The organism is Pontibacter rufus (assembly GCF_015694705.1).
Taxonomy (GTDB): Bacteria; Bacteroidota; Bacteroidia; order Cytophagales; family Hymenobacteraceae; genus Pontibacter; species Pontibacter rufus.
In genome coordinates this window covers 288,358-346,028 of the sequence record NZ_JADQDR010000005.1, presented here as the reverse complement: position 1 = coordinate 346,028, position 57,671 = coordinate 288,358, and the positions used below count along the sequence as shown (strand labels likewise).

Annotated in this window: 50 protein-coding genes and 2 tRNA genes (2 of these 52 only partly in view); 27 read left to right on the top strand and 25 right to left on the bottom strand. The window is 47.3% G+C overall.

The annotated features are described in order from the left end of the window. The 14 genes from I2I11_RS11090 to I2I11_RS11025 form a co-directional block, all read left to right on the top strand. Nucleotides 1-13, top strand: the 3' portion of a protein-coding gene (locus tag I2I11_RS11090; RefSeq protein WP_196267766.1) for a glycosyltransferase family 2 protein. It extends 929 nt beyond the left edge of the window; 13 of the gene's 942 nt are visible here — the last part of the coding sequence; the start codon falls outside the window, past its left edge; its stop codon occupies nt 11-13. A gap of 246 nt (nt 14-259) precedes the next feature. Continuing rightward, a complete protein-coding gene (locus I2I11_RS11085) occupies nt 260-1,048 on the top strand; it encodes a hypothetical protein (RefSeq protein WP_196267765.1) in 789 nt (262 codons plus the stop codon). 10 nt (nt 1,049-1,058) lie between these two features. Continuing rightward, nucleotides 1,059-2,000 carry a glycosyltransferase family 2 protein gene (locus I2I11_RS11080; protein WP_196267764.1) on the top strand — a complete coding sequence of 314 codons (942 nt, stop codon included), beginning with the start codon at nt 1,059-1,061 and terminating at the stop codon, nt 1,998-2,000. 220 nt (nt 2,001-2,220) lie between these two features. Further along, on the top strand, nt 2,221-2,712 hold the full coding sequence (locus I2I11_RS11075) for an acyltransferase (protein WP_196267763.1): 492 nt from the start codon (nt 2,221-2,223) through the stop codon (nt 2,710-2,712). Beyond that, a complete protein-coding gene (locus tag I2I11_RS11070; protein ID WP_196267762.1) occupies nt 2,709-3,974 on the top strand; it encodes a glycosyltransferase family protein in 1,266 nt (421 codons plus the stop codon). The genes I2I11_RS11075 and I2I11_RS11070 overlap by 4 nt, the downstream gene beginning before the upstream one ends. Then, nucleotides 3,975-5,105, top strand: a complete 1,131-nt coding sequence (locus tag I2I11_RS11065) for a glycosyltransferase family 4 protein (RefSeq protein ID WP_196267761.1) — start codon at nt 3,975-3,977, stop codon at nt 5,103-5,105. Between the two features lie 93 nt (nt 5,106-5,198). After that, entirely contained in the window at nt 5,199-6,110 is a 912-nt protein-coding gene (locus I2I11_RS11060) for a glycosyltransferase family 2 protein (protein WP_196267760.1), read from the top strand. A 133-nt stretch (nt 6,111-6,243) separates the two neighbouring features. Beyond that, nucleotides 6,244-7,563, top strand: coding sequence for an O-antigen ligase family protein (locus I2I11_RS11055; RefSeq protein WP_196267759.1), 1,320 nt, complete (start codon nt 6,244-6,246; stop codon nt 7,561-7,563). A 124-nt stretch (nt 7,564-7,687) separates the two neighbouring features. Beyond that, nucleotides 7,688-8,758: a glycosyltransferase family 4 protein gene (locus tag I2I11_RS11050; protein WP_196267758.1), complete on the top strand. Its 1,071-nt coding sequence runs from the start codon at nt 7,688-7,690 to the stop codon at nt 8,756-8,758. A 96-nt stretch (nt 8,759-8,854) separates the two neighbouring features. Continuing rightward, entirely contained in the window at nt 8,855-10,738 is a 1,884-nt protein-coding gene (asnB, locus tag I2I11_RS11045; RefSeq protein ID WP_196267757.1) for an asparagine synthase (glutamine-hydrolyzing), read from the top strand. After that, nucleotides 10,722-11,885 (top strand): glycosyltransferase family 4 protein, encoded by a 1,164-nt coding sequence (locus I2I11_RS11040; RefSeq protein ID WP_196267756.1) that lies wholly within the window; start codon nt 10,722-10,724, stop codon nt 11,883-11,885. Before asnB ends, I2I11_RS11040 begins: the two co-directional genes overlap by 17 nt. 72 nt (nt 11,886-11,957) lie before the next feature. Beyond that, nucleotides 11,958-12,530 carry a WcaF family extracellular polysaccharide biosynthesis acetyltransferase gene (locus I2I11_RS11035; RefSeq protein WP_196267755.1) on the top strand — a complete coding sequence of 191 codons (573 nt, stop codon included), beginning with the start codon at nt 11,958-11,960 and terminating at the stop codon, nt 12,528-12,530. A gap of 286 nt (nt 12,531-12,816) precedes the next feature. Then, complete coding sequence (locus I2I11_RS11030) at nt 12,817-13,560, top strand: glycosyltransferase family 2 protein (RefSeq protein WP_196267754.1); 744 nt, start codon at nt 12,817-12,819, stop codon at nt 13,558-13,560. 86 nt (nt 13,561-13,646) lie between these two features. Continuing rightward, nucleotides 13,647-14,963, top strand: coding sequence for a nucleotide sugar dehydrogenase (locus tag I2I11_RS11025; protein WP_196267753.1), 1,317 nt, complete (start codon nt 13,647-13,649; stop codon nt 14,961-14,963). A gap of 299 nt (nt 14,964-15,262) precedes the next feature. On the opposite strand, the gene I2I11_RS11020 is transcribed toward I2I11_RS11025, so the two are convergent. The 3 genes from I2I11_RS11020 to I2I11_RS11010 form a co-directional block, all read right to left on the bottom strand. Next, entirely contained in the window at nt 15,263-15,979 is a 717-nt protein-coding gene (locus tag I2I11_RS11020) for an NIPSNAP family protein (RefSeq protein ID WP_230680072.1), read from the bottom strand. Between the two features lie 322 nt (nt 15,980-16,301). After that, nucleotides 16,302-16,375, bottom strand: a tRNA-Asp gene (locus tag I2I11_RS11015). A gap of 57 nt (nt 16,376-16,432) precedes the next feature. After that, a tRNA-Asp gene (locus I2I11_RS11010) sits at nt 16,433-16,506 on the bottom strand. A gap of 222 nt (nt 16,507-16,728) precedes the next feature. On the opposite strand from I2I11_RS11010, the gene I2I11_RS11005 reads away from it, so the two are divergent. The 5 genes from I2I11_RS11005 to I2I11_RS10985 all read left to right on the top strand — a co-directional run bounded on the left by I2I11_RS11005 (nt 16,729) and on the right by I2I11_RS10985 (nt 20,542). Further along, nucleotides 16,729-17,679, top strand: coding sequence for an acetyl-CoA carboxylase carboxyltransferase subunit alpha (locus tag I2I11_RS11005; RefSeq protein WP_196267752.1), 951 nt, complete (start codon nt 16,729-16,731; stop codon nt 17,677-17,679). Between the two features lie 86 nt (nt 17,680-17,765). Further along, nucleotides 17,766-18,608: an MBL fold metallo-hydrolase gene (locus I2I11_RS11000; protein WP_196267751.1), complete on the top strand. Its 843-nt coding sequence runs from the start codon at nt 17,766-17,768 to the stop codon at nt 18,606-18,608. A 3-nt stretch (nt 18,609-18,611) separates the two neighbouring features. Next, nucleotides 18,612-19,427 (top strand): patatin-like phospholipase family protein, encoded by an 816-nt coding sequence (locus I2I11_RS10995; protein WP_196267750.1) that lies wholly within the window; start codon nt 18,612-18,614, stop codon nt 19,425-19,427. Nucleotides 19,428-19,606: 179 nt separating this feature from the next. After that, on the top strand, nt 19,607-20,158 hold the full coding sequence (locus I2I11_RS10990) for a 1-acyl-sn-glycerol-3-phosphate acyltransferase (protein ID WP_196267749.1): 552 nt from the start codon (nt 19,607-19,609) through the stop codon (nt 20,156-20,158). 42 nt (nt 20,159-20,200) lie between these two features. Beyond that, on the top strand, nt 20,201-20,542 hold the full coding sequence (locus tag I2I11_RS10985; protein ID WP_196267748.1) for an MmcQ/YjbR family DNA-binding protein: 342 nt from the start codon (nt 20,201-20,203) through the stop codon (nt 20,540-20,542). Nucleotides 20,543-20,777: 235 nt separating this feature from the next. Here the strand turns inward: I2I11_RS10985 and smc are convergent, their stop codons facing one another. Further along, nucleotides 20,778-24,314 (bottom strand): chromosome segregation protein SMC, encoded by a 3,537-nt coding sequence (gene smc, locus I2I11_RS10980; protein WP_196267747.1) that lies wholly within the window; start codon nt 24,312-24,314, stop codon nt 20,778-20,780. 372 nt (nt 24,315-24,686) lie between these two features. On the opposite strand from smc, the gene I2I11_RS10975 reads away from it, so the two are divergent. Further along, nucleotides 24,687-25,205, top strand: a complete 519-nt coding sequence (locus I2I11_RS10975) for a hypothetical protein (protein ID WP_196267746.1) — start codon at nt 24,687-24,689, stop codon at nt 25,203-25,205. 528 nt (nt 25,206-25,733) lie between these two features. On the opposite strand, the gene I2I11_RS10970 is transcribed toward I2I11_RS10975, so the two are convergent. From I2I11_RS10970 to pckA, 3 genes are all read right to left on the bottom strand, one after another. After that, nucleotides 25,734-26,399 (bottom strand): DUF4159 domain-containing protein, encoded by a 666-nt coding sequence (locus I2I11_RS10970; protein WP_196267745.1) that lies wholly within the window; start codon nt 26,397-26,399, stop codon nt 25,734-25,736. 93 nt (nt 26,400-26,492) lie between these two features. Next, entirely contained in the window at nt 26,493-27,209 is a 717-nt protein-coding gene (locus tag I2I11_RS10965; protein WP_196267744.1) for a 16S rRNA (uracil(1498)-N(3))-methyltransferase, read from the bottom strand. A gap of 147 nt (nt 27,210-27,356) precedes the next feature. Next, nucleotides 27,357-28,970 carry a phosphoenolpyruvate carboxykinase (ATP) gene (gene pckA / locus I2I11_RS10960; RefSeq protein ID WP_196267743.1) on the bottom strand — a complete coding sequence of 538 codons (1,614 nt, stop codon included), beginning with the start codon at nt 28,968-28,970 and terminating at the stop codon, nt 27,357-27,359. A 218-nt stretch (nt 28,971-29,188) separates the two neighbouring features. Between pckA and I2I11_RS10955 the strand changes: the two genes are divergently transcribed. Together I2I11_RS10955 and I2I11_RS10950 are read left to right on the top strand one after the other, a co-directional pair. Further along, on the top strand, nt 29,189-30,781 hold the full coding sequence (locus I2I11_RS10955) for a peptide MFS transporter (RefSeq protein WP_196267742.1): 1,593 nt from the start codon (nt 29,189-29,191) through the stop codon (nt 30,779-30,781). 428 nt (nt 30,782-31,209) lie between these two features. Beyond that, nucleotides 31,210-31,797 (top strand): hypothetical protein, encoded by a 588-nt coding sequence (locus I2I11_RS10950; protein ID WP_230680070.1) that lies wholly within the window; start codon nt 31,210-31,212, stop codon nt 31,795-31,797. Nucleotides 31,798-31,885: 88 nt separating this feature from the next. Here I2I11_RS10950 and groL read toward each other — a convergent pair whose 3' ends face one another. The 10 genes from groL to I2I11_RS10900 all read right to left on the bottom strand — a co-directional run bounded on the left by groL (nt 31,886) and on the right by I2I11_RS10900 (nt 42,817). Then, entirely contained in the window at nt 31,886-33,517 is a 1,632-nt protein-coding gene (gene groL / locus I2I11_RS10945) for a chaperonin GroEL (RefSeq protein ID WP_196267741.1), read from the bottom strand. Nucleotides 33,518-33,550: 33 nt separating this feature from the next. Then, on the bottom strand, nt 33,551-33,841 hold the full coding sequence (groES, locus tag I2I11_RS10940) for a co-chaperone GroES (protein WP_230680068.1): 291 nt from the start codon (nt 33,839-33,841) through the stop codon (nt 33,551-33,553). Between the two features lie 264 nt (nt 33,842-34,105). After that, a complete protein-coding gene (gene secG / locus I2I11_RS10935) occupies nt 34,106-34,477 on the bottom strand; it encodes a preprotein translocase subunit SecG (RefSeq protein WP_196267740.1) in 372 nt (123 codons plus the stop codon). Between the two features lies 1 nt (nt 34,478). After that, on the bottom strand, nt 34,479-35,735 hold the full coding sequence (locus tag I2I11_RS10930) for a hypothetical protein (protein ID WP_196267739.1): 1,257 nt from the start codon (nt 35,733-35,735) through the stop codon (nt 34,479-34,481). An 81-nt stretch (nt 35,736-35,816) separates the two neighbouring features. Next, nucleotides 35,817-36,344: an LptE family protein gene (locus tag I2I11_RS10925; protein WP_196267738.1), complete on the bottom strand. Its 528-nt coding sequence runs from the start codon at nt 36,342-36,344 to the stop codon at nt 35,817-35,819. Further along, entirely contained in the window at nt 36,328-37,602 is a 1,275-nt protein-coding gene (locus I2I11_RS10920; RefSeq protein ID WP_196267737.1) for a sigma-54 interaction domain-containing protein, read from the bottom strand. The genes I2I11_RS10925 and I2I11_RS10920 overlap by 17 nt, the downstream gene beginning before the upstream one ends. Nucleotides 37,603-37,767: 165 nt before the next feature. After that, the gene (miaB, locus tag I2I11_RS10915) at nt 37,768-39,198 is read right to left on the bottom strand and encodes a tRNA (N6-isopentenyl adenosine(37)-C2)-methylthiotransferase MiaB (RefSeq protein ID WP_196267736.1); all 1,431 of its coding nucleotides are present in this window, start codon (nt 39,196-39,198) and stop codon (nt 37,768-37,770) included. A gap of 409 nt (nt 39,199-39,607) precedes the next feature. Continuing rightward, nucleotides 39,608-40,897, bottom strand: coding sequence for an anthranilate synthase component I family protein (locus I2I11_RS10910; protein ID WP_196267735.1), 1,290 nt, complete (start codon nt 40,895-40,897; stop codon nt 39,608-39,610). An 84-nt stretch (nt 40,898-40,981) separates the two neighbouring features. Next, nucleotides 40,982-41,713, bottom strand: a complete 732-nt coding sequence (locus I2I11_RS10905) for a zinc ribbon domain-containing protein (RefSeq protein ID WP_196267734.1) — start codon at nt 41,711-41,713, stop codon at nt 40,982-40,984. 3 nt (nt 41,714-41,716) lie between these two features. Further along, nucleotides 41,717-42,817: a Nif3-like dinuclear metal center hexameric protein gene (locus I2I11_RS10900; protein ID WP_196267733.1), complete on the bottom strand. Its 1,101-nt coding sequence runs from the start codon at nt 42,815-42,817 to the stop codon at nt 41,717-41,719. 70 nt (nt 42,818-42,887) lie between these two features. On the opposite strand from I2I11_RS10900, the gene lpxK reads away from it, so the two are divergent. The 3 genes from lpxK (at nt 42,888) to I2I11_RS10885 (ending at nt 46,675) form a co-directional block, all read left to right on the top strand. Then, nucleotides 42,888-43,937 (top strand): tetraacyldisaccharide 4'-kinase, encoded by a 1,050-nt coding sequence (gene lpxK / locus I2I11_RS10895; RefSeq protein WP_196267732.1) that lies wholly within the window; start codon nt 42,888-42,890, stop codon nt 43,935-43,937. A 94-nt stretch (nt 43,938-44,031) separates the two neighbouring features. After that, nucleotides 44,032-45,942 carry a putative porin gene (locus tag I2I11_RS10890; RefSeq protein ID WP_196267731.1) on the top strand — a complete coding sequence of 637 codons (1,911 nt, stop codon included), beginning with the start codon at nt 44,032-44,034 and terminating at the stop codon, nt 45,940-45,942. A 127-nt stretch (nt 45,943-46,069) separates the two neighbouring features. Continuing rightward, nucleotides 46,070-46,675: a MiaE family protein gene (locus I2I11_RS10885; RefSeq protein ID WP_196267730.1), complete on the top strand. Its 606-nt coding sequence runs from the start codon at nt 46,070-46,072 to the stop codon at nt 46,673-46,675. A 286-nt stretch (nt 46,676-46,961) separates the two neighbouring features. Here I2I11_RS10885 and I2I11_RS10880 read toward each other — a convergent pair whose 3' ends face one another. Further along, complete coding sequence (locus tag I2I11_RS10880; protein ID WP_196267729.1) at nt 46,962-48,227, bottom strand: asparagine synthetase B; 1,266 nt, start codon at nt 48,225-48,227, stop codon at nt 46,962-46,964. Nucleotides 48,228-48,362: 135 nt separating this feature from the next. On the opposite strand from I2I11_RS10880, the gene I2I11_RS10875 reads away from it, so the two are divergent. Continuing rightward, nucleotides 48,363-49,607 (top strand): ABC transporter permease, encoded by a 1,245-nt coding sequence (locus I2I11_RS10875; protein ID WP_196267728.1) that lies wholly within the window; start codon nt 48,363-48,365, stop codon nt 49,605-49,607. Between the two features lie 368 nt (nt 49,608-49,975). Here I2I11_RS10875 and I2I11_RS10870 read toward each other — a convergent pair whose 3' ends face one another. From I2I11_RS10870 to I2I11_RS10855, 4 genes are all read right to left on the bottom strand, one after another. Continuing rightward, the gene (locus I2I11_RS10870) at nt 49,976-50,593 is read right to left on the bottom strand and encodes an OmpH/Skp family outer membrane protein (RefSeq protein WP_370582966.1); all 618 of its coding nucleotides are present in this window, start codon (nt 50,591-50,593) and stop codon (nt 49,976-49,978) included. Nucleotides 50,594-50,681: 88 nt separating this feature from the next. Next, nucleotides 50,682-52,004, bottom strand: coding sequence for a tRNA (N(6)-L-threonylcarbamoyladenosine(37)-C(2))-methylthiotransferase MtaB (mtaB, locus tag I2I11_RS10865; RefSeq protein WP_196267727.1), 1,323 nt, complete (start codon nt 52,002-52,004; stop codon nt 50,682-50,684). 342 nt (nt 52,005-52,346) lie between these two features. Next, the gene (locus I2I11_RS21565; RefSeq protein ID WP_196267726.1) at nt 52,347-54,185 is read right to left on the bottom strand and encodes an LTA synthase family protein; all 1,839 of its coding nucleotides are present in this window, start codon (nt 54,183-54,185) and stop codon (nt 52,347-52,349) included. Nucleotides 54,186-54,306: 121 nt separating this feature from the next. Then, a complete protein-coding gene (locus tag I2I11_RS10855; protein ID WP_196267725.1) occupies nt 54,307-55,350 on the bottom strand; it encodes an endonuclease/exonuclease/phosphatase family protein in 1,044 nt (347 codons plus the stop codon). A gap of 76 nt (nt 55,351-55,426) precedes the next feature. On the opposite strand from I2I11_RS10855, the gene gldC reads away from it, so the two are divergent. Next, a complete protein-coding gene (gene gldC / locus I2I11_RS10850) occupies nt 55,427-55,768 on the top strand; it encodes a gliding motility protein GldC (protein ID WP_196267724.1) in 342 nt (113 codons plus the stop codon). A 71-nt stretch (nt 55,769-55,839) separates the two neighbouring features. Here the strand turns inward: gldC and I2I11_RS10845 are convergent, their stop codons facing one another. From I2I11_RS10845 to hemL, 3 genes are all read right to left on the bottom strand, one after another. Next, entirely contained in the window at nt 55,840-56,298 is a 459-nt protein-coding gene (locus I2I11_RS10845) for a hypothetical protein (RefSeq protein ID WP_196267723.1), read from the bottom strand. 180 nt (nt 56,299-56,478) lie between these two features. Then, a complete protein-coding gene (dcd, locus tag I2I11_RS10840) occupies nt 56,479-57,015 on the bottom strand; it encodes a dCTP deaminase (RefSeq protein ID WP_196267722.1) in 537 nt (178 codons plus the stop codon). Nucleotides 57,016-57,354: 339 nt separating this feature from the next. Continuing rightward, nucleotides 57,355-57,671, bottom strand: partial view of a glutamate-1-semialdehyde 2,1-aminomutase gene (gene hemL / locus I2I11_RS10835; RefSeq protein ID WP_196267721.1) — the 3' portion only. Its footprint extends 982 nt past the window's final position; the window shows 317 of its 1,299 coding nt (coding positions 983-1,299); its start codon lies off the right edge, out of view; it ends in the stop codon at nt 57,355-57,357.

Here is a 57,671-nt window from a genome sequence, read left to right as displayed (position 1 = left end):
TTTTCAGAAGTGAAATAATGAATTCATCTCTTGGATAAAAGTCGTTGAAAGCTAGTATAACATTTATTATAACTACCTTCAGAATTTAGAAAAGTTGATAAAATATTGAAAGAGGAATTTATTGTAAGTATTAACCTTATTAGATTCATCAACGACATTTTGCTGCCTGACTCTAAAAGCTCATTAAGTAGAATTGTCTTTACAATCTTCTTATTATTGGATTAATACATCTCATATGTATTAATGAAATGTAAAAGTTATGAATACAAAATATCTGTTTCTAATTCCAAGAACTCCCAAACAATTTCGCAGCGATGTTAGAGATGCATTATGGCAACTTTGTAAAAAAGCTTTGCTGAATCAGAATTTTACTGATTGGAAAGCGCTGATTATTACTGATGAAGAGGAAGAAGAAAATGACAATCTTATCTACCTTGTTGATAATGCAGCTGCAACCAAGTATGAAAAGATTAAGTCTGGACTACAATATGTAGAAAGCCACATTAAGCCGGAATATCTTATACGCTTAGACGATGATGATTTGATAATGCCTAATGCTCTGCAGCATGCTTCCAAATATTCATTTGATGCGCTTACAGAATCTAAACACACATTTTATGAAATCACCTCTGACTTAATTAGTCAACAGCAAAGAGACTGGTTTCCCAACACGATTATACATAAGTATGATCATGCTATTTCTGCCTATGGAAAAAGTGGCAGAGATCTATTTAATCAGGATCATTCTCAAACCTACCATTTATACTACAAGGATAAGAAGGTTGTATACCTGGAGGCAAATAATCCATTATATGTGCGGCTTCTTTCCCCTAATAGCATTACCTCAAGAGGTAATGATTATTCTACTTATCTAGATTCCTATGGTTATTGGGATGTAGATACTATCAAGGATTTTGAGAAGTATAGAATCGAGTTAAGGAAAGCTAGGGCCAAATTCTTAAAAGACTTTCCAGTATATCAGCCCAAAATTTATAGCAATAGAGTAAGAAAGTATAAAGAAAGGATCAGTAACTTATTCAAGATGTAATATTTATTCAATGACTGATATTTTGCTTGTTTCTATTATAATCCCCTGCTACAATGTTCAAGCTTACATTGAAGAATGCCTGGCAAGTGTATATGAGCAAGTTTACGCAAGTATAGAAGTTATCTGCATTGATAATAACTCTACTGACAATACCTACGATATTTTACTTGCATTAAAAGAGAAGTATCCCCGACTTATAGTTACTTCTGAAAGTAAAAAAGGAGCGAACGCCGCCAGGAACAAAGGTTTAAGTTTAGCTAAAGGAGAGTGGATACAGTTTCTGGATGCAGACGATTTACTAAAGCCAAATAAAATATCGCACCAGCTAAGCTTAATTCAGACTGATTCAAGCTTGGTATTCATCGCCGGTAGCTCCATAAAGCAAAGTGTAAGAGGGATACAGACCCAAAATATTGTAAAATGTAAGGACAAGTGGATAGCCTTGGCATCGAACGGATTGGGGAACACTTGCGCAAATTTTTTTAGGAAAGATGCATTGCTGCAAATAAACGGCTGGAATGAAGATCTGCTAAGTAGTCAAGAGACAGACCTTATGTTCAGGTTATTGCAACATGGTGCTATCGTTTACTTTGATTCTAAGCCATTAACTATTATTCGTGTCCGCGACTCAGGTTCTATATCACAGGATACTCCAGTCGATAACATTATCCGTTATGCCGAGATTAGAGGCAACATTTTAAAATATCTTAAAATAAGCGGTACTGATTTAGATGTCATTGAAGATGTGTCACAAATAGTTTTTGATAAGATAAGGGAGCTTTACAAGTATAATTCAGCGGAAAGTATAAGATTATTCGAAGCGTTTCTATCTAGTAATTTTGTTCCAGGAGTTTCAGCGGCTACAACTTCCAGTTATATTACAGCCTATAAGTGGCTTGGCTTTAAAAAGGTGCAAAAACTAAGAAGTATTCTGAGTAAACTTAAAAAGTAGTATATTGGATGATTTATCTTCTAATCTAATTAATGTTGCACAAAGTGTTTAGCTTACATTATCTTTTAATTAATTGCAATACCACAAAATTAGATCAAGCATTTTCCGATCCATTCCTATTTTAATGATTAGAATCTTCATAATTAAGTTTTATTATTTCAAACTTTTAGTTTCCAAACGATTGAAGTTAGGGTTCTTTAAGTTGCTATTTAGTAAGAATTTGAAGTTTAAAAACAGCTTATCTATCGGGAGAAGATTCAGCCTAAACATTTTGCATCAAGATAGCTTGATCGAATTTGGAGATAATGTGAGCATGAGAAATGATTGCCACTTTTTTGTAGATGCTGGCCACATCTTAATTGGCAATAATGTATTCTTTAACAATAGTTGCTCCGTTAACTGCATGGGGGATGTCTGTATAGGAGATAATTCCATACTAGGAGAAGGCGTTAAAATCTATGACCACAATCATCGATTTAAAGATCGAAGCATGAATGTGAAAGAACAAGGGTTTAGTATAGGGACAGTTAAAATTGGCAATAATTGTTGGATAGGTTCAAATGTCACAATTCTTAAGGATGTAATTATTGGTGATAATGTAGTCATCGGTGCTAATTGTTTAATTAAAGAATCAATCCCAAGTAATTTTATAGTGACTCCTAAAAACGAACTTGTGCTTACGGCGATAGCTAGGCCAGATGAAATAAAATGAGTAAATCATTATTACTTGTCGTTTACGCCTTCCCTCCATATCCTGCAATCGGTGGCAGGAGATGGGCTAAATTCGCTAAGTACTTAGCATTGAAGGGCTATGAAGTACATGTTGTTGGTGCAACTCCTCCTTCAAAGGATAAAGTAAGTACTAATTGGACGAATGATATCAAGTCTAAGAACATTAAAACATATTACATTGATAATAGTTATCCGCATAGATTACTAAATAATGGTTCCTCGCTCTTCAACAGGTTAATAAGAAAAGTCGCAGGTCTGATTTTACAGATCTGCGGTAAAGGTATTGTTCAAGATGAAGCATTATTTTGGAAGAATAATCTTCTTTCAATTTCTAGGAAACTAATCAAAGAATATAAAATTACCAATGTAATCAGTACTGGACCGCCGCATCGATCTAACTATTATGTGACGCTACTTAAAAATGAGTTCCCCTCATTAAATATCATATGTGATTTTAGAGACTCTTGGTTAGATGGTAAAGTGTATGGATTAACTAATATCAGTAAGAGAGTTCTAAGAGTAGAAGAACAGATGGAGAAATATACTGCAGAAAATGCGAACTTTCTTCTATTTACATATAAACCTATGTTAGAGGATTTTAAAAAACGTTACGAGTATATTGATCAAAAAAAATTCCAGCTTTTTACTCATAATTATGATCCTGATGACTACAATTTTGGTTTTGTTTCTAAATCCAAAGAAGATAAATATAGATTTATATATGGTGGGACAATCACGACTACTGCGGTAGTTGATGCTTTTATTCCTTTGTTGAAAGCTTTAAAGCAGATTAAGAATAGAGATAGTGCTCTTTATAGTAAAATTGAGGTTAGTTTATACGGACAGCATAATATGTTATCGAATGCTGTTAAAGATTTAGGGATAGAAGATAGCGTTAAGCTGAAAGAAAAAGTATCTGAGGAAAAATTTTATAATGAAGTTTCGAACGCTAATTTCTTACTTTCATTTCTTGGGGATAATTGGAAAGATAATTTAACCACAAAAAATATCGCATTGCTGCCTTTCCATAAACCTATAATCTTAGTTTCTAAAGAAGGTTTAGTTTCAGAATTTATTAGAAGTAATAGCTATGGTGTGATTATTAGCCCTGATAATTGCTTGCAGGACTTGCTCTCATTGTTTGAATTCTATCGAACTTCCATCCCAGCTACAATCGAAGCTGATATTGAACAGCACTCATATCCTAAAGCTACCGACAGACTAATTCAATTATTTCAGTAAATGAAAATACTTTTTATTACAACAGCTGGCTCACCTTGGGGAGGGAGTGAAGAACTGTGGTCACAAGCTGCTGTCAGGTTAGTGCATAAGGGATATAAAATAGCCGCCTCAATAGGTTATTATGGTACAGTGCATCCAAAAATCAAAAGGTTGATTGATGAAGGTGTTATAATAAAATACAGAAAAAGCACTTACAGAGATACTCTTTGTCAGGCCTTGGACAAATTTCAGTTAATCTCTTACAGAGGGTTTATAAAGAACTCATATGAAGAACATATTTATCAAGAAAAGCCAGATATGGTTGTTTTCTCCCAAGCGACTTGTTTCGGGGCATATAACCTAATGTTATACTGCAAGAACAAAAAAATTTCCTATTGTTCAATTTCACAGCTTAATACGGAATATGGATGGCCAACAGATACAAATGTAGACGATATTGCAGAGGCATTTAAATCCGCTAAAGCAGCTTTTTTTGTCTCTAACAGCAATCTGAAATTATTTCAAACTCAGATTGCAGAAAAGTTGAATAACGCTATTGTAATACCAAATCCTTTTAATCTTAATAGTGTTCCAGAACTGAATTGGCCAAATGAAGATATTATTAATATAGCTCATGTTGCCAGGCTTGATTTTACCCATAAGGGAACAGACATTCTATTAAAATGCTTTGCCGAAAAACAATGGGAGCAGCGGAAATTTAAATTAAATATTTATGGAATGGGGAATACAAAATTAGCTAAAAAGCTTGCAGCATACTGTGGTACCCATAACATAAATTTTAAAGGGCATGTTTCGAATGTTACTGATATTTGGAATCAGAACCATTTACTGGTTTTAACATCAAGATATGAAGGGATGCCTTTATCTTTAATTGAAGCCATGTATTGTGGCAGAACGGCTGTGGTAACTGATGTAGCAGGGCATAGTGAGTTGGTTAAAGATGGTTTAAACGGCTTTGTTGCCGAGGCAGCTACACAAGAGCATTTTAGCCGTGCGCTAGAAAGTGCTTGGGAAAGAAAAAAACAGTGGGAGAGCTTAGGGATAATTGCAAAAAGAACTATAAAAGATATTTACTCTGATGATCCTGTAAATATATTTATAACAAAACTAATTGAGGTTATTCATCATTAGTAGCAACCTTTTGTGTTTAGCTATAATTGATTCAAAATTTTTATGACCTGTTAATGTATAAGAAATTGACATTTTTGCCACGTCTTCGCTTTTATGAAAATGGAACTAATACATCTAGTAGATATTATTATTACAACGCGTAACAGGGTTAATGATTTGACAGAAACATTAAAACTGTTGTTAAGGTATGGCATTCCGGAGACAAATATCTTTATAGTAGATGATGCTTCGACGGATAACACTTTTGAAATCGTTAAAAGGGCTCATCCTGGAATTTTAATAAAGTACAATAGCATTGCTCAAGGGTTAATCAGCAATCGCAACTATTTAATGTCTATTACAAATAGGCCTTTTGTTCTTTCTTTAGATGACGATTCCTGCTTTATAGATCCGGCACATGTAACTGAAGCGATTTCCATTTTGCAGTCCAAAGCACATTATGGCATATTTAACTTCCATGTATTCAACCAGTTGCAATTGCCTGAAGTTAGGATAGAAGGCGCTGCGATAAGAAATATTAAAAATTTTATCGGCTGTGGTCATATCATTAAGCGAGAAGTGCTGGAAAAGGTAGGACTGTACAGAGAACAACTCTTTTTTTATTGTGAAGAATTAGATTTCTCTCTAAAAGCTTTTAAAGCAGGCTTCCAAACTGTTACCAGGGATGATCTAATTGTTCACCATAGAGTTGACTTTAAACTCCGACAAACCCAGAAAGATTCTAAAAAAGATAAAGGGATATATGGGTATACGTGGCGCAATATGATGCTTTCCTCAAATTATCTCATTGTGCTGTCCCTTTATTTGCCTTTCGTAACTTTACCTTCGATACTTTTATATTATGTGCCAAGATTATTTTGGGAGTTGTGCATAAGGAAGAATAACCTGATGAGTTTTACAATGGGTATGAAAAGATATTTGCAACATTCTGCTTATATTAAGACCAAAAGAGCTCCCTTATCTTTTACTGCCTTCAGAGAATGGATTAGATTGCCTATGTATTAGGTGAAGTTCATATATCGTTAGTAGGATAAAAGTACTTTTTTAGACAAATAAGCTCTTCAGTAAAGTTGAAATGTTCTTAAAGCATAGCGCAGTTTCACAGGGTATTTATACAAACAAACAACTCCTGCTTACCATGCTGCTATGGCTGGCTTTTGGTGTTGTTCTGCGTTATGGAGCTTTGCCCCTTATATTTTTGCACTTAGTATTTCTATTCAATAAAGGAAAAATCGTCTACTGTTTCATCGGATTTATTTTTATCATTATTCTTTCTGACAGCAGGCATCCTGAGCTTAGATTTGCACAAGATCTTAAAACCTTAGTTGTAGTGCTTTTTGCCTTAGCTTTGATGAAAGGCAAAGTTGGGACATTTTCATTTAAGACATACATTAAATGGTATGTTTATTTCCTGCCATTTATACTTGTAGCCCTGTTATGTATTATATATAGCCCGGCTGCATTATCAGCTTTTCAGAAAACTATTTCTTACTTACTTCTCATAGTTATTGGGCCTACAACATTCTATGCGCTTTATGAAACCTATGGGGAGAAGTTTCTCCGCACTTTCGTTCTTAGCGGTGTTGCTGTATTTGTTGCCGGATTTGTGCTATACATGATAAATCCGACAATTGTAATGTATAATTATGGCGGCCGTTCTTCTGGTGCTTTGGGTAATCCGAATGGATTGGGTATTTTTTGCTTTCTGTTTTATATACTTTACTACATAGTACAGCATTACTTCCCGCACCTGTTTTCAAAAAGAGAGCATCTATTAATTCCTGTTCTCATTATAGCGTCGCTCTTATGGAGTGGTTCCAGAGGGCAAACTTTATCATTGCTGATTTTTGTTGTTACGCAATTTCTTTCGAGGCGCAATAAGGCAGCGGGCTTGATATTATCTGCGGCAATAGGTATAATGCTTATCCTTATTGATATTGACATTGTGGCAATTGCCAGTACTTTTGGATTTGAAGACTATTTAAGGGTTGATTCATTAGAGGCGGGTGGCGGCAGGGTAGTGGCCCGTGCGTTTGCGTGGGAGCAGATACAGAAAAGCCCTTGGGTAGGAAATGGCTTTAACTATACCGAGTACATTTATCACCAGCATTTTTACGAGCTCAGTAGGCTAGGGCATGAAGGTAATGCACATAATACATTTCTGACTGTATGGCTTGATACTGGATTGATAGGTTTGTTTCTGTTTGTGGCTGGCTGGGGCGTGCTGTTCTGGAAGGCTGCTAATAGATCTTATTTAGCTATCCCCATAGTCTTTGCTGTCATTGCCTCCAACATGGTGGAGTCCTGGCTTATCGGTTCACTTAATCCTTATACTATCCTGTTACTTATCATGCTGACGCTGCTGATATATATCGTGAAAGACGCGCCTGCAGTAGCTATTGCCCGGCCTGACCGTAACAAAAGGGTTCCGGCCATGCCAGAGCCTTTGCATTCCTGACAGGCGCCCTGCAACTTGAAACGGCCATCGGGTAAGCAGGAAATGGGAGAGGAGCCGCAGCGCGCGCTTTTCCGCGAAGAGCTCCAATGTATAACAATAAAGAAGTACCAGAACATTATCTTACATGCAACCAAAGTTCCTTTTTCTGTACACCGAACTCGCGGAATATTTTCTGGCCTGTGTGCAGGCGCTGGTGACGGAGTACCAGGCCGAGGTGCACCTGGTGCGCTGGCCGGTTAACAAAGAAGCCCCTTTTCAGTTCACGATCCCCGAAGGCGTATGTGTGTACGAGAAGGAGGACTATACGCGCCCCCAACTGGTTGCCTTGGCCCAAAGCATTAATCCGGATTTACTCTTCTGCAGTGGCTGGCTGGACAAGGACTACCTGGCGGTGGTCAGGAGCTTTCAGAAGCGGGTGCCTTTGCTGGTGGGGATGGACAACCACTGGTTCGGCTCCGCGAAACAGCAACTGGCGCGCCTGCTCGCTCCTTTTACCTTACAGAAGCTGTTTACGCACGCTTTTGTGGCGGGTGCGCCGCAAAAGCAATATGCCCGGAAGCTGGGTTTCCGGGAGGACAGCATTCTGGAGGGCTACTATGCCGCTGATGTTGCCATGTTTCAGCAGGCCGGCGCAGCTGCAAACGCAGCCAAGCATGCTGCCTTTCCGAAACGTTTCCTGTATGTGGGCCGCTATGTGCCACAGAAAGGGATTACGGAACTGTGGCAGGCTTTCGTGCAGCTGCAGGAAGAGGTGCCGAACGACTGGGAACTGTGGTGCCTGGGTACGGGCCCCTTGGAACCGGTGGCGACACAGCACCCGCGCATCAGGCACTTTGGCTTTGTGCAGCCTAAAGATATAACACAATTTATTAGCCAGGCCGGGGTGTTTGTTTTACCTTCGCATTTCGAGCCCTGGGGAGTGGTGGTGCATGAGTTTGCCGCTGCCGGATTCCCGCTGCTTTGCAGCCGGCAGGTAGGCGCGGCCACCGCTTTTTTGCAGGAAGGCGTCAACGGCTTTTCCTTTAAAGCAGGCGATGTGACCGGAATAAAAGACGCACTGAAACAGGTGGTGCTGCTGCCGGATACAGTGCTGCTGGAAATGGGCGAACAAAGTATAAGCCTGGCGCAGCAGAATACGCCGGCTATATGGGCCGCCAAACTGATGGCGCTGGTGAAAGAGGGAGAGGAAGCGTAAGGGGCGGTTGAATAGAGAAATGACCTCTCTAGTATAAAACCCGGCAGGTTTTTAAAACCTACCGGGTTTGCAAAATATACAGTATAAAACAAAACAATGTGCGGCATTAGTGGCATTCTTGGAATAGCAGCAACAGCGGAAGCCGGGCGGATTTTGGACGCCATGAACGGGGCCATTGCCCACCGGGGACCGGACGACTGCGGCACCCTGGTAGAACCCGGGGTGGCTTTTGGCCAGCGGCGGCTCTCCATCATCGATTTGTCCGGTGCCGGGCACCAGCCGATGGTGAGCGCCGACGGTAACCTGGTGCTGATCTTCAACGGTGAAATATACAATTACCGCGAACTGAAACAGCAGCTCCCGGAATATCCTTTCCGGACGCAAACCGATACGGAAGTCATCCTGGCCGCCTGGCAGCAATGGGGCCGCGACTGCGTACACCGCTTCAATGGCATGTTTGCCTTCGCTATTTGGGATAGGGCCAGGCAGGAAACCTTCATTTTCCGCGACCGGCTGGGCATTAAGCCTTTATACTTTTACCAGAAGGGTGATGTGTTGCTGTTTGCTTCGGAGGTGCGGGCTTTGCTGGCCGGCGGCCTGGTGCCCCGCAAGCTCAACACAGCGGCTTTTGCAGATTATGTGCGTTACCAGACAGTGCATGCCCCCGATACGATGGTGCAGGGCGTGCAGATGCTGTTGCCCGGCCGCTGCATCCATGTCCGGGATAAACAGGTGGAAATAACGGCTTACTGGTCGCCGGAAAAGAATGCCAGCTACGAAGCTGCCGGTAAATCTTACCCGGAAGTAAAAAAGGATATACATAATTTGCTGCAGCAGGCAGTTGCGCGGCGGCTGGTAGCGGATGTGCCCTTCGGCGCTTTCCTGTCGGGCGGCATCGACTCCAGCGCCATTGTAGGGCTGATGAGCCGGGTAGCCTCGCAGCGTGTAAAAACCTTTGCGGTCACGTTTGCCGAAGAAGCGTTCAGCGAAGCAAAGTATGCCGCCGCCATTGCCAAAAAATTTGACACCGACCATACCGAGATAAAGCTGTCGCCCAACGACTTCCTGGAACTGATACCGGCTGCGCTGCAGGCCATGGACCACCCGAGCGGCGACGGCCCGAATACGTATGTGGTTTCGAAGGTAACCAGGGAAGCCGGCATCACGATGGCGCTTTCCGGGCTGGGCGGTGATGAGCTGTTCGGCGGCTATGATGTGTTTAAGCGCATGGCCACCCTGCACCGCTACCAATGGTTAGCCGCTTTGCCGCTGGGGATGCGGCGCATGGCCGGCCGCTCGCTGGCCGCGCTGAGGCCGTCTGTCTCCTCGGATAAAATAAACGAGTTGTTAAGCCTGCCTTCCTGGAAGCTGGATCAGTCCTACCCAATTACGCGCCAGGTGCTCCCCGATGCGTACCTGCGGCAACTCACAGGCCGTGAAGTGCTCGAAAGTAACCGGGTGCAGCAGATAGTAGCGGCCAGCCAGCAGGTGCAGGAACAGCAGCAGGACAGGTTGCCGCTCCTGAGCCAGGTGTCGGTGGCCGAAATAAGCACCTACATGCAAAACACGCTGCTGCGCGATACCGACCAGATGAGTATGGCCCATGCCCTGGAAGTGCGCGTGCCGTTCCTGGATTATGAGCTGGTGGAATATGTGCTGGGCGTGCCGGACAAGTATAAATATCCTGTATCTCCTAAGAAATTGCTGACGGAGGCGTTGGGAGATTTGTTGCCGATGGAGATCATCAACAGGCCGAAGATGGGCTTTGTGCTGCCCTGGCAACACTGGCTGAAGCAGGAGCTGTATACCTTTGCCGACGAAAAGATACAAAGCCTGGGCAGGCGCGGTCTGTTGCAGGCCACAGCGCTGCAGCAGTTGTGGCAGCGTTTCCTTAATGGGGATGCTGCCGTTACCTGGTCGCGGGTATGGGCGCTGGTGGTATTGGAAAACTGGATGCAGGAAAATGGAATCGAAGTATAAAAAACGTATCCTGATTACCATTGACTGGTTTTTGCCGGGCTACAAAGCGGGAGGGCCAATTCAGTCCTGCGCCAACCTGATAGCGCACCTGAAAGACGAGTTCGACTTTTATGTGGTAACGCGCAACACGGATTATACTTCCGAAGAACCTTATCCGGGTATTCCTGCCAACACGTGGTATCTGCTGGAAGCAGGCGTGCAGGTTTATTATTTTTCAGCTGATAAGTTGAGCTATACTTCACTGAAGGCAGTGATGGGAAAGCTGCCTGTTGATGCCCTTTATATAAACGGTATTTTCTCAAAGTACTTCTCTTTATTCCCTTTATTAATTGCCAGGAGGCACCTGCACGTGCCTGTGGTGGTGGCAGCCAGGGGCATGTTTGCCCCTGGTGCCGTAGGGGTAAAGCCCGGGAAAAAGCGGGCTTTCTTTTATGTGGCAAAGCGCCTAAAGCTTTACGCCAATACAACTTTCCATGCTACCAATGTGGTGGAGCAGGCGCATATCGAGGATGTGCTGGGAAAGCAGGTTAAAATTGCAGTGGCAGCTAATTTGCCCAAAGTTTTGAACGGGCACGAAGCAGCTGCAGCCATACCAAAAGAAACCGGTAAACTGAAACTAGTCAGCATTGCCCGCATATCACCGGAAAAAAATACCCGGTATGCGCTGGAGATTTTAAAGGATTTGGCAGATGGGGGAGAAATTGATTTCGACATCTATGGCCCGGTTAACGATGCCGCTTACTGGAAAGAATGCCTGGAGCGGATAAAGTTGCTGCCGGACAATATCCGGGTTAGCTACAAGGGAAGCGTACACAGTAGTACGGTGCCGGAAACGTTGCTGCAGTACCATGCCTTGTTCCTGCCAACGAGGGGCGAAAACTTTGGCCACATTATTTTAGAGAGCCTTACCGCCGGCTTGCCCGTAATTCTGAGCGACAAGACGCCCTGGCGCGGACTGGAGGCGGCGCAGGCAGGCTGGGACATTCCGCTGCAGGACGGAGCAAAATTCAGGGAAGTGCTGGCGCACTGCGTGCAAATGGGGGATGAGGAATACCAGCACATGTGCCGGCAGACGCAGCTATACTTAAGAGAAAAGGTGATAACGGCGGAGATTATACAGCAGAACAGGCAGCTTTTTAAAGTATAAGCCGCATACTGACTGCAGACCGGGTAGGTTTTTAAAACCTGCCGGGTCTTTGGAAGAAGAAAAACATATTAAATGTCTTTAAATTCAGAAGATCAAAACAAAGTAAATCTGAACAGTTATAACAATAGCTGGTATCAGCCTGGTGGCAGCGCTATCAGGCGGATGCTCTGGTATTTCATCAATGTACTTTTTTTTCTGAATCCGCTAAACCCTTTCAGTACTTTTAAAGTATGGCTACTGAAGTTATTCGGGGCGCAGGTAGGAGCAGGCGTGATCGTCAAGCCTGGTGTCAACATCAAGTACCCCTGGCTGCTGCAACTGGGCAGCCATTGCTGGATAGGAGAGAACGTCTGGATAGATAACCTGGTTTTGGTAAGTATAGGAGCGCATGTAACGCTATCGCAGGGCGCGATGCTGCTGACTGGCAGCCATGATTATAAAAAGACGAGTTTTGATCTGGTGGTAGGAGAAATCAGGATTGCGGAAGGCGCCTGGATAGGAGCAAAAGCCATTGTTTGTCCGGGCGTCAGTTGCGGCACCCATAGCGTACTGGCTGCCGGCTCTGTGGCAACAAGTGATCTGGCGCCTTATACTGTTTACCAGGGCAACCCGGCCACGGCAAAACGGAAGCGGGTTATAAGTTAAGAGTTATGAGTATCGGATTTTAGCTGTAGCGGCGTATGGCTGCCTTTTGTTTGGATGAGTTTCCAGTCTTGCGTTAATATACAAATTATGCGGGATACGCTATACTTGTGTCAGAAAGTGGGCTGGTATGCGCGCGGGAGATGGAACTTTGGCTTTCTTTTTACAGATCAAATAAAATTATAATATAGTTTAATAAAGATTTTAGAATATCACGCGAAATCACGATCAGAAACCGTAAATTTGCCGTTGCCAATACCTTAGGTCATTCAGCACATTCATTAAGTAAGTGAAAATATCCATTATTACCATTGTTTACAATAACCGCGAAACGATTGCGGATGCCATTGAATCGGTATTAAGCCAGACGTATCCGGACATAGAGTATATAGTGGTGGATGGGCTGTCGACAGACGGAACCGTGGAGGTGGTGAAAAAATATGGCGACCGGATTACGAAATTTATTTCCGAAAAAGATCAGGGGCTGTATGATGCCATCAACAAGGGCATACAGCTGGCAACAGGCGATATAATCGGATTATTGCATTCTGATGACATCTTTTATAATGAAAATGCCGTAGCATGTGTCGCGGCCGCTTTTGAAGCCTATCAGACAGACAGCGTTTACGGAAACTTGTTGTATGTGGAGAAAGAGGATACCGGGAAAGTGGTCAGAAAATGGGTGTCGGGCAGCTATAAGCGCGAAAACTTTATGTATGGCTGGATGCCGCCACATCCTACATTTTATGTGAAGAAATCCTGCTATGATCGCTACGGGCTGTACAACACACATTTCAGGAGTGCAGCAGATTATGAGCTGATGCTCCGCTTTCTTTACAAGCATGGTGTCAGCACCGCTTACATCCCGGAAACGCTGGTAAAAATGCGTGTAGGCGGCAAGAGCAATGTAACACTCCGGAACCGGATCCGGGCGAACCGGGAAGATTATGCAGCCTGGCAGGTAAATGGCCTGAAACCGGGATTTTATACAAGATACCTGAAGCCCCTGCGGAAGCTGGTGCAGTTTTTATAAAATTTAAAATTAATTTAACCAGAAGACAAAACAGCCGTATTTGCCAGCCTTTGGTCTGAAAACGTATTTTGTCATCAACCAAAACAATGAATAACAACGGAAACAACGGCATCGTGGATAATGCCAGAATTGCCATTATTGGGCTGGGCTATGTGGGGCTCCCGCTGGCCATCGAGTTTGGTAAAAAGTATGATGTCCTGGGTTTTGACATCAATGTGGATCGTGTGCAGGAACTGAGCGAAGGCAAAGACCGCACGCAGGAAGCCAACATTGCTGATCTGACGCACGTGATCGGCCTCAAAAAAGATAAGAAGAAAAAAGGCCTTCACTTTTCTTCTGACAAAGAAGACCTGCGGAACTACAACACTTTTATCGTGACGGTGCCAACACCTATCGATCAGTTCAAAGCGCCTGACCTGACACCTTTAATCAAGGCTTCCCAAATGCTGGGCTCGGTGCTGAAAACCGGTGATGTGGTGATTTACGAGTCTACCGTTTACCCAGGTTGCACTGAGGAGGATTGTGTGCCTGTACTTGAAAAAGTATCAGGATTGAAATTCAACAAAGACTTTTTTGCGGGTTACTCGCCTGAACGCATCAACCCAGGCGATAAAATCAACACGCTGACAAAAATTAAGAAAGTAACTAGCGGCTCAACTGCTGAGATTGCCTCCAGGGTGGACGATCTATACCGTTCTATCATTGATGCCGGCACGCACAAAGCCCCGAGCATTAAAGTGGCCGAGGCTTCCAAAGCTATCGAAAATGCCCAGCGCGACGTGAACATCTCGTTCGTAAACGAACTGGCTCTTATTTTTGATAAAATCGGCATTGACACCAACGATGTAATTGAGGCGGCAGGCACCAAATGGAACTTCCTGAAGTATAAGCCGGGTCTGGTAGGCGGCCACTGCATTGGTGTGGATCCTTATTACCTGGCGCATAAAGCCGAATCACTGGGCTACCATCCGGAAGTTATTTTATCGGGCCGCCGGGTAAACGACAACATGGGCCAGTTTGTGGCCGACAAGGTGGTAAAGCTGATGATAAACAAGGACCATAAAATAAAAGGCTCCAAGGCACTGATTATGGGCTTTACGTTTAAAGAGAACTGCCCCGATGTGCGCAATACCCGTGTAGTAGATATTTACCATGAGCTGGAGCAGTTTGGCCTGCAGGTAGATATTTATGATCCCTGGGCAGATGCTGCGGAAGTAGCGCATGAATACAACATGCATATTCTGAACAAGCTGGACGAAAACGTGGTGTATGATGCTATTGTAGTAGCGGTAGCGCACAACGAGTTCCTGAGCTTCGATTATCAGAAGTATAAGCGCAACAACGCCGTTATTTTCGACACCAAAGCCTGCCTGGACAGAAGCCTGGTAGATGCCAGGTTGTAACCTGATTATAGTATAGGAATAAATAAAGTATAAAGCTTTAACTCCGGAAGCCTGAAGAGCAATCTTCAGGCTTTTTGTTTGAACTATAAAATTGAAGATGACGCTCCATACTACGCGAACAACAAATAACAGCATGCATGTTGTGAGGCATTTCATCCAGGTATGAAGTACTTTAACTTATACTATGTTGTAGACATAGACCTGCTGATTCGAGTGCTCCGGGAGGAAACGCAGGTATAAAAAATGCCTGATCCGTTTAAGTGAATCAGGCATCTTTCTTTTTTTCAGTAATGGTTCTGCTATATGTCAGAATAGCTGGTCGGGTGAAGGAGCAAGATATCTGAGTGAGAAACATTGTGCTGGTATTCTTTCATGGCGCTGAGCTTTTTCCATTCCGGATCATCGACAAACGCTTTCCAGTGTGCATCATGAGAGGCCATGTCTGCAAAAGTTGTCATATACATCAGGTTAGGCATGTGGTTGCCGGCCAATACCTTTGAATAAAAGACAGCGTTAAATCCAAGACGCTTGAACAGGCCTACTTCGCCGCCCTGGTTAAACATCTGCACTTTATTCTGGTAGAGTTTTTCTGTTGGGCCTTCGTAGCTGCGCAGTTCGTATATTCTTTCGCTGGGAGGCGTTTTCAGGTCAGGGATCTGGTGGTGCGGCATGTCCGGGAAAGCTTCCAGCAGGACTGTTTCGTACCTGGAATAGGGCGGGTTGTCATAAGAGGCATCTAAATAGTCACTGCCGGCAGCGGCATATTTTTTGTCTTTCTGCAGGACCTGCGGCAGCGCGAAAAATTGTGCGGATGAGCTAAAAGGTACATAGACGTAGATTCTTTTTCCGGCTAAAGTATCACTCTCTATAGGCTTAAATACGCCCACATGTTTTATGCCTGCGCGATGGAGGGCAGGAATATAGGCGTTTTGCAGAAACTTATCTATGCGTGCTTCCTGCTCCGCATTGTTGATATGGTAAATTTTAAGTTCATACAACTCGGGTGTGGGAGCCATACTGAATGCCCGTGAAACAGACAATAAACTTATCAGTGCCAGGCAAAAGGCACTAATTAAAAAAGGACGCTTGTGTTTAGGCATCATGCTTGTATAGGTTTATAAAGTTAGAGTGATAGTATCGAATCTAGCATGAAATATAGGTCTTAAAGTTTTAATGTCAAAACTTCGATTAAGGAATCTCAGCAGGAGCAGGAGGAAGAATTTGAAAGATAATGCCGGGAAATGCTTCAGGCGGAGGGAAGCTTCCCTTTGTACAGGTTCGCACGCTTATAATAGAAAATAAAAAAGCCCCTTAGTATTACACTAAGGGGCTTTTTTGCGGTCCGGACGGGACTCGAACCCGCGACCTCCGCCGTGACAGGGCGGCATTCTAACCAACTGAACTACCGGACCAATATTTTACTGGTGCAAAGCCTTTTGCTTTGCCTGCGTATCCGCAGAATTTAACTGCGGTCTGGACGAGACTCGAACTCGCGACCTCCGCCGTGACAGGGCGGCATTCTAACCAACTGAACTACCAGACCATCTTTAATTTCTTCAACACTGCCTGTTAAAGTGATGCAAAGGTATGTGCTTGATTTTAATTCTGCAAGCCCCAAGCATCTTTTTGAGACTATATTTTATCTCATTAACCATAAATGCTTCATACACACGAAATATATTTTTGAGGGAGTGATAAATTTAAATCTTATCGGCCTGCATTTCAGGAAACTGTTAAATTTGTAGCTGAAACTAGCGAGAGACATATGCTTTTAGATTTCGAACAGCCCATTGCTGCCCTGGAGGGCAAACTGCAGGATATGAAACAACTGGCTACCGATAGCCAGGTAGATGTGTCTGAGGCCGTAAAGGCCCTGGAAGAGAAGATTAAGAACCTGAAAAAGGAAACGTACGCGAACCTGACCCGTTGGCAGCGCGTGCAGCTGTCGCGCCACCCGGAGCGGCCTTATACTTTAGATTACATCCACGGCATCACTGATAAATTTATAGAGCTGCATGGCGACCGCACTGTGGGCGACGACAATGCCATGGTTGGCGGCTTTGGCGAAGTAGATGGCCGCAGCATTATGTTTATTGGCCAGCAGAAGGGGCGCAATACCAAGCAGCGGCAGATGCGCAATTTTGGCATGGCCAACCCCGAAGGATACCGCAAAGCGCTGCGCCTGATGAAAATGGCCGAAAAGTTTAACAAACCCATTGTTACGCTGATTGACACGCCAGGTGCTTTTCCGGGGCTGGAGGCGGAAGAGCGCGGGCAGGGGGAGGCCATTGCCCGTAACCTGAAAGAAATGTTTATGCTCAAAGTGCCCGTAATCTGCATTATTATTGGCGAAGGCGCTTCCGGCGGTGCCCTGGGCATTGCCATCGGCGACAGGGTGATGATGCTGGAAAATACCTGGTACTCTGTTATTTCACCGGAGTCCTGCTCTTCCATACTATGGCGCAGCTGGAACTATAAAGAACAGGCTGCCGAAGCCCTGAAACTCACAGCCAGAGACATGTTGCAGCAGCAGCTTATAGACGGCATCATCAAAGAGCCACTGGGAGGCGCGCATACAGAGCCGGAAAAAATGATGCATTCTCTCAAAAAGAAAATCATAAAACTGCTGGACGAGCTGGAATCAGTAGATGCCCGGGAGCGCATCATGCAGCGCATCGATAAGTTCTCGAATATGGGCGTGGTGCTGGAAAGTTAGAAAGTTAAAGAATTAGAGAGTTAGAAAGGCAGCGTTTAAAATTAAGAACTGCAGCCCGCATAATAGTTTATAAAGCACAGCGCACCATGAAACTTCATGTGATTGATACAGGCTTTTTTAAGCTGGATGGCGGCGCCATGTTTGGCGTGGTGCCCAAATCGCTTTGGCAGCGTACCAATCCGGCCGATGAAAACAACCTGTGCACCTGGGCCATGCGTTGCCTGCTGATTGAAGACGGCAACAGGCTGATTTTAATTGATAATGGCATTGGCGACAAGCAGGATGCAAAATTCTTCAGCCATTATTTCCTGCACGGCGATGCCACTCTTCAGAAATCCTTGCATAAAGCGGGCTTTGCGCCGGAGGATGTTACCGATGTTTTCCTGACACACCTGCACTTTGACCATTGTGGCGGCGGTGTAAAGTATAAAAATCAGGAAGGTGCCCTGGAGCTGGTTTTTCCGAATGCTACGTACTGGTCGAATGCCGAACATTGGGAATGGGCCACCAAACCAAATGCCCGTGAGAAAGCTTCTTTCCTGAAAGAGAATATCCTGCCGGTGCAGGAGAGCGGCCACCTGCAGTTCGTCGATCCGGGAGCGCCTTCTCCCTTTTCGCAGTTCGATATCTTTTATGCCAGTGGGCATACCGATAAAATGATGGTGCCCCTGATACCTTATAAAGGGAAAACGGTTGCTTTTATGGCTGATTTGCTGCCTTCAGTGGGGCATATCCCGCTGCCTTACGTAATGGGTTATGATACCAGGCCGTTGTTAACACTGGAAGAGAAAGCTGCCTTTCTGCCCAAAGCCGCCGATGCGCAGTATGTCCTTTTTCTGGAGCATGATGCCGTAAACGAGTGCTGCACGGTGCAGCATACCGACAAAGGCATACGGCTTGGCAGTACGTTTCGGTTAAGCGAAGTATAATTTATGCGTATAGGATTAGCCCTGTCTGGCGGGGGAGCCAGAGGCATTGCACATTTAGGTGTGCTAAAAGCGCTCGACGAGCTGGACGTTAAAATCAGTATGATAGCCGGTGTCAGCTCGGGCGCTATTGCTGGGGTTTTTTATGCGGCCGGTTATAAACCCGACGACATCCTAAAGCTGATCAAAGAGCTAAGCATCTTCAAGATTGTAAGGCCTGTTTTCGGTAAAATTGGTCTGATGCACCTGGAGGAGGTGGAGAAGCTTTATAGGCAGCACCTGGGAGATAATGCTACTTTTGAGGATTTAAAGCTGCCCGTTATCATCAGTGCTACGGAAATGAATGAAGGTGTAACGGCCTATTTTTCTTCAGGCGAGCTTATTAAGCCCCTGATAGCCTCCTCTGCAGTTCCCATCCTGTACCAGCCTGTTTTGTTTGAGGGCAAGCTCCTGAACGATGGCGGATTGCTCAACAACCTTCCGGTGGATTCGCTGCATAACAATTGCGATATAAAAATAGGCGTGCACGTAAACCCGATTAATCACCAGGCAAACGTTACTTCTTTCCGGGGGATGCTGGAACGCACCGTAATGCTGGCAATAAACAATAATGTAAAAATGCGGGTACATTTATGCGACCTGCTGCTGGAGCCGCAGGAACTGCGATATTACAGGCTTGTAAATTTCCGGAAGGCAGATGAAATATTTGAGATTGGCTACCGCTATACTATGCAGATGGAAAAGTACATCCGGCAGTTGCTCGAAAAGAATGGAGGTACTGATGATAAATCTGGCGACGAAATCAGTATAAAAGAGAAGTAAGCAGGCCCGGCATTACAGGCTGTTGTACAGTACCGGATCATAAATGTAATTTACTCCCGCTGGTGCGAGCTTGCAGCTCGTACCAACATCTGCAAAAAGAAGTAAGCAGCCCGCACCAGCGAGATATAAGTATAGCTTTATCCAATATAAAGGTTAGTTCTGTCTCTTTACATAAATTTATGTTTGCAAAATTTCTTTCCAGGCTCTTATTTAAAGTTACCGGCTGGACCTTAAAAGGAGAACTGACGGCGCAGAACCGGCGCTGCGTCATGATTGCTGCACCGCATACCAGCAACTGGGATTTTGTGTATGCGCGCGCAGCCTTTTACCTGATGGATGCACCCATACGCTTTACCATCAAAAAAGAATTTATGCGCTTTCCCTTCGGCGGGCTGCTCCGCAGGATGGGGGCCCTGCCCGTTGACCGCTCAAAGAATACGAAGATGGTGGATGCCATGGTGAAGATTATTAAACAGACACCTGGCGATATGTGTGTGATGGTAACACCGGAAGGCACCAGGAAATACCAGCCACGCTGGCGCCGGGGTTTTTACCATGTGGCCCTGGAAGCAGGGGTACCCATTGTGCTGGGATATCTCGATTATAGAAAAAAAGAGGCGGGTATCGGCCCCACGCTTATACCTTCCAGCGACATAGAAGCAGATATAGAAGAAATCAAAAGCTTTTACCGCACAAAAACCGGTAAGTACCCTGATCAGGGTGTAAGATAGCACAAATAAGCAGCCATCAGCCTTAATCCAATATTTATAACCATGCACATCGAAGCACTTCGTGATTTTTGCCTTAGCCTTCCCGGCGTAACCGAAGACATAAAGTGGGGTGCCGACCTGTGCTTTTCGGTGGACAGCAAAATGTTTTGTATTACCAGCACGGAGGCGCCTCATACGGTATCATTTAAGGTGAAAGCGGAGGAGTTTGAAGAGCTGGCTAGTTCCGCCAACATTATTCCAGCACCCTATATGGCCCGCAACAAGTGGGTGCAGGTGCAGGCCTGGAGCCGCTTTACGGATGAGCAGTGGGAATATTATGTAAAGCAGTCTTACGAAATCGTCAAATCCAAGCTGCCCAAAAAAGTGCAGCAGGCAATTGGTTGATATTTCCTGTGCGTCTTTCAAATTGTAGCCCTTGCGCCTTGCAGGCGCGTTAAGTCGGAGACTTAACATCATAGAAAGACCACACTGGTTAATACCCGCGCCAGATACTGGTATAATGCTATACTGATTATAAGCTCCCTCTCCTGTTTCAGAGAAGGCCCCTTGATAAAAGGAGAGGGATTAGGTGAGATTGTAGTATTTTCTTTATTAGCACATCAGGCAATTAGCACATTTGCTACGCTATCTGCCGCAGATCTACCGGTATCACCCTAGAAATCCCCGCTTCAATCATCGTGATGCCATACATCACATCCGTAGAAGCCATCGTGCGCTTGTTGTGCGTTACCACGATAAATTGCGAATCAGCAGAAAACTTGCGGATGATGGTGTTGAATTTGTCGATGTTGGCATCATCGAGCGGCGCGTCCACTTCATCAAAAATACAGAAAGGCGCAGGCTTCAGCAGGTAGATGGAGAACAGCAGCGAAATGGCAGTCAGTGTTTTCTCGCCGCCGGATAACTGGTTGATAGTTAGCGGGCGTTTGCCTTTGGGTTGCGCCATGATCTCTATTTTGGATTCCAGCGGGTTGGCCGGGTCTGAGATAACCAGGTCGCAGTTGTCTTCCTCGGTAAACAGGCTGCGGAACACCAGTATAAAGTTCTGTTTTATCTGGTTAAAGGCATCCATAAACTTCTCTTTTGCTACCGTGTCTATCTCGTTGATGGTGTCGATAAGTATGTTTTTGGCGTTAACGAGGTCGTTGCGCTGCTCGGTGATGAACTTGTCGCGGGCCTCAATCTCGGCATAGGCTTCGGCAGCCATCGCATTTACAGGCCCCATCTTGTCCAGCACAGCTTTTACTTCTGCAATGTGCCTGCTCAGTTCTTCATCCGAGAGCGGAATCAGCAGTTCCTCTTCCGGCAAAGGGCTGGCAAAATCCTCGTCAGAAATATTAAACTCTGCTGCCAGGCGCTCTTTTATAGCTACCAGTTTCAGCTGTGTATCATTTTTGGCCTGTTGCATGCGCATCAGCAATTCGTCGGCGTTCTGGCGCTTGCGTTGCAGCTCGCGTATGGTCTTGTCTTTTTCGTCCAGTTCGCCGCGCAGGCTGAAGTATAGTTTCTCCATATCTTCCAGCTCATACCCATACGCCTGACGCGCCTCTACCATTGTCTCCACTACAGCCTCATTATCAGCGATAAAATTGTCGGCTTGGGTTATCTCTTCCTCGGATTTGCTTAATTCCTGCCGGAAACCTTCGATGCGTTCCTGGTTTGTCTCTACCGTTTTCTGCTTGTAGCTGATTTCCTGCTGCAGGCTGGCAAAGCGGTTTTTGAGGTGGTGGAATTTGATGTTTTCCTGGTTATACATGCCGGAGATAACCGCAATTTGTTCCTGCTGCCGGTTCAGCTGCGAGGTATAAACGGCCAGTTCCTCTTCCAGGCGCAGCAACTCCTGCTGGTCTGCCTCTGCCTGCGGCGATACTTCCCGGCTTTGCTCCCGAAGCGCATACAGGCGCTCCTGCAATTCTTCCTGCTTCTGGTCGAAGTTGCGCTGGTTCTGCTGGTGCTGCTCATGCCGGATACGCACAGTCAGCAGTTCCTGCTGCAACCTGGCCACCTCTTTTTCCAGCTGTTTTATACTATCTTTCTGCGACTCACTTCTATAGTTCAGCAGGATTTGGTTTTGGGTGTTGATGCGGCTTTGCAGCAAATCTGCCTGTCTGGTGAGCTCCTGTACTTCCTGCGCCAGCTGCTCCAAATTCTGCTTGCGGCCCAGCCGGTTGCCGTCAAACAAACCCACCGAGCCCCCCGACAAACTCAACGGCTTTTTAATGGCAGAACCGTCTTTCAGGATGATGGTGCGGTAGTCTTCGGAGGAGAAGTCATCTGCTGTTTCGTCGCTGATGTATACATTGCTGAGCATGTACTTCAGCAGGCTGCCATACTTCTTATCCGCCGATACCACTTCGTAAGCCGCCACCAGTTTGCCTTCGCTGAACGTAGCGGAAGGTTCCAGTTCCTCCACCTCCGATAGTATGATGAAGTTTGCCCGGCCTTTATTTGCTTGTTTCAGCAGGCTGGCCGCTTCCAGCGCATCGGGCAAGGTATCCACCACAAAAAAGTTCATGTATGGCTCGAGGTAACTCTCGATAAGCGGCTTGTATTCAGGCTGGCTAACGATAATGTCGGACAGGAGCGGAGCGGGCGTCGACCAGCTCTCCGACTGGCAAAGGAATTTGATAGCTTCCGGGAATCCTTCCATGTTCTCCAGCAAAGATTTGGTGAGGCTGTACTGGTTCTGCCTGGCATCCAGCGTCCTGTTCAAATCCACCAGCTGCAATTTCAGCTCCGCGATGTCGTTTTCCGTTTTTTCTATACTTTCCAGCAGCGACTCTTCCCTGGCCTGCAACCGGACAAGCTCAGAGGTTTTATCTTCCAGTGTGAGTTGTGCTTCCTGCAACTGCTCGTGTAAAACGAGGGCGTCTTCGTCGGCCGTCAGCTTTTGCTGCTGCATGCGTTCCAGCTCCACGTTTATACCCTGTATCTGCACCTGGCTTATCTCCAGGGATTTGTTGAGCTGGTATACTTCGTTCTGCTTGCTTTTCTGCTGCTGCGTCAACTCCTGAAAGGATTCCTGCAGGGTCATTTTCTGCTCATTGGCTTCCTGCAACTGCTCTTTCAGGGCACTCACCTGCTCCTCGGCATCGGCAAACTGCTCCTCCACGGTTTCCAGCTCATCGCGCAGCTCCGCAATGCTTTCACGGGTATGGTCGAGGCTGGCGGTGTCCTGGCTTATCTGCAGGCGCAGTTGCAGCACACGTTCTTTCAGGAACATGCTGCGTTCGGATTTAAGCTTGATATCATTCTCCAGCTGGCGCAGCCGTGCCGTTTGCGTCTGCATGGATTTCTGCATCTCGGCCAGCTGCTCCTGGGTGCGGTTAAGCTCTTCCTTCTGCCCGGCGATGGCATCCTCAGCCTGTGTTACAGCGGCAATATAATTTTCTTTAAGTAAGCTTTCCTGTTGCACATCCTGCTCCAGGCGCCCCAGCGTTTGCTGGTATTGCCCGATGTTGCGGCGGGCAAACTCCAGGCTGTGCTTCTTATAGTCATCCTTTAACTGGAAATACTTAATCGCCTGTTTTGCCTGGCGTTCCAGCGTTTTCATGTTCTTGCCAATCTCAAACAGCACATCCTCTACGCGCTCCAGGTCAGCATCCGTTTCCTCCAGTTTTTTCAGTGTCTGCTTTTTGCGCACCTTGAATTTGGAGATGCCGGCAGCTTCCTCGAACAGCAGGCGGCGTGAGTTCTCTTTGTCGTTGAGAATTTCGTCCACCATCTTCAGCTCGATAATGGCGTAACTGTCGGAGCCGATGCCGGTGTCCAGGAAGAGCTCGTTGATGTCTTTGAGGCGGCACACTACGCCATTCAGCATGTATTCGCTGTCGCCGTTGCGGTAGTATTTGCGCGTAACCGTTACCTGCGAATACTCGGTTGGCAGCACGCCGCGGTTGTTGTCGAAAGTGAGTGACACCTCGGCCAGCTGCACCGGCTTGCGGGTTTTGGAGCCGTTAAAAATTACATTCTCCATTTTGTCGGAGCGCAGGTTGCGTGTTTTCTGCTCACCCAGCACCCAGCGGATGGCGTCTACAATGTTGGACTTGCCGCAGCCGTTTGGCCCCACAATGCCGGTGATGCCGTTGTCGAAGTTAATGACCACGCGGTCGCCGAAACTCTTAAATCCTTTAATCTCTAATCTTGATACCTGCATTCGCGTTAGCGGAAGTTCTTTAATCCAAACCCAAAAATAAGCTTATTTTGTTTAGCAGCATAAAGCAGAGTGCGTGTTTTGCGAAAACAGGGAGCAGTTTTTTATTGTATCGGCGTTTAACAAAATTCAAAATGAACAAAGGTATAGATAGTGTTTGCTTCATCCATGTGGTAGGGCTTTGTTTCTCAGGCTGATGAAAGTACAAGTAGCAAACCAGTCTATCTGAAGTATAAATCCTTTATATTTCAGACACTTATCAGTAGGTGAAAGCATGCTGGTAAAGCAGAAATAAAGGCGAACCAGGCTGCTTTGATTAACAATGCCTGCATGTTTAATCAGATAATTGCGTATCTTGAGGTAGCTAAATGCATTATGGAAGACTATAAGATCATTCTCTACATCCTGCTGGGTGTGGCGTACCTTATTTACACGAACTGGCGCAAGGCTTTTAAAGGCCCGGATGATGTTGACTTGCCCGAAGATAAGCGCTATACAGCAGACGGAAAACCGCTTCGTCCGCAGCGGCCCCAGCAGCCGGCTACATCTTTTGAAGACATTCTGCGGGAGCTGCAGCCAAAGGCACAAAGAGCGAAGGAAAAAGGGGAGCAGCTGGTAACAGCCACCAAAGAAAAATCCCGGGAAGGGCTTGATACCATATCGCCTGCACCTGTGATAGATTATGACAACACAGGGGCGAAAGTGCTGTCGTGGGAGAAACCTGCGGAGGCGCGCCAGGCTTTGCGGCAGTCGCAGCAGCGCAGGGAAAGCAGTTTTAAAGCGTATGAGAAATCCCGGCCGGGCAGGAACCGCTACCAGGAATTGTTAAGCAACCCAAACACGGCCAGAGAAGCTTTCATACTTTCCGAGATTTTCCAGCGCAAGTATGACTAGGATTTTTAGGATTCCGGGATGAGCAGGATGCCGTAATTATGGATTTTAAAGCCGCTATAGCTGAGGCCGGAAGCCGCTCCCGGCCTTTGTTGCGTAATTAACACCAACAACTTTATACTTTAGCGGCTGATTTCCTGTAGAATAGTACCAGCTAGAGCATAAAACCCGGAATGCACAGGATTTGAGTAGCCTGGCTCTGCAGGATGCTATAACTTAATGCTTGGTTTTAAGCTGAAGTATAGTCCGGAATAGCGCAAGTGTTCAGCGTAGCGCCACTTGTGCTTATACTTCCGCAAGTCTTCAGACTTGCGGAAGTATAATTTGGGATAATGCAAGTATGATGAAGTATGACACGCAAGTATAACTTTGTTGAAGTGCAGAAGAAAACATCATAGCAAGTCTTCAGACTTGCTATGATGTATAAGCACAAGTGACACTTCGTTTAACACTTGCACCAGAGACTTTTATACCTCACACCCGTCAGTGACGTGCGAGGACTATGGCATTTAACAAGCAACCACTAACCCCTTATTCTACGCGCGTTAGCACAAAAGCTAACAGGTTGGCGCCCATTTGCAGGGCCTGCTCGTGTTTCTCAATCGGGTCGTTGTATACTTCGTGGTCTTCCCAGCCGTTGCCCAGGTCTGTTTCGTAAGTATAAAAGCAGACCAGCCGGCCTTCGTGTATGATGCCGAAACCCTGCGGCGGCTTGCCGTCGTGCTCATGTATCTTGGGCAGCCCGTTGGTAAACGTATACTTCTGTTTGTATATAGGATGATCAAAGGGCAATTCTACAAACTCATGCTCCGGAAATACTTTTTTCATCTCTCTGCGGATAAATTTATCGAGGCCATAGTTGTCGTCAATGTGCAGAAAGCCACCGCTTAATAAGTAGTTACGCAGGTTTTGCGCTTCGGCATCCGAAAACACCACATTGCCGTGGCCCGTCATGTGCACAAACGGATAGCTGAAAAGCTCCGGGCTGCCGACTTCCACCACGTCTTCCTCGGGCGCGATGTTCATGTTCAGGTTACGGTTGCAGAACTGGATCAGGTTGGGGAGCGATGTTTTGTTGGCATACCAGTCGCCGCCGCCGTTATACTTGAGTTTGGCTATTTTAAAGCTATAGTTCTGTGCCAGCACCACCGATGCGGAAGTGAGCAGCATTACCAAAAGCAGGGAGATTCTTTTCATAAATAAGCGGGTAAAATAAAGCAGGTATAGCAATGCTGAATTTATACATATCATGCCAGGTGATATGGACGTCGTAATTCGTGCAGTTTATACTTATAACGGCGAAAATACGTCGTGCAGTACGTGCAGGGTATGGCAGGCAACCAGCGCAGCGGTTTCTGTCCGGAGCCTGCTGTTGCCCAGTGTTACCGGACGAATTCCCGCGTTATAAGCTGCCTCGATTTCAGATCTGGAGAAATCTCCTTCAGGGCCAATCAGTACACAATGAGGCTTTCCAGGTTTGTAGTAGTCCTTTATACTTTGGGTAGCATCATCCTCTAAATGAGCTATAAACGTTTGCTCCGGCAGGCATTTTCGCACGAACTGCTGCATAGGTACCAAATCGTGCAATAGCGGCAGGTAACCCTTCTGTGACTGTTTCATCGCGCTGATGGCTATCTTTTCGAGGCGGTCAAGACGCAGTTGCCGGCGCTCGGAGTGCTCACACAGCAGGAATGATATCTCATTTACACCTATCTCCACGGCTTTCTCTACAAACCATTCCATGCGATCCAGGTTTTTGGTCGGGGCCACGGCGATATGCGACACATAAGGCAGTTTATTATATCCCGGTTGCTTATCAATAATCTGCAGTTTGCATTTTTTCTGATGGGCTTCCTGGATAATGGCTGTATAAAGTCCGCCCCGGCCATCCACCAGGTATACCGTATCGCCTTGCTGCAGCCGCAGCACACGGGTGCAGTGCTTGGATTCTTCCTCGCTTAAAGTATAGTTTTCGGCATGTATGTCGGGCGTATAAAACAGGTGCACGGTTGCGGGTTTAAATGAAGGCCAAATATAACCGGTTATCATGTATACGAAAGTATAAAATTTGCGCTTTGCACGAAAGGCAAAAAACAAGAAGCCTCTTTGCTTCATGCGAAAGAGGCTTCTTGTTGTAAAGCGGTTCTGGATAAGTTAAGTCGTTACTGCTACATGCGGGGCACCGGCCAGTATGTCATTGCTGGCAAAGTCTGCATACTTCATGAAGTTCTTCACAAAAGCTGCTGCAAGTTCTGTCGCTTTGCGGTCATATGCCTCCTTGTCGGCCCAGGTGCTGCGCGGGTTCAGGAGCTCTGAAGGCACGCCGGGGCAGGTGTGGGGCACTTCAACGCCAAATACCGGATGCCGGGTAAATTCCACATCTGCCAGCGCACCGTTCAGCGCCGCTTTGATCATGGCGCGGGTGTGCGGCAGTTCCATCCGGTACCCCACACCGTAGGAGCCGCCAGTCCAGCCGGTGTTTACGAGCCATACCTGTACCTGGTGCTCATTCATTTTATGACCGAGCATTTCGGCATACCTGGTGGGGTGCAATGGCAGGAATGCCGCCCCGAAGCAGGCCGAAAATGTAGCCTGCGGCGTCAGGATACCTACTTCGGTACCGGCAACTTTGGCTGTATAGCCGGAAATAAAATGATACATGGCCTGGCTCGTGTTGAGCCTGGAAATAGGAGGCAGCACGCCGAACGCATCGGCCGTCAGGAAGAAGATATTCCGCGGAAGGCCTCCTCTGGAAGGCTGTACGGCATTATCGATGTAGTAGATGGGGTAAGCGGTGCGGGTATTCTCAGTTACTGTTTTGTTGGTGTAGTCTATGGTGCGGGTTCCGGGTATAAAACGCGTGTTTTCTACAACAGCGCCGAATCTAATAGCATCCCAGATTTGCGGTTCTTTCTCACGCGTCAGGTCTATTACTTTGGCGTAGCAACCTCCTTCAAAGTTAAACACGCTGTCTGAGGCCCAGCCATGCTCATCATCGCCTATCAGGCCGCGTTCCGGATCTGCGGAAAGCGCGGTTTTGCCGGTACCGGAAAGGCCGAAGAAAATGGCCGTATCGCCGGTTTCACCGACATTGGCAGAGCAGTGCATCGGCAGGGTGTTGCGCTCCTGCGGCAGGATATAGTTGAGCACGCTGAATATACCTTTCTTTATCTCGCCGGCATAGCCGGTACCGCCAATCAGGATCATCTTGCTGGTGAAGCTGATGATGGCGAAGTTTGCCTGGCGGGTGCCGTCTGTTTCCGGATCAGCCATAAATTTTGGTGCGCAGATAACAGTGAAATCAGGCACATGGCTGGCAATTTCATCTTTCGTCAGGCGCAGAAACATGTTATGGCAAAAAAGGTTCTGCCAGGCCTGCGTATTTATAATGCGCAGGTTCAGGCGGTAATCCGGGTGCGCCCCGGCATAAGCATCGCACACATACAGCTTATGGTCTTTTAAAAAATCCGCCATTTTGTGGTGCAACTGGTCGAATTTATCCGGAGCAAAGCCTATGTTAATGTCGCCCCACCAAACGGTATTGTCTGTTTTCTCGTCCCTTACAATAAAACGATCTTTGGGGGAGCGGCCCGTAAACTTACCGGTGTCGCACATCAGGGCGCCGGTATCGGTCAGCATGCCTTCCCCGTTTTTCACAGCTTCTTCCGCTAACTGCGCGGGCGGCAGGTTCCATAACACTGCTGCGGCGCCCTGATGTCCGATGCTTTCCAGACCGGCAATCTTTGATTTGTCTCCGGATTCCTTCATTTAGTATGTTTTTCTGCGTAAACAGTTCGTTTCGTAACTGTGCTGCAAAAGTATAAAAATAAACCTATACTAAGTAAGTGCTTACTTATAAAAGAAGTGAAACTGGTATGGTTTTAATGTGGGATATAAAACATCTTGCCTGTGAGTATCTAAAGTAATATATTTACTGTTTCTTAATCTTTTACTACAACTATTTACACAACCAACTTTAAACTTCTATGTCATCAAAAGACCCTTCAAACAGAGATCTGGTGAGTGAGGATAATATTACTGATAGTATCGCCCCAGCCACTTTGAACTTTAAGCATCCAAGCGGTTTATTCGTACTGTTCTTTACTGAAATGTGGGAGCGTTTCAGCTATTATGGCATGAGAGCTTTATTGGTTCTTTTTCTTACAACGTCGCTGCTTGAGGGCGGATGGGCCTGGAATCGCCAGGATGCACTTCAACTTTATGGCATTTATACCGGTCTCGTATACCTGACACCCATTATAGGCGGTTTTATAGCAGACAAGTTTCTTGGTTTCAGATGGGCTGTGGTTATTGGCGCCTTGTTGATGACCATGGGGCATGCCAGCATGGCCATGGATACACCAGTGTTTTTCTTTGCAGGTTTGGGATTAATCATTTTAGGTAATGGCTTGTTCAAACCTAATATTTCCTCTATGGTAGGCCAGCTCTACACTAATTTCCCTGATAAAAAAGATGCGGCCTATACTATATTCTACATGGGTATCAACTCAGGTGCTTTTCTGGGCATTTTACTATGTGGCTATATCGGTGAAAAGATAGGCTGGAGCTACGGCTTTGGTTTAGCCGGGGTGTTTATGTTTTTTGGTATGCTGCAGTTTTATTTTGCAAAGAAAATTTTCGGTAACATCGGATTGCCTCCTGCAAAGGATGCTTCGGAACCTGAATCCAAATCTGAAGAAATTGAAGAAAAAAAGCACGAACCCAAGCATGTTGTAAGAGACCGGTTAATCGTAATCTCAGTGTTTGCCTTTTTTACTATCTTCTTCTGGATGGCTTTTGAACAGGCAGGAGGCTCCATGACCATTTTTGCTAATGATTATACTGACCGCATACTGAGTGGCAGTAACGCTACTTTATTTAAATGGGCCAATGCCATTCTGGTTATTGTGCCGATGATAATATTAACCGTCGTACTCCTTAACCTCTTTAAAGGTACCTTTAAGCGGATAGCTTTATCAAACCTGCTTCTCGGTTCAAGCTTTGTGATTATATGGGGTATTATTATCTGGATGCTGAACAGAGAGTTTCAGGCTGATGTAGCAGAGGTTCCTGCCTCCTGGTTTCAGATTCTGAATTCATTCTTCATCATATCCTTCGCACCTTTATTTTCTAAGTTGTGGGAAAGTAAATTTAATCCTTCCGGACCTGTTAAATTCGCGCTGGGGTTGTTCCTGCTAGGAATAGGATTTGCTATACTTGCTTACGGCGGTAGTACCATACCACAAGGCGCCCGGACAGCATCTGTAAGTATGCTTTGGCTGATTCTGGCCTACTGGTTCCATACACTGGGAGAACTTTGTGTATCTCCGGTTGGGTTGTCTTATGTAAGTAAACTCTCGCCTGCCCGCTTTGTTGGACTGATGTTTGGCATCTGGTTCGTGGCGAACTTCTTTGCAAACCTGCTGGCCGGATTAACAGGCAGCTTCATCGACAACATCATCAACAACTACTCCATTACCGTTTTCTTCCTGATATTTACTTTCATTCCTTTTCTGGCTGGTATTATCATGTTGGGCCTTAACGGTTTTCTCAAGAAGAAAATGCACGGAATCGACTAGCACGGTTTTAAAGACTATTATTATCCAAGGCTCCTGCTTTATAGGCAGGAGCCTTTTTATTTAGCTGATTCTGAACTGGTGAAGAAGTGGTGGAAGTTGACAATTGCGCATACATTACCAGCAGTTCATAAGGGCGAACAACCTTTTATCTTAAATGCTTAACCTGCTTTACCATCCGGTACGTTCTGTTCTTACCTTTATGTGGTATTTCTTTGCGTTTTGGTGGCCTATACTTCTAACCTGGTAGCAGGGGATAGTGCTATCGCTAAATACTTGGGATGCTGCTGCTAAAAAGAATCTATAATTGTACTAACCAAAGTTATTGATGGTATTTGGATGAAGTTTGTTGGATTTATGAAATAAGCAGCATATCTTTCGTAAAAATTAAAATAACAGAATAACAATATCCATACTTTTAGCCGAAGCCAATGGTTGTATTTTTGAGAAAGGGGCGGCATATAGCTGCCCTTTGCCTGTTATGCCTGGTTGCCTGCCAGGAAACACCTGAAACGAGCGCACCGGAGCCGGAAGCAGTTACATACCTGATCCGGCGCGGATCACACTATGCCACCAGCAATCCTTTAAAGAGAACAACCACCACCAGCCTTAAATTTGAGGTAACATTTGACAGTTCTGCCGTTTACACCACTACCGATCCCGTCAACCAGGGAGACATCAACAAACTATACGGGGTAGCCGATTGTGGCACAACGCATCAAACCAACAGTGCTCGTTTTGGGTGGCGCTGGTATAACAACCAACTTGAAATCCATGCTTATACTTACCTGAACAAAATACGGATGTCGGCTTATATCGGCACGGTAGCGTTGGGCCGCAAAAGTATCTGTGAGCTGGAACTTGGAGACCAGGTTTATACTTTCCGGCTGGATAGCAGGCAGGTAACACTGCCGAGAGCCTGCTCGGGGGCAGGAGAGGGCTACCAGCTCTATCCATACTTTGGCGGCGACGAGACGGCCCCGCATGATATCCGTATCACCATCCGGGAAATGGATTAAGTATAAGCAGGTATAAATCAGGAATATAAACAAAAACACCCTGCGCTTTACAACGCAGGGTGTTTTTGTTTAAGAAATGGGGTGCAGATTACATCATGCCGCCCATACCGCCCATGCCACCTGGCATAGCCGGAGCTTTCTCTTCTTCAGCATCTTCAGATACTACGCACTCTGTTGTGAGCAGCAGGCCGGCAATAGAAGCCGCATTCTCCAGTGCAAGACGTGTTACCTTTGTCGGGTCGATGATACCGGCTGCAAAAAGGTTTTCAAACCTGTCTTCGCGGGCATTGTAACCAAAGTCGGCTTTGCCTTCGCGCACCGCCTGTACTACCACAGAACCTTCGCCACCGGCATTGGCAACAATGGTTCTAAGCGGCGACTCCAGCGCAGTTTTGATAATCTGAACACCGGTCAGCTGATCAGCATTGGCCACATCAACGTTTTCCAGGGATTCCAGGGCGCGGATAAAAGCAACACCGCCACCAGCTACAATACCTTCTTCCACAGCAGCGCGGGTAGCATGCAGGGCATCGTCAACGCGGTCTTTTTTCTCCTTCATTTCCACCTCAGTAGAAGCGCCGATGTAAAGTATAGCTACACCACCGGACAACTTGGCCAGGCGTTCCTGCAGCTTCTCTTTGTCGTAGTCAGATGTGGTGGTTTCCATCTGTGATTTGATCTGGTTGACACGCGCTACAATATCATCTTTCTGACCAGAACCATTTACAATGGTGGTATTGTCTTTGTCGATGATCACTTTTTCAGCATGTCCCAGGTAATCCAGTGTTGCGTTCTCCAGCTTATAGCCGCGCTCTTCTGAAATTACTGTTCCGCCAGTCAGGATAGCGATGTCTTCCAGCATGGCTTTTCTTCTGTCGCCAAAGCCCGGCGCTTTCACTGCAGCAATCTTAAGTGAACCACGCAGTTTGTTTACTACCAGGGTAGCAAGCGCTTCGCCGTCCACATCTTCAGAAATAATAACCAGGCCTTTGCCTGTCTGCACGACCTGCTCCAGTACCGGCAGCAGCTCCTTCATGGTAGATACTTTCTTGTCGTAGATCAGGATGTAAGGATTATCAAAATCCGCTTCCATCTTCTCGGCGTTGGTTACAAAGTATGGCGACAGGTAACCGCGGTCAAACTGCATACCTTCCACCGTTTTTACCTCTGTTTCGGTGCCTTTTGCCTCTTCTACTGTAATCACGCCGTCTTTGCCTACTTTGTCCATGGCATCGGCAATCATTTTCCCGATTTCAGGATCGTTGTTGGCAGAGATAGTACCTACCTGCGAAATTTCAGAAGAGTTTTCGATTTTTTTAGACTGCGATTTTAGGTTCTGAACAACAGATTCAACCGCTTTGTCGATACCGCGCTTCAGGTCCATTGGGTTTGCACCTGCCGCTACGTTTTTGATACCAGCCGTGTAAATAGCCTGTGCCAGCACGGTAGCGGTTGTTGTTCCGTCACCTGCCTGGTCAGCGGTTTTGGAAGCAACCTCCTTTACCAGCTGTGCGCCCATGTTTTCAATAGGGTCTTTCAGGTCGATTTCTTTTGCTACCGAAACACCGTCTTTGGTGATGGTAGGGGCACCGAATTTCTTGTCGATGATAACGTTGCGGCCTTTAGGGCCTAAGGTTACTTTTACGGCATTCGCCAGTTTGTCTACGCCCGACTTAATTTTGGTGCGCGCGTCTGTATCAAATGTGATGTTTTTAGCCATTTTATTTTACTTCTAATGTTTTACAATGATGGATTAAAGGATTGCCAGAATATCAGATTCACGCATGATGAGGTAATCCTCACCGTCAACCGTAATCTCGCTGCCGGCATACTTGCCATACAACACTTCGTCCCCCACTTTAACCTGTGGTTTCATTAAAGCGCCCTGCTCAGACACTTTGCCTTCGCCAACGGCTACTACCTCGCCACGCTGTGGCTTTTCTTTAGCAGTATCAGGGATAATGATACCGGATTTGGTTTTTTCTTCTGCTGCAGCAGGAGCTACAATTACTCTGTCTGCTAATGGTTTAATGCTGATTGACATAGTTTGTAATGTTATGGGTTTTTATGGTTGATATTAAAATGAAACCGGTTAGCTATTATCACTTCCTGTGCCAAGGTCTGGCAGCGGCCATTTTAAGCCATCTTTTCAGCTTTAACGCGCCCGCACCTGACAGGTTTGACATATTTGGCAGCCGTAGGGAACTTTTTAGAAAGCACGGCGGCAGCTTTGGCAGAACGAAAAAGCTACGGAATAAAATAAAAAAGCCGGCAGAAAGCCGGCTTTTTACTATACTTATACTTGTGTTTACTGGGCTGTGTCTGTTGCTGCAGGTATGGTTGCCGGCGCTGTGTTTTCTGCACCTGGTATTGCAGGAGCAGGGGCAGCCGGTAACTGCGACTGACGGGCGCGTTCTTCGTTTACGCTTCTGTTCATAATAGCAGAGTCTTCGGAAGAAGCGCGCAGCATATGAGTGCCCAGCGACAATACTACCAGGGCAATTGCAAAAGCCCAGGTCAGTTTCTCCAGCAAATCGCCGGTGCGTTTAACGCCTACCAGCTGGCTGGTGCTGCCGCCAAACTGACTCGACAGGCCGCCTCCCTTAGGATTTTGGGCAAGCACTACTAAAATAAGCAGCACGCAAATAAAAATAATAATGCTGATAAGGGCGATATACATATTAGGGTAGATTTTGTAATTTTTCTATCTGTTCGGCAAAGTAACTCTTTTTTTCCGGATTTTTCAAAAGGAGCTGCTCATATATTTTAATGGCTTTTTTTACTTTGCCCTGCTGCAGAAAAATATTAGCCAGGCTTTCGGAAGCAATGCCTTTCCGTATTTTGCTGTTTCGCAGTGATAAGTCTTCCTGCGGCTCTGCGCGCATTTTTAAATTGTTCATAGCCTTCAGCCGTGGGTTCAGCTTCAGAAACTGATCAATGATGCCAAGCTGCCCGTTCAGTACAGCTGGTCCCGGCTGGCTGCTACGTTCCAGTTCATGCGTTTTGCTGTATTCCAGTATAAGTTCCGGGTGAAAGCCCTGTGGCTGCTGTCGTGTATGTTCATCTTTCAGCTGCAGCGCTTCACCCATGCGGCTCGATGCCATCCAGTAACCCAACACATCCTCACTGTAAAGCCTGCCAATCTCATCTAAACGGTAGTTGATGGGAGCTTCTTCAGGACTTTCCGGCAGCGCGAATGCTGCCATAATCTCCTCTTCGGCCATCGGCGCAGGCTTCACAAAATCAGCTGATGGTGTTGCAGCGGGCAAGGGCACGTCATCAGGGCTATCTTCCTGAACCTCCTGTGGCAGTTCCTGCAGTGCACCCAGGGTTTCCTGTAAGTGATGCTTTGGCAACGGCTCCTCCTGCAGTGGTACATCGGCTTCTGGTTGGGCTTCACTAGGCTTTTGCGCGAGCAAATCTGTAAAGGATGCGCTGAGGCTGTTAATGGTCAGCAGCATGGCCAGTTCGGCATCTATGGTGTTGGCTGGTGACAGTTCCTGCTGTTCTGCTGATTGGTCGGCTGTTACTGGTTCCCCGGTTGTTGCTTCGGGCGGCATTTCCTCATCAGGAGTTGTTGTAGCTGTAGTTTCGGTCAGTAACGGTGCGGTGGCAGGAGCGTCGGGATGACTGTCAGGTGTTTCCGGAAGTATGGGGAGCTTTGGCTCGGCAGCAACCGGTTCTTCAAAAGCAGGAGTAGCGGCCGGTGATGTATAAATAATGCGCTTCAGCAACTGCCGGTCGGTGGCATAGGCGGAGGCACGGCGCAGGCGCTGGTTGGAAAGCATGCTACCCTGGTCGAAGGCCGATTTTGCAAGCAGCAGATGGGCCGTCTGGCAGTACGGAAAGGCCGCGGCCATCTTTTCCAGCTCTTTTGTCTGCTGGTCCGAGATGTTTGATACCTGTTGTATCAGTTCAAGAAAAGCGGCCTTGTTCATACAATAACTTTTTAAGTATAACGACAGACGTAGCAGGGCACCAAGCTTTAAATTAAACAAACAGAGCCTGAAAAGCGCTGCTTACCAGTTGGCTACAGTTTTGTTGAAAACGTCTGTAACCAGGAGCTCCGTAATTTCATTAATAGAGGCCGTTGGTATTTGGGTAACGTCTACATTCTGGCCGAAATCACGGGAGATAGTAAACAGTCTGTCGAAGTTTTCTTCCGGATTTTTGGTATTCGTATAGCGCACCTGTATGCCCAAAGTCAGGCGGTTTAGGCCGGCCCTGTCTTCCAGGCCCTCCCGCTGAATAGCGGCTGGCGAAAGGGTAAAGCTAACAATCTGCCCTTCTAATTGCAAGTCTCCGTCGTTTTGCAAAACAGTCAGATTGGAGTTGCGGCGGAAGTAGTTTTTAAAGTTATCAGTAACTACCTGCGTCAGGTTGGCCGGGCCTTCGCCGCTGCTGTTTTCAATCGTCTGGATGGAGATGGTTTTTACGTCCGGGCTGATGTTGGTTCCGGAAAAAGAGTATACGCCACAGCCATTGCACAGCAGCAGTGCCAGCGACAAAGTATAAAGGATAAAGCGATCTTTAATTTTCAATGTCATATTGTTTTAATTTCCGGTAAAGGGTTCTTTCTGAAATACCCAGATCCTGCGCGGCATACTTGCGTTTGTTGCTATGCTTCTTCAGCGCTTTCAGGATAAGCTCTTTCTCTTTATTCTCCAGCGACAGGCTTTCCTCTTCGGTTTCGTGCGGAATATCTTCTACTTTGTGCTCCTCATAATCATGATGCGCCTGTCCATGATTTACGGGCAGGTAAAAATGCTCCGCCTGTTTGGATTCCTGTGGCTGGTAGCTTCTGCCGTTAAAATGCTCTATGTTCTCAAACAAATGGCCGTGGTCTTTAAACAAAGCCTCGTCGTTGGGCTGGTGCGGCAGCATGTCGAAAACCAGTTTTTTGAGTTCCGACATATCGCGGCGCATGTCAAACAGTACTTTATAGAGCAAATCACGCTCCGAGATATGCTGATCCGACGGGTTTTCTTTTTTCAGCAGGGCAGGCAGGCTGCTTGGCACAGAGGGCAGGTAGGAGCGCAGCTTATCAGCATTCACCTCCCGGTCATACTCCAGCACCGATATCTGCTCCACAATATTCTTTAGCTGGCGGATGTTGCCCGGAAAGCGGAAATTCAGCAATTCCTGTACGGCATCAGCTGTCAGGTTGATGGGCTTCACTTTATACTTGTCTGCAAAATCACTGGCAAACTTCCGGAAAAGCAGGTAAATATCCTCGCCACGCTCGCGCAGCGGAGGCACAGAAATGGGCACTGTGCTCAGCCTGTAGTATAAATCTTCGCGGAAGCGGCCTTTCTCCACTGCATGCATCAGGTTTACGTTGGTGGCAGTCACCACGCGCACATCCGTTTTCTGCACCTTAGATGAGCCTACTTTGATAAACTCGCCATTTTCGAGCACGCGCAGCAGCCTAGCCTGCGTGCCCAGAGGCATTTCGCCAATCTCATCCAAAAAGATGGTACCACCGTCCGTCACCTCAAAATAACCTTTCCGTGCTTCCTGCGCTCCGGTGAAGGAGCCTTTTTCGTGACCGAAAAGTTCGGAGTCGATGGTGCCTTCCGGAATAGCGCCGCAGTTAATGGCAATAAACTGCCCGTGCTTGCGCGGGCTCAGCTGGTGTATGATTTTGGAAAAAGATTCCTTCCCGCTGCCACTTTCGCCCGTAATGAGCACCGTCATGTCGGTTGGCGCCACCTGCACCGCCACCTGTATGGCATGGTTGAGCAGGGGAGAGTTGCCTATAATTCCGAATCGCTGTTTTATACTTTGAATATCGATATTGCGCATGTACTTAATGTGCTGATTCTTTATTGTGCTGATGTGCTGGTGTGCTGATTTTAATGTGCTAACGAAGGATTGGTGTTGCCCTGAAATCACGGACAATCAACTATCACATTATCAAACGGAATAATAAGCACATCAGCACATTATCTCATTAGCACATTAAAAATGTTAATCCACGGCTTCGCCGAAGAGAGTGCCTACGCTGCAGTCGTGGACGAAAACATTAACGTAATCGCCTCTCTTATAGTGTTTCTTATCAAAGATAACGACTTTGTTCTGGTCGTTGCGGCCGCTCAGCTGTTCATCTGACTTCTTGGAAAAGCCTTCTACCAATACTTTGTGTAACTTGCCCACGTCGCGTCTGTTACGCGCCAGCGACGTTTCGCGCTGCTTGGTGATGATTTCGTCCAGGCGGCGTTTTTTTACCTCCAGCGGAATGTCGTCTTCCAGTTTGCGTGCCGCCAATGTGCCCGGGCGCTCAGAATAGAAGAACATGTAAGAATAATCGTACTGCACGTAGTCCATGAGCGAGAGCGTATCCTGGTGCTCCTCCTCAGTTTCGGAGCAGAAGCCGGCAATCATGTCGCTGGAGATGCCGCAGTCTTCGCCCAGTATACTGCGGATGGCGTCCACCCGGTTGAGGTACCAATCGCGATCGTAGGTGCGGTTCATCAGTTCGAGCACGCGGGAGTTGCCGCTTTGCGCCGGCAAATGGATGTACTTACAGATGTTGTCATACTTTCTGATGGTATGCAGCACCTCGTCCGTAATGTCTTTGGGGTGAGATGTGGAAAAACGCACGCGCAGTTCCGGCGACAGCTGCGCCACCATCCCGAGCAGGTTGGCAAAGTTCACCACTTCCGTGCCATCTTCCGATACCCATTTATAAGAATCCACGTTCTGGCCCAGGAGCGTTACTTCTTTGTAGCCCTGTGCTACCAGCGCCTGCGCCTCCCGCACAACAGAATGTGCATCGCGGCTGCGCTCGCGGCCACGCGTAAAAGGCACCACGCAAAACGAACACATGTTGTCGCAGCCCCGCATGATAGAAATAAAGGCGCTTACGCCATTGCTGTTGAGGCGAATCGGACTGATGTCAGCATAGGTTTCCTCGCGCGAGAGCAGCACGTTGACTGCTTTCTGGCCGCCGTCCACCTCGTTTATCAGGTTGGGCAGGTCGCGGTACGCATCGGGACCTACTACCAGGTCTACAATCTTTTCCTCTTCCAGCAGCGATTTTTTCAGGCGCTCTGCCATACAGCCCAGCACACCAACCATCATGGCCGGCTTTTTCTTCTTGTAATAGTTGATCTGGCCCAGGCGGTTGCGCACCGTTTGTTCGGCTTTTTCGCGGATGGAGCAGGTATTCAGAAACACCAGATCCGCCTGCGCAATATCAGCGGTCGTATCAAAGCCCTCGCCATGCATGATGGACGACACAATCTCGCTATCGGAGAAATTCATCGCGCAGCCATAACTTTCGATGTACAGCTTGCGCGTTTTTCCGGTATTTGACTCAGTGGTGATGTGCGTATCGCAGGCAGCGGCCTGTTCGGGCGTGCGGTTGTCAATAAAATCTATATCTACTATCGGCTCCATACTTATACTGTTACAACTGCAAATATACAATAATCTCCTCTAAATCGTGACAAAATGACAGAGGATGTTTGATGCGCTGGTTATTTAAATTTGGGGAATGTGATGATTTGAAAATGTGGAAATGGGTTAATTCAGAATCTTTTAATTCAAGTGTTTATACATCTGGTTGCCGCTGGCCTATACTTGCGGAGGTTATTGGCACACCGCGAGATCTTCGGAGTGAATTTATACCTGCGTGCCTCATTTATACTTACTGGACGGGATTTATAATTCCATTCTCTTATTTAGGAGGATTTTCAATCTGACACATGACCTTAAAATGAGATCGGAGATGAGTTGGTTGCTGCAATTGTGTTCACTGCCGGAATTTTCAAATCTTCTCATCCCAAGGCTTTCAACGCTACAACAATCAGCCGCCAAGCACCTTTAAAATAGCTTCTGCTTTCAGCAGGCATTCCGCGTATTCTTGTTCCGGGTCGGAGTCTGAGGTGATGGCGCTGCCAACCATAAAGGAAAGGTAACTGGTATGGGCATTGTATTGCATGCTCCTGATTACGACGTTAAAATCACAATCCTGCTCCGGGGTGATGTAGCCGAAGGCACCCGAGTATAAGCCGCGTTTGGTGTCTTCCAGTTCTTCAATCAACTGCATGGCGCTTATTTTGGGTGCACCCGTCATACTTCCCATCGGAAAAGCCCCGGCCAGGGCATCTGCCAGATTCTTGTCCGGCCGTAGCTGCCCCACAATCGTGGAGATCATCTGCGATACCTGCCGGAAGCCGTAAATGCCGAACATTTCCTCTACGTGCACGGTTCCGGTGGCGCAGGAGCGGCTCAAATCGTTGCGCACCAGGTCTACAATCATCATGTTCTCGGCCAGTTCTTTTTCGTCATGCCGCAGCTGGTGTTGTAGCCGCGCATCCTCTTCCGGCGTTTCGCCGCGCCGGATAGTGCCTTTGATGGGTTGTGAGATTAGCTTCGCGCCTTCTTTCTTCAGGAACCGTTCAGGCGACGCGCACATCAGGTATTTATCGCCATACTTCAGGAAACCCGAAAATGGCGTAGGAGAGGCTTCGTTGAGGGCCAGGTACAAAGGAAGCGGCGCCAACTGTACCTGCTCAGCAAAAAACTCCATGCAGTAGTTCAGCTCATACACATCTCCCTCCAGAATATGGTTTTTGATGCGCGATACCGTGGCCTTATATTTCTCCGGCGAAACGCGTTGTTGTATGTTTATACTTTCAGAAGCGGACGGCGCAGGTGCCGCTGTGGCAAGTATGGCTTTAAGTATACCTGCTATACTCTGAGCTGAAGTAGAAAGATTTATACCTGATTCGTTAAAGTATAACTTTACTTCCGGCTGAAAGAAGAACAAGTCAGGAAAACCAATGTGATCGGGGTTGCGGCTGCTTAATTTTTCCGTCTGGTTTTTTAAATCGTAGCCCAGGTAGCCGCACAGCAGACCGGGCTCCGCTGCCAGTGTATTCCGCAAACTGTCAAAAGCATCCGCTTGATTCAGGTCAAGCGGCATGCGGTTGGATACAGCCAGCAGATGTATAAAGCCATTGTGCGGGTAAGCAATCCGGTTGGGGTTGTAGTAGGCTGCCAGTTTCTGCTGTGCGGCCCAGGCAAGCGCCCGGAGGCGGAATTCTTCCAGGGTGATGGGTAAATCCGCGGCCTCAATTATTGCAGAGAACATAGGCCCGGAAGCAAAAAAGGATGGGGTTTAGCCATCCTTTCTGATATAGTATGTAAGCGGTTGCCGCTCAAGATAATCTGTGGTTTAAAAAACACGCTGCTCCACACCAGCCAGAATACGGCCGCAGTGCTCGCAAACAATAACTTTTTTCTGGGCAGCGATATCGGCTTGGCGCTGGGGCGGCACCGTGTTGAAGCAACCACCACAGGCGTCACGCTTTACAGCAACTACGGCCAGGCCGTTGCGCACGTTTTTGCGGATGCGGCTGTAAGCGCTCAGCAAGCGGTCCTCAATTTTGCCGGCGGCAATTTCCCGATCCTGCTTCAGCTTGTTCTCTTCTTCTTCGCTTTCTGCTACAATCTGGCCCAGTTCCTGCTTTTTATTGTCGAGATCCTTGCGGCGCTCTTCCAGACGAGCCTTGGTGCCTTCAATGTCATTTACCTTCTGTTCGATCTGGTAGTATGCCTCTTTTATCTTCTTCTCTGCAATTTGCATTTCGAGTTTCTGAAGCTCTATCTCTTTGGTGATGGCATCGTACTCGCGGTTGTTGCGAACATTCTGCTGCTGATCCTCATACTTGCGGATAAGGCCTTCTGCATCTTTGATGGCCTGCCTGCGCTGCGCAATAGATTCGTTGAGTCCGGCTACTTCGTCGTCAAACTTGCGAACTCTCACCTCATAGCCTTCAATTTCATCTTCCAGGTCCTGAACCTCTTCGGGTAAATCGCCTCTCACGCGTCTGATTTCATCAAGCTGCGAATCGATGCTCTGGAGCGTCATTAAAGCGTCCAATTTGCTGGCTACAGTGCTTTCCATGTATTAAAAGGTGTATCTGACAGGATTTGTGTTTACTTCTGATAAATAGACTGCAAAAGTAGTAAACTTTTTTGAAATCTCCTCATAAAAAATCTCCTTTGTAAAGACCTCGCTCTCATAGTGCCCGATGTCCGCTACCATGATTTTGCTTTCAGCATCGAAAAATTCGTGGTACTTCACATCACCGGTTACGAGCGCATCTGCGCCCTGCCGGATGGCATCTTTTATCAGGAAGCTGCCGGCGCCGCCGCACACAGCCACTCTTTTTACCTTTTTTGCTCCTATGGAAGTATAGCGGAGCCCCTGCAGCTGCATTTTTTCTTTCAGATAAGCCAGAAACGCCGCTTCATCCAATGCCTCCGGTAACTCGCCCAATATGCCAATGCCTGTTTCCTGATTCAGGTTTTCCAGGGCATAGAGGTAATGGGCCACTTCCTCATAAGGATGCGCATCTTTCAGGGCAGCCATAATTGTGTGTTGCAGATGAGCCGGGAAAATAACTTCCAGGCGGTTTTCTTCGACCTCCTCAGGCTCTCCGGGCGCGCCGATGGCCGGGCTGGCATTTGCGGATGGCAGAAAGCGGCCTGTTCCCGGCACCTGAAAACTACAGTTGCTGTACGCGCCGATGTTGCCGGCTCCCGCTTTGTGCAGCGCCTGCAATACCTGCTCCGTTTGCGCAAGGGGCACAAAGGTAACCAGTTGCATCAGCGTATGAGGCTTGTTTACCAGGACGCGCTGGTGCTGTAAGGCCAGTTTATCAGCTATTTTGGTGTTTACACCGGGCAGCACATTGTCCAGGTTGGTATGCGATGCATAGATGGCGATGTTGTGGCGAATAGCTTTTATGATGGTGCGCTCCACGTAGTTGCGCCCTGTGAGTTGCTTTATACCTTTAAAAATAACAGGGTGATGCGCCACCACCAGGTTGCATTCCTTCCGGATAGCTTCTTCCAGTACTGCTTCGGTACAATCCAGCGTTACCAGTACACCCTTTACTTCCGCCGCCGGATCGCCGGTTTGCAGGCCGGCATTGTCATAACTCTCCTGGTATTGGAGTGGCGCGAGTTGCTCGAGCCGGGTAATTACCTCTTTTATGGTTGCCATACGTATGTGCTTTTGTGATAAGTAGTATGTGTGCGTTAAAATTTTATAATTTTGTGCCCGTTACAAAGCTATGGTTAAATATCTTCAAATGCTGCTCTGGCCGTTTTCGCTGTTGTACGGCGGCGTGATGCAGGTGCGCAATGCTTTGTACGATAAAGCCATACTTTCTTCGGAGCGTTTTGCCTTACCCGTTATAGCTGTGGGCAACCTGACGGTGGGCGGCACAGGCAAAACACCGCACGTAGAATACCTGCTGCGCCTGCTGCACAACTATAAAGTGGCGACCCTCAGCCGCGGCTATAAACGCAAAACAAGCGGTTTTATACTTGCCGGTGCGCAGGCAACAGCCGACAGCCTCGGCGATGAGCCATTTCAGTATTACCGCGATTTTCCGGGTGTGGCCGTGGCCGTGTCGGAGGGCAGGGTGCCGGGCGTGCAGAAACTGCAGGCGTTGGTGCCGGGTCTGGAAGTGGTAGTGCTCGACGATGCCCTGCAGCACCGGCCCATCAGGCCTTCCTTTAATTTGCTGCTGACAGATTACAATCGCCCGTTTTATCAAGATTATGTTTTGCCTGCCGGGTTGCTGCGGGAGCCCAGGAGCGGGGCCGCGCGTGCCAATGCCATTATTGTGAGCAAATGCCCGGTACTGTTGCCGTTGCTGCGGCAGCAGGAAATTGTGGCCTGCATCCGGAAGTACTGCCGGCCGGAAACGCCCATCTTTTTTTCGGCTTTCAGGTATGGCGGGCCGGTAGCGCTGGGACCGCAAACTGTACCATCCGGCCAGCTCATCCTGCTCACCGGCATCGCCAATCCCCAGCCGCTTAAAGTATACTTGCTGAAACAAGGCTATAAAATTCTGCAGCACCTCGCTTATCCTGATCATCATACTTATACCATGCAGGATTTACAAAAGCTGAAGACCATGCTGCAGACGGATAAGTATAAAAATGCCTCCGTGCTGACCACCCGCAAAGATGCCGTAAAACTGGCCGGAGCCGATTTACAGGAACTGACGCAGGCTCTGCCGGTATTTTATATCCCCATTGAAGTAGCCTTTTTAGATAACAAAGAAAAATTTGACAAACTGATACTACAGCATGTACGCCCCGGAGTTAAGTAAATTAACTGCCTTAACCAGGTGCAGCGGGGCGGAAACGCCGGCCGGGCATTGGTGCGGGCATCGGAGTTCTGCTAAATTCTGCTAATTTTGAATCGTGAAAAAAACATTATTTGTTGCGTTTATACTTTTGCTTAGCCTGCTTGCCACCCGGCACGTACACGCCCAGATTGTAGACGACTCCACCAAAGTTATTTACAGCCCTAAAACCACCCTGCAGCTGTATGAAAATGATGTGCTGGAAGGGCGCTATGTAGAAGAGCGCATTGATACCACGATTCAGAATTTTAACAACGAGCGCTACTGGTATCATGATACGACATATTACCAGCACCTAGGCAACGTCGGTACGGCAGCCCAGCCCTTGCTTTTCAAGGCGCCTGATGCTATTGGCGTCAGGTTTGGCCACAATGCATTTGATCGGTATGCCTACGATCCCTATAACCTGAATTACTACAATACGCGCTCACCTTATTCGCATCTGTTTTATGTGCAGGGCGGGCAGGGCGAGCAGTTGTTTGAGGCCATTTATGCGCGTAACATTACCCCGCGCTGGAACTTTGGCGTAGCCTATCAGTTGCTGGCTGCCCAAATGCAACTCAACAGCAACAGCGTCGGCTCCAGGGGCAACAGATTGATAGACCATGAAGGTGGTAAAATTTTTACGCATTACAGGTCTAAAAACGACAAGTATGATTTGTTCCTCAATTATACTTCGCTGAAAGTAGAACAGATAGAGCAGGGAGGCGTGCTGGTACCCCGATCGACTACGCCGCTCGACAGTCTTTTTAACTATGAGACGCAATCCGTAAACCTGCAACAGGCGGCTACACAGGAAAATCGCAGCCACCTGCACCTGTTGCATGTCTACAAGCTGGCTGCAGAAAACCTGAAGCTCTACCACATGCTCGACGGGCATTTGCAAAAGGATGCCTATAGCGACAATGCGCTGCAGCCCGTTATTTCGGGCAATGATACGGCTGTGTTCTTTTATCCGAACGTGTTCTTCAATAAAGCCCGTACAAACGATGTGGCCGCTTACAGAGAGCTCCAAAACGTTTTTGGCCTGACGGGTAATAATAAACTTTCCTCCTATAAAGCTTACGCCAAGCTCCGCAATGCCCGTGTAAAGTATAGCACCACTGAAGTATTTGCAAAAGATTCGGTAAATGAGCAGTTGGTTGAAGCTGATAAAGCCTATAACCAGTTGTTTGTAGGCGGGCAGCTGCGCCTGTTTTATGAAAACAAGGCAGAGTTGGAGATAGAGGGCGAATTTCAGCTGTCAAAAGATTACCGGGTGCGCGGTGTGGCCCGGCTGGGCGGTCTGCAGGCGTCGTTGGAACGTGTGCTGCTTTCCCCGTCCGTAACAGAGCAATTCCTGCTGAGCAACCACTTTCGCTGGGACAATGATTTTAACAGCAGCGTAACTGACAGGGCAGAAGTGCTCTACAGCGGCAAATTGGGAGAGCGGCAGTATGTAAAGCTGCAGGCGAATTATACCAACATCAAGCGTTATATCTTTTATAACGAAGCGGCCGTGCCGCAGCAGCTAAGCGCAAACCAGCGGCTGTGGGGAGCCGAGCTTTCGCACCATATCCGGTTCGGATCTTTCCACTTCGAGAACTTTGTGGCCTATACCAACACCGACGAAGCAGACCGCGTGCGGGTGCCCGAGTGGCTCCTCGACTCGAAGCTATACTTCCAGGGCGCCCTGTTCAAAAATGCCTTATATGGCCAGTTCGGGGTGCAGGCCTATATGCCAGGTGGCTATTATGCCGACGCGTATATGCCTGTTACGCAGCAGTTTTTTGTGCAGGATGCCATTAAACTGGACACCTATCCGGTGCTGGATGTGTTTATCACGGCAGACATCAAGACCGTGAATGTGTTTCTGAAAATGAGCCATGTAAACGAGGGCCTGTGGCAGCCGGGTTATTTTACAACACCATATTATCCGGGCATGCGCCGCAGTTTTATATTCGGTATTAAATGGATGTTCTTCGATTAAGGTTTTAAATGTTGGTTGTTGGTGGACAAATGTTTGAATCGTTAATTGTTAAATTGTTTACCATATCTATTGACAGAGTATAACTACCTAATTACGAACAACAATAAACGAGCAACGAAAAACGAACATGTCCTCGCAATCCACCAAAACCATACTTCGCCTGCAATTGCCTACCGATCCGCGGTGGGTGAATATTGCGGAGAAAAACATTGAAGACATCCTGGTAGATCATGCTTATTGCGAGCAAAAAGCGGCTACGTCGGGTATATCGCTGATTGTGAAATATCCGGATAAGACGCAGCTCGTAGAGGAAATGACAGATTTGGTGGCCGAGGAGTGGAGCCATTTTGAACGCGTGCTGGCAGAACTTAAGAAACGTGGCTTTGGCTTGGGCCGTAACCGCCCCGACGAGTATGTAGTGGAACTGACAAAGCACATTCGCAAAGGTGATAAACGCGAACGCCAGCTCATGGACCACCTGCTGGTGAATGCGCTGATTGAGGCCCGCAGCTGTGAGCGCTTCAAACTGCTCTGGAAAAACATACAGGACGAAGGACTACAAAAATTTTATTACGAGCTGATGGTGTCGGAGGCGGGGCACTATGTCAGCTTTGTAAAGCTCGCAAAGGCATACATGCCCGCCGACGTTGTAGATGCCCGCCTAAAAGAATTACTGGCCATCGAAGCCGACATCATACTTAACCTGGAACCCCGCCCCGACAGAATGCATTAAGTATAATATGCTGATTATTTAATGTGCTGATGTGCTAATGAGGTAATTATAAAAGCCTGCTATACTTGTAAGTATAACAGGCAGCATTTTTATACTTTCCCTGTCATCCTGGAAGGCCTATCCCTGGAAGATTAAGCTGTAACTATGTATAGATAAATTCTGCGGCTTGCTATCAGGATTCTTCTGGAATGACAAAGAGCGGAGCGGTTAAATTAAATGACGGCGGACTACTTTATATAATTAATCCGTCAGAGCACATGAGCATATTAACTCATCAGCACTTTAATCAGGTTTTCTGCTTTTTCTTTTTGGCGGCCGGGAAGAGGATGTTGTTGAGGATGAGCCTGTAGCCGGGCGAATTGGGGTGCAGCGCCAAATCTGTGGGATCTTCGCCTACCAGGTGCTGGTAATCCTCGGGGTCGTGGCCGCCATAGAACGTCCAGGTGCCACGGGCATAGGTGCCGTGCATGTATCTTATCTCACCCAGTTCCTTGTTTTCGCCCATTACCACTACCTCGGGTTTCACCAGGCTTTTGCGGAAAGCTGTCGTCTGGCCCATAAAGCCTTTGATGGTCTTCTCGTGATTTTGCGTGAGCATGGTCGGAATCGGGTCCCATTTGGCCGAAAAGGTGAATAGCTGGAAATAGTCGTTGTCTTCTGTTACAGGGCGCTCCTGCGGCTGCATATCGATATTGGAATACTCGTACTCCATCGGGTTCTGCGAAATCTTAAAATCCTGGAAAGCAAAAGTTTTGCTGTAGTCCAGCTTTTGCTGTGCCTGCGGATCAGCACCGTCGCCGTCGAACATCGCTTCCACAATGTCTACGCCCTCGGCGGCCAGGGCGATGTCGTAGGTATCGGTGGCCGAGCACATGGCAAACAGAAAGCCACCACCGGCTGTAAATTCCTTTATTTTGTTCACCACCGCCAGCTTCAACTGCGATACTTTCTCAAAACCGAGTTTGCTGGCCATGGCTTCGGCTTCAGCTTGCTGTTCCTGGTACCAGGGGTAATGGCGGTAACTGGCGAAAAACTTCCCGTACTGGCCTGTAAAATCCTCGTGGTGCAGGTGCAGCCAGTCATACTTGGGCAGGTCGCCTTTTATAATTTCTTCATCATACAAAATGTCGTAAGGGATTTCGGCATAGGTCAGCACCAGTGTCACGGCATCGTCCCAGGGCATCTTTGTTTTGGGCGTGTATACGGCTACTTTGGGGGCTTTCTCCAGCTTCACCACGTCCATGTTAGCGTCGGGGGCAGCTACTTCCTGAAGCACGCTGTTGTATTGCGCATCCGAGATAACGCTGTAGCTTACGCCCCGCACAATCAGCTCATTTTCGATCTGCGGCGCATGCTGTATGGCAAAGCTGCCACCGCGGTAGTTAAGCAGCCAGTCTACCGGTACATTTTTGGTAAGCGCCCAGTATGCGATGCCGTAAGACTTCAAATGGTCTTTCTGCGATGCATCCATCGGAATCAGAATAGTGCTTGCTATACTGCTGAAAGTGAGCAGCAGCAGGCCCAGCAGCAGCGTGGTGGTACGGAAAAACATGGCGTTCGTCTTGAAATATCCAGTAAATATATAAAATCCGGTCTTTTTTATGAAAATGCAGCTAACTTAGTAGCATTACCGCGGTTTTCATACTTAACGTAAAAAAGGGCTGCGGGCATACATAATTTCTTAGGAATGAACCTGATTGAAAATATTCGCGAGGGGCTGCGGGCCATACAGGGCAATTTGCTTCGTACCATACTTACCGGCCTTATTATTTCTATCGGCATTATGTCGCTGGTAGGCATTTTAACGGCAGTAGACAGTGTAAAGCATTCGCTGGACGAAACCTTTTCGAGCCTGGGCGCAAATTCCTTTGATATAGAGCGTAAGGGCGCCAACAACCGCGGCAGCCGGCAGGGACGCACCGAAAAAATATATCCTAATATTACTTATGAGGAAGCTACAGAGTATAAAGAGCAGATGTCGGATGATGCTGTTGTGAGTTTGTCGGCCTTTATTTCGGGAGCAACGGTGGTGAAAAGCGAAACAGACAAAACAAACCCGAACATCAATATCATAGCCGGCGATGAGTATTACCTGCAGAACCAAAACCTGAACCTGGCCAGGGGTAGGGGCTTTTCTACGTATGAGCAGGATCTGGGCACCAATGTAGCCATAGTAGGCAGCGAGATAGTTGACAATCTTTTCCCGAAAATAGATCCGCTGGGGCAATATATCACTTTTCTGGGCCGCCGCTTTAAAATAATAGGGCAGCTCGAAAAAGAAGGTAGCACCATGGGCGGCAACGGTGGCGATCGCCGCATTATCATTCCCCTGGAAACAGGCCGCCAGATTCCGCGCCAGGGAGATTCGGAACTAAACTACGACATCAAAACGGCCATACCCAAACCTGAGGAGCTGAACTATGTGATGGGCGAAGCAACCGGTATTATGCGCAATGTGCGCCACGATCCGATCGGGCAGGAAGCGTCTTTCGAGATTCGCCGCAGCGATTCGCTGCTGGAAAGCCTGGGCGAAATTACAGGCTACCTGAAAATGGGTGGTTTTGTGATTGGCTTTATTACGCTGCTGGGGGCTTCGGTGGGGCTGATGAATATTATGATGGTATCCGTAAACGAGCGCACACGCGAAATCGGCGTCCGCAAGGCTTTGGGCGCCACCATCCTGCAAATCCGGCAGCAGTTTCTGATCGAAGCCATCGTTATCTGTGTTATGGGCGGCCTGTTGGGTATACTCCTGGGTGTGCTGATAGGCAACGGCATCGCTTCATTGATTGGCGACGGTGGTTTTATTGTGCCCTGGCTGTGGATATTTGTCGGCCTGAGTATCTGCGTGTTTGTTGGGGTTGTATCCGGCTATTATCCGGCCTTCAAAGCATCCAAACTGGACCCAATCGAATCGCTGCGTTACGAATAAGTATACTCCAGCCTTCTGTTGAGGCACTATAAGTTTAAATTCAAAGTATAATCATCCATAATTCAGGCACTTACAGTTTTATTTGACGCTGTAAGGCTTCAGTTATTCTATTTACATTACGAGGAGACTACTTTCTCTCATGCCGCAAGTTTTCAACTTATGGCTTTCCTTTACAGCAAGTTTTTAACTTGCGTAAGCATGAACTTGGATTAGCGTAAGTTGAAAACCTGCTGGTATTTTGTACCACAACTTACCGTTGCGCTCAAACTTGTGGTAGCACTGCTTGTAGTAAAACAATAACATGGAGCAACAAAAAAGGCGGGAGATAGTCCCGCCTTTCGCTTTTATACTTACTAAAGAAGCTAAGCTTACTTCTTAGTTTCTGTCTTGGTAGAATCAGCTTTTTCAGCATTATACTGCTCGTTCAGTGCAGACAATACTTCATGCGTAATATCCAGCGATTCGTCGCCGTACAGGATGGCGCTGTTGCCTCTGGAGTAAGTCAGCACCATTTTGTAGCCTTTCTCATCACTCAGTTTCTTGAGGTAAGCCTCTACGTTGTCGTAGATTTTCTTCATTTCCTCAGATTCTTCAGTGGCCAGTTGCGTGCTGGTGCTTTGGTTAAGCGCCTGCAATTGCTGTTGTTTCTGCTGCAGGCGCTGCTCGGTGCTGGCGCGTTGCGAGGCACTCATAGCCTGCCCGTTTTGCTGATACTCGCCTATCTCTTTCTGAAAAGCTTCTGCTTTGGAGCGCAGATCAGCCTCTGCTTTCTTGCTTTTGCCTTCCAGCCTGGTGCGTACTTCTTTAAAATAGGCGTAATTGGCTAAAAGCGAGTCAGAATTTACATACACGATTTTCTCACCGGCTGCCACGGTCGCTTCGCCGGTTGTGGCAGTTGTTTCGGCAGCAGGTTTTGTTTCCTGCTGGCAAGCCGACATAAAGGCAGCCGCAGCGGCTACTCCCAATGCAATTTTAGATACGTTCACGTTTTCAGTTATCGTTATTGGATGATAAATCTCTTTTAATGCCGAAAGATAAAGGTTATTTGTTTCCCGAACAGTATATACCTGCTTATTAATGCTTGAGCACTTCGGCATATACTTCTTCGGCTTCCATCAGGCCGTCAGCCCGGATACCCGTCAGGCGCACGTGTTTTGTTTCGTTTACCAGCACCGGATCGTATTTGGCAGCTACACGAATATAGTTTTCCGTCCAGCCTTCCATGATGCCATCCTTCACGTCATCCTCAAACAAAACGGTGAAGTCGCGTCCAGTATTCTGCTCGTAAAAGTGGCGTTTCTTCTTCTCCGACAAAATGCGCAGCATGTCAGCCCGGCGGTTGCGGTCTTTGATGCTCACTTTACCCGGAAGGGAAGGAGCCAAGGTATTCTCACGCTCCGAATAGGGGAATACGTGGAGGTAACTCACATCCAAATCGTTTAAAAAGGAATAGGTTTCTAGAAAGTCTTCTTCTGTTTCGCCGGGGAAACCTACAATCACGTCCACGCCAATGCAGCAGTGCGGCATCAGGGCCTTTATACTTGCCACACGGTCGGCATACAGTTCGCGCTGGTACCGGCGGCGCATCAGCTTCAGTATTTTGTTGGAGCCTGATTGCAGCGGTACATGAAAGTGCGGCATAAAGCGCCGGCTCTGGCTCACAAAAGCAATAATGTCGTTGCTGAGCAGATTTGGTTCAATGGAAGAAATGCGGAAACGATCGACGGTTTCTACCTTGTCCAGCTCCTGCACCAGCTGAAAGAATGTTTCCACGCGCCTGCCTTCCTGCAAACCAAAATCGCCGGTGTTCACGCCCGTCAGCACGATTTCTTTCACGCCTGATGCTGCAATTTCCCGCGCCGATTTCACAACGTTTTCTATACTATCGGAGCGGCTGTTGCCCCGTGCCAGCGGTATGGTACAGAAGGAGCAGGAATAGTCGCAGCCGTCCTGCACTTTCAGGAAGGTGCGGGTGCGGTCGCCAAAGGAGTAGGAATTATGGAACGTGTTCGCTTCTGAAATAGCACTGGCGTATACTTCGGCCTTATCTTTTTTCTCAAAGTCCGCCAGAATATCTACCAGTTGAAATTTCTCGGCAGCACCGAGTACGGCATCCACGCCCGGAATTTCCGAAATTTCTTTCGGCTTCAGTTGTGCATAGCAGCCCACAATGGTGATAAAGGCATTGGGCGAATGCTTGAGTGCCTCTTTCACGATTTTACGGCACTTCTTATCGGCATTGTCGGTAACGGAGCACGTGTTGATCACGTAGATATCCGGCTCCTCCGTGAACTCTACCTTCTCAAAACCGCGCTCCTGGAAAATGCGCCCGATGGTGCTGGTTTCGGAGTAATTGAGCTTACAGCCTAAAGTATAAAAAGCAACTTTTTTCTTCATCAGGGGGCAAAGGTAAGTAATTTCTGTCTTTTATCGTAATACCGGGAAGGAGGGAAGAGCTTAATTGTTAAAGAGTTGTAAAGCTGCAAGTTTTAATGATTAAACAGACACTCGCTGGAGCTGTGCACGCCGTAAGGTCTTGAAAGTAAAATTATGTTAATGGGTGCGTGTGATAAAAATATTGCTATGCATGTATAAAATTTTAAAAATGAGGGGTTCATGCCAATATATGCAAGGCATCTGCCTTAAAGACCTCGCAGCGTGCGCAGCTCCAGCGAGTGTCTGCCTAAGAAAAGCTATGTAAAATGTGGCCACCAGCCACGTATCGTTCAACCATTCAACTTATTCCTTCACAAAATCCTCAAAAGAGTATTGCATGTAAGCTTTGCCGTTTTCTACCTGCGCTGCTGTTACGCCCGCGTCTTTGGTGATGGGCTTTTTGGATACGTTGTCAAACGTGAGCTTTCCTTGCGGGGTAATAAAGCCGAAGCCGTCGTTGAACACATAAAAGGCAAAGGGATATGAGGTAGGCGCTAGCAGGTTGCGGCTCCAGGTAAACTGTTGGTGCGGCAAGCCGAGCTGCGCCAGCAGGGTAGCCGCAATGTCGGTCTGGTCGCCGATGGTGTCGATTTGCTTTCCGTGTACCTCCAAAGCGCCGCCGGTAAGTATAAACGGTATGTGGAACTTGCTGGGGGCATGGTTCGGGTCGTTGCCCGGCATCAGGTGGCCGTGGTCTGCCACAATCACCACCAGCGTGTGCTGCCACCAGGGCTGTTTCCTGGCCTGATTGATAAACCTGCCAAGTGCCCAGTCGGTATAGTACACGCTGTTGCGGAACTTCGCTTCGTTGTCGGTACCCGGAAACTTTGCCGGAATCGGGATTTCGTAGGGCTCGTGGCTGCTCAGGGTATACACTGTTGAGAAAAACGGCTGCTGCTGCTGGTTCAGGTCCTGGAGCACGCGCTCAAACAACACATGGTCATGGGCGCCCCACTTGGAGTTGTAACTGGAACTCGGAAAATCATACTTGTCGATGAGCTTGTCGTAGTCGCCGTTCAGCAGGTATGATTTGATGTTGGCAAACTCCAGCTCGCCGCCATAGTAGTAGCTGGTGCTATAGCCTTGTTTGGCAAAAACCCGGCTCAGCTGCGGCAGCTTCTCTGTTTTCTGCGGATATTTAATGATAGAGGTGATGGTCTGTACCGGGTAACCGCTCAGCAGGGCTACCATGCCTTTCTCGCTGCGATCGCCGCTGGCATACATGTTAGTAAAGCTGATACCGCCGGCGGCCAGTTTATCCAGGTTCGGGGTTACGCCCTTTTCTCCCCCGAGGCTTTCTACAAACTTGGCCGTATAGCTTTCCAGGATAATAAAAAGCACATTCGGCTTCTTTTCCGACACGAACCGGGCGGAGGAATCGGCGTTGGCGGCATACAAGGCTTCTACCTTTTGCTTTGCCTGCTGCCCGCTCATGTACTGGTAAGGGTTTTTACTTGTCTTGTTATACTTGAGCAGCGCGTGCATCAGGTTCCAGGGCATGTTCAGGCTGGCATGGTTGGCAAAAGGCTCCTCCGAAAAGTAAGAAGCGCTTTGGTTGATGGGTATCTGCTGCCAGCCACCCCGCATGGGCAATATCAGCACTACCAGAAAGCCGAAGGAAGCGGCAGCTACCAGCCATTTATTAGCTGCCGGACTAAAATGTTTCAGATCAAAGCATAAGGTATAAAGCAGTATAAAACAGGCGCTTGTTACAAAAGTGATAAAGGTGAGCAGCAGCAAAGGAGCGGCACTGGCAGAAGCCATCATTTCGGCGGGCGTGTTCAGGTATTGCAGCGGTGTGGCATCCAGCCGGAAGCCCCAGAAAGTATAAAGCTCCAGATCAACAGACAGCAACAGCGACAGCAGCACTAGCAGCAGGAAAGTATAAATCCTGATAACGAGGGCTGTACGGAAGCGGGGCCAGAGGGCCTGCACCAGCAACAGCAAAAACGGAATGGCGCACAGGTAAGCCGTAAAAGACATATCCAGGTGCAGGCCGTAGAGAAAAGTACGTGCAATATCTGCGGCACTGAGCAACTGCGCTTTCTCGAAATGGAATAACAGGAAAACAGCACGGGCAACTATAAAATACAGCACCCAGAACAGGAAATAAAGCGGTTGGAAGTATAAGCGTCGTTTCACAGCGCAAATATAAAGCATAAGTCAGGCCAAGTATAACAATGAGCCGGATATATGAAGCTGCATAGCCGTTGCAGAGGACGGGCACGCTGCACTTCCGGTTTATACTTGTGCTGCCAGCATCTTACTTCACCTTCCGCACCTGAATATAAACCGGGAAATGGTCGCTGTAGCCGCCGAAGTAGGTAGTACCTGAGAAAGTAGGCAGCGGTGTGTTTTTATACTTGCCATACAGAAACTTAATTTTCTCTGGGTTGTGAATAATCGCCGATCCGCGCACATACTCCAGGCCCCGGCCGTTTACCAGTGATTTTGAAATCAAAATCTGGTCCGGCATCCGGAAATCGCCGCGGCTGTAGTAGCTGCCCATACCGCTTACATAAGGCACATAAAAGGTATTGAAAAGTTCCTGGTAATAGTAGGGGTTAGGCCTGCCGGTGGCTTTCAGCACTTTCTGCATCACGTTTGTATCCGGATTGGCACCAAAGTCTCCCAGCACCAGAATGCGGGCGTCCTTGTCGGCAGCCTGCAGGGCAGCTATTTCCTTACGCAGTGTGGCAGCGGCAGCACGCTGTTCGTTGTCGCCCTGCCTGCCCCGCGCGCGCGCTGGCCATTGTGTTACAAATATGGTAACAGGGAAGCCCTGCAATTCGCCATTCACCTGAAGTATTTCCCCGGGAGCATCTGCTGCCCCGCCATTATTGATTTTTATACTTTGCTGCGCAGTTGGTTTAAAAGCCTTCGGTTTGTAAAGCAGGGCTACATCCAGCGCCCGCCCGCCGGCCATATCGTAGTGGATGATGCTATACTTGCTTTTGCGCAATGCCTCGCTGCTTACCAAGTCCTGCAGCACCTTTTTGTTTTCAATCCCGCTCAGACCTATCAGCTCCGGGCCATTTCCGCCGCCCGTTGCCTTCAGCACAGCGGCTATATTTTTGATTTTCTGCTCATACTTCTCCTGCGTCCACTCCAATCTGCCATCCGGTGTATACGCATTGTCGCCGGCGGTTGCGGGGTCGTTGGCGGTATCGTAAAGGTTCTCTGTATCATAAAATACAATGGTCTGGGGCTTTCCTTTCCCGGAAGAACTGAGCGGCAGCCTGGAGCAGCCGGTAGAAAGAATGATAATCGTAAAAAGCAGTGAGAGGGTTTTTATTCCGTGGTGCATCGTGTAACTTTGTACCTATATATGTTCTAAAACATATTACGAGATATAGATACCATAAAGTTTAAAATTAGCAAAAATGAAGAAGTCTGAGATATATTTCAGCATCGCGCTGGATGACCATAATGTTCCTGAAGCCATCAGCTGGCGCGCCACAGATGCCGGAGAAAAAATACACTTTGCCAAAGCTATAAATGTATCACTCTGGGATAGGGACGAGGCCGGTACCATGAAAATAGACCTGTGGACAAAGGATATGCCCGTAGATGAGATGAAGTATTTTTACATTGATACCATTGGCGCTATGGCGCAAAGTATAGCCACTGCCACCAGCGACGATGTAATGGCCCGGAAAATGCGCGCCCTTTGCGAAGAGTTGATGAAGCATATGGAAGAAGAGCAACAGAAAGATACAAAATAGTTAAAACAAAGAGAGGCCGCTTTAGTCAAGCGGCCTCTCTTTGTTTTACAAGGGCGGTTAAGCCCTGTTCCTTATTTTATACTTGTATAGGCACCTGCATCTACGGTATTGGCCGTCTGCGCAGCCATAAAGTCTTTCTCAACCTGGTCGTAAGTTTTACGGGAGCCAAAATAATCGTTATACTGCTCTGTGCTCAGCACGTCTTCCAAAGCTACATCGCGCATATTGCAAATCTCTTTGCATTTCTGGTCGATGGTTTCCTGGTTGCCGGCGAACTCTTTTTCCACAGCCATTTTTTGGGCAACAACCTCCAGGTTTATCGCTCTTACTTTCCTGGATTGATAGTTATTCAGGCGCAATTCACGCACCATCTTATCGGAAAGATTTTCAGCCCTTTTTTCAACCAGAGCAGCTACTTTGTTCTCAACTTTGGATGATGTTTTGCTGGTGGGGACTTTTACATCTTCTTTGGCGCTGGCTGCATAAGCGCATCCAAACATCATACAAGTTATCATCATTAGCTTTTTCATGATCTTTTCCTTTCGTTTTTTTCTTAGTTTTTACAGGGGCATTACAGATATATAACAAACTGCCGGGTTAAAAAATTCCTGCATCTGTGTTATTTTCTTATATAATATAGTGCAAACACTATGCCATAAAACCGCTTTAAAGCATAAATGAGCGACTTTTTAGAAAAAAACGAAAAGATATTACCACTTATTGCGCCACATCATCGACTCAACCGGCGTAAGGGTGCGGCGGTTATACTTGGCGTCTTCTTTGGTGTTGTAATAGTTTTCAATACCGCCTTTTACCTCAAAGTATATCAGCTGGCCAATGGGCATACTATAGTATACGCGCACCGGCTTTGATACAGAAATTTCCAGCGTCCAGGTATTGCAAAAGCCTACATCTCCCTTTCCGGCCGTGGCATGGATGTCGATACCCAGGCGGCCCACGCTGGACTTGCCTTCCAGGAAAGGCACGTGGGCGTGTGTTTCGGTATATTCCAGCGTTACGCCCAAGTATAAGTTTCCGGGCTGTAACACATAGCCGTCTTCCGGAATCTCAAATGTTTCTATCTCGTTATGCTTGCGGGCGTCCAGCACCTCATCTTTGTAGGTAGCCAGGTAGCGGCCCAGGTGCACGTCGTAGGAGTTGGTGCCGAGGCAGGCGCGGTCAAACGGTTCTACCAGGATGGTGCCCTTTTCAATTTCCTCTAAAATCTGTTTGTCTGTTAATATCATGTTGGCTGCTAAAGCGAATTGTAAAAGTAATTAATCTGGCCTCAGTTTTAAATTGATTTAAAAGTTTTTGCAGTCCCAACCATAGAATAACAAGCCTTCCCTGTTCATCATACTTACTTACCCGGTATTAAATCTTTTACTTACTGCAAGTGTGATTTACAGTAACGGATTAATGCCAGATGCAGAAAACCAATCTTAATTCCTCCGATGTGGGGGAGGTTTTCTGCAATAGTAAATAAGATTCCTTTCCTGGGGTTGGGGTGGGTTATATTTCAATACCGCTGGTAACTTGTAATTTGAGTTACCGATTACAAAATCAGCGGAATCAGCAAAATCAATTTAATGGTTTAAAGCCTCCTGCAGTGCTTCGAGGTTTGCCTGCACATACTGCGCAGCCAGCTTATCGGTGATGGCGGTAGAAACGAAAAGCGCTTCGTACTGAGAAGGAGCCAGGTAAATGCCGCGGTTCAGCATGGCATTGAAATAGCGGCCGAATAAGGCTGTATCGGAAGTTTTAGCGGAATCAAAATCAACCACGGGCTGCTCGGTAAAGAAAATGCTGAACATGGAGCCAACCCTGTTAATCGTATAGTTGCGGCCCAGTTGCTGCATGTTCTGCTGCATACCGGCTACCAGACTGGCTGTGGTGTTATCAA

Coding starts and splice junctions, on each gene's coding strand:
- asnB (WP_196267757.1), top strand. CDS start 8,855: ATGTGCGGCATTAGTGGCATTCTTGGAATAGCAGCAACAGCGGAAGCC.
- I2I11_RS10930 (WP_196267739.1), bottom strand. CDS start 35,735: ATGAACAAGGCCGCTTTTCTTGAACTGATACAACAGGTATCAAACATC.
- I2I11_RS11070 (WP_196267762.1), top strand. CDS start 2,709: ATGAGTAAATCATTATTACTTGTCGTTTACGCCTTCCCTCCATATCCT.
- groL (WP_196267741.1), bottom strand. CDS start 33,517: ATGGCTAAAAACATCACATTTGATACAGACGCGCGCACCAAAATTAAG.
- I2I11_RS11020 (WP_230680072.1), bottom strand. CDS start 15,979: ATGGCTCCCACACCCGAGTTGTATGAACTTAAAATTTACCATATCAAC.
- I2I11_RS10920 (WP_196267737.1), bottom strand. CDS start 37,602: ATGCGCAATATCGATATTCAAAGTATAAAACAGCGATTCGGAATTATA.
- I2I11_RS10910 (WP_196267735.1), bottom strand. CDS start 40,897: ATGTTCTCTGCAATAATTGAGGCCGCGGATTTACCCATCACCCTGGAA.
- I2I11_RS10975 (WP_196267746.1), top strand. CDS start 24,687: ATGGAAGACTATAAGATCATTCTCTACATCCTGCTGGGTGTGGCGTAC.
- I2I11_RS11025 (WP_196267753.1), top strand. CDS start 13,647: ATGAATAACAACGGAAACAACGGCATCGTGGATAATGCCAGAATTGCC.
- I2I11_RS11040 (WP_196267756.1), top strand. CDS start 10,722: ATGGAATCGAAGTATAAAAAACGTATCCTGATTACCATTGACTGGTTT.
- I2I11_RS11035 (WP_196267755.1), top strand. CDS start 11,958: ATGTCTTTAAATTCAGAAGATCAAAACAAAGTAAATCTGAACAGTTAT.
- smc (WP_196267747.1), bottom strand. CDS start 24,314: ATGCAGGTATCAAGATTAGAGATTAAAGGATTTAAGAGTTTCGGCGAC.
- I2I11_RS10995 (WP_196267750.1), top strand. CDS start 18,612: ATGCGTATAGGATTAGCCCTGTCTGGCGGGGGAGCCAGAGGCATTGCA.
- I2I11_RS10880 (WP_196267729.1), bottom strand. CDS start 48,227: ATGTTTTTCCGTACCACCACGCTGCTGCTGGGCCTGCTGCTGCTCACT.
- I2I11_RS11055 (WP_196267759.1), top strand. CDS start 6,244: ATGCTGCTATGGCTGGCTTTTGGTGTTGTTCTGCGTTATGGAGCTTTG.
- I2I11_RS10845 (WP_196267723.1), bottom strand. CDS start 56,298: ATGAAAAAGCTAATGATGATAACTTGTATGATGTTTGGATGCGCTTAT.
- lpxK (WP_196267732.1), top strand. CDS start 42,888: ATGGTTAAATATCTTCAAATGCTGCTCTGGCCGTTTTCGCTGTTGTAC.
- I2I11_RS10955 (WP_196267742.1), top strand. CDS start 29,189: ATGTCATCAAAAGACCCTTCAAACAGAGATCTGGTGAGTGAGGATAAT.
- I2I11_RS10900 (WP_196267733.1), bottom strand. CDS start 42,817: ATGGCAACCATAAAAGAGGTAATTACCCGGCTCGAGCAACTCGCGCCA.
- I2I11_RS11060 (WP_196267760.1), top strand. CDS start 5,199: ATGAAAATGGAACTAATACATCTAGTAGATATTATTATTACAACGCGT.
- groES (WP_230680068.1), bottom strand. CDS start 33,841: ATGTCAATCAGCATTAAACCATTAGCAGACAGAGTAATTGTAGCTCCT.
- I2I11_RS11005 (WP_196267752.1), top strand. CDS start 16,729: ATGCTTTTAGATTTCGAACAGCCCATTGCTGCCCTGGAGGGCAAACTG.
- I2I11_RS10990 (WP_196267749.1), top strand. CDS start 19,607: ATGTTTGCAAAATTTCTTTCCAGGCTCTTATTTAAAGTTACCGGCTGG.
- pckA (WP_196267743.1), bottom strand. CDS start 28,970: ATGAAGGAATCCGGAGACAAATCAAAGATTGCCGGTCTGGAAAGCATC.
- I2I11_RS11000 (WP_196267751.1), top strand. CDS start 17,766: ATGAAACTTCATGTGATTGATACAGGCTTTTTTAAGCTGGATGGCGGC.
- gldC (WP_196267724.1), top strand. CDS start 55,427: ATGAAGAAGTCTGAGATATATTTCAGCATCGCGCTGGATGACCATAAT.
- miaB (WP_196267736.1), bottom strand. CDS start 39,198: ATGGAGCCGATAGTAGATATAGATTTTATTGACAACCGCACGCCCGAA.
- I2I11_RS10950 (WP_230680070.1), top strand. CDS start 31,210: ATGGTTGTATTTTTGAGAAAGGGGCGGCATATAGCTGCCCTTTGCCTG.
- mtaB (WP_196267727.1), bottom strand. CDS start 52,004: ATGAAGAAAAAAGTTGCTTTTTATACTTTAGGCTGTAAGCTCAATTAC.
- I2I11_RS10855 (WP_196267725.1), bottom strand. CDS start 55,350: ATGCACCACGGAATAAAAACCCTCTCACTGCTTTTTACGATTATCATT.
- I2I11_RS10885 (WP_196267730.1), top strand. CDS start 46,070: ATGTCCTCGCAATCCACCAAAACCATACTTCGCCTGCAATTGCCTACC.
- I2I11_RS10925 (WP_196267738.1), bottom strand. CDS start 36,344: ATGACATTGAAAATTAAAGATCGCTTTATCCTTTATACTTTGTCGCTG.
- I2I11_RS10875 (WP_196267728.1), top strand. CDS start 48,363: ATGAACCTGATTGAAAATATTCGCGAGGGGCTGCGGGCCATACAGGGC.
- I2I11_RS10905 (WP_196267734.1), bottom strand. CDS start 41,713: ATGGAAAGCACTGTAGCCAGCAAATTGGACGCTTTAATGACGCTCCAG.
- I2I11_RS11050 (WP_196267758.1), top strand. CDS start 7,688: ATGCAACCAAAGTTCCTTTTTCTGTACACCGAACTCGCGGAATATTTT.
- I2I11_RS10985 (WP_196267748.1), top strand. CDS start 20,201: ATGCACATCGAAGCACTTCGTGATTTTTGCCTTAGCCTTCCCGGCGTA.
- I2I11_RS10970 (WP_196267745.1), bottom strand. CDS start 26,399: ATGAAAAGAATCTCCCTGCTTTTGGTAATGCTGCTCACTTCCGCATCG.
- secG (WP_196267740.1), bottom strand. CDS start 34,477: ATGTATATCGCCCTTATCAGCATTATTATTTTTATTTGCGTGCTGCTT.
- dcd (WP_196267722.1), bottom strand. CDS start 57,015: ATGATATTAACAGACAAACAGATTTTAGAGGAAATTGAAAAGGGCACC.
- I2I11_RS11080 (WP_196267764.1), top strand. CDS start 1,059: ATGACTGATATTTTGCTTGTTTCTATTATAATCCCCTGCTACAATGTT.
- I2I11_RS11085 (WP_196267765.1), top strand. CDS start 260: ATGAATACAAAATATCTGTTTCTAATTCCAAGAACTCCCAAACAATTT.
- I2I11_RS11065 (WP_196267761.1), top strand. CDS start 3,975: ATGAAAATACTTTTTATTACAACAGCTGGCTCACCTTGGGGAGGGAGT.